The sequence below is a fragment of the Arthrobacter arnarulunnguaqae genome, from assembly GCF_051262515.1.
Lineage (GTDB): Bacteria > Actinomycetota > Actinomycetes > Actinomycetales > Micrococcaceae > Arthrobacter_N.
The window spans coordinates 1-55,700 of the sequence record NZ_JBIMER010000012.1 but is presented as its reverse complement, the minus strand read 5'-3'; the positions used below and the strand labels follow the sequence as shown (position 1 = coordinate 55,700).

Below are 55,700 nucleotides of genomic sequence, written 5' to 3'. Positions count from 1 at the left end.
TCGAGCAGGCCGAGCAACTCCGCCGCTTTGCCGAAGCCCGAACGCATGAGGCCATGATCCGCCTACACGACGATGCCCAGCGGAAGGCGCCCCCGCGCCTCGACGTTCTGGACTCCAATCCCGGCATGTCCATCTCCGCCCGCACCGGGAACCTCGTCACGCACATGGGATTCGAGGCTGCGGTCGAACACATCGCCATAGTCCAATCGGTCTCGGCCGGGACCGCCGAACGGCTCCTCAATCGGGCGGAAACCCTTGCCACGGACCTCCCCGAAGTACTCGAGGCCCTCGCGGCCGGTTCCATCGGCGGGTCACATGTGGACGCCATCGCCGATCAGGCACTCCGCATCACCCCGCGGGCCATTCCGGCACCCGATGCGTCCGATCAGGCCGCCGTCGAGACCTGGGTGCGCGCCGTCTCCGCCGAAGAACGTGCCGCCAAGGCAAGCCGCAACGAACTCGGGCTCAAGCTCCTGACGTATGCCGACGGACGGAACCCAGCTTCCATACGCGCCAAGGGAAAATACCTGCTGGAGCAGTACGATCCGGAATCGTTCTCCAAGCGCTCGAAGAAGGCCCTCGAGGGGCGGTTCTTCCGCATCGAACCCGGCGGCGACGGCCTGGCCTATCTGACCGTCGCGCTGGAAGCGGCGAAGGCGGAGGCCATCTACGATCGCGTGCACAACCAGGCTCAAGTCCTCAAGAAGAACGCCCGGGAACTGGCCGGCGGTGCGGCCGAAGACGGAGACGACCCGACCGAAGTCCGCACCATGGATCAGTTGCGCACCGATGTCTTCAGTGACCACATGCTCGCCGGCCCCGACGGCTCTGGGCTTGAGAACGTCCAACCACATGTCACCATCACCGTTCCGGCAACCCTACTGCCCGGTCTCCGCGCCGACAACCAGAATGCTGGCAACGAAAATGACGACAACCAGCCTGCCGATCGAAATGCTGGCGGTATGCATTCCAGCGGACAGCGTACAGGCGGCCTCGGCAGCGTTCCGCTCCCTCCAGGAGCCGCTGTGCCCACCGCGCAACGGCTCGGCGCGATCGACGAGGAATCCGCCGCGATGCTGCTGGCCCAGGCCCCCTCATGGTGGCGGATCCTGACGGATCCGTTCGACGGCGCCATCATCGATTGGGCGCACGAGCGCTACCGTCCCACGCCAGCACAACGCCGAGCGCTGACCCACCGCGACCATACCTGCCGCACGCCGGGCTGCAACCGGCCCGCAGTCTGGTGCGAACCGGACCACACCGTCGAATGGCAGCACGGCGGGACCACAGATCTGAATAACCTTGCCTTGCTATGCAAGCGATGTCACCGCCTTAAATCCCTCGGCATTCTCACCATGGAGCAACTCCCGAACGGGACCCTGTTGGTCTCCACCCTCTGGAACACCGCCCGGAAGTCCACACCCGAGGCCCCTTGGGCAAATCCAACGGGCGCTGCCGAGTACCTGGCGAAAGCCTCCGACCCCGCGGTGAAGGCCTCACCGGGCTGAGACGATCCTCGCCGCGGCACCGAGCCTGTCGGCAGGGACGAGCCGAATGCCGGTGGCCACCGCGATGCCACGGAGGACTCGTGGGATCCCTGGGACGCCCCCGCCTCGCAGCCCGATCCGGAAACCATCGAGCACTCGAACGCCGAGCTGATCGCGTGGGCCGAGAAGAACCTCGAATGGCCGTCCGCCGACGCCGATGAGGCCCTCGCGTCACTGCGCCGGCGCGACGAACTCGCGCGCACCCAGGAATACATCGACGCCCAACGGCAGGTGGACATCGATTCCTACGAATCACTTGGTGGCGACGACTACCCCTGGCTCATGGCCGAGCTGTACATCAGCGACCACACCCCGGAGCAGGATCCCTCGAAGCCCCGCCGCAGCACCGCACGCCACGTGAATCCTTCCCGACCCCGCATCCGGGCCATGCGGAAACGCCAGCCGTTGTTGTCGGCGGACGGCGGAACCCCTCGGGCATCCACACACCGCGCGACCGCACACCGCGTGAACGCCGAAGGCGTGGCGCCTCCCCCGGACGACGACCCGCCGCCCTTCTGAATCGGCCCACCACCCTTGGGGTACGGCCCATCGTCCGACGGACCTCCACGCGGGATCTAACGCCGAGCCTAGAAGTACGTCTGGACCAGTTCCACGACGTCCTCCGAGCCGAACTCGGCCACGACCGGGATGATCCGCCACTTGTCGAAGGTGGTGCAGGGGTGGGATAGGCCGAGCCAAACCAGCGTCCCGACCTCCAGCTGGTCGTCCTCCGCCCCGCGGACGAAGGTGTGCTGATCGGCCAGTTGTGTGGTCCTGTGCGCGAGCGTCGCGGGGCCGGACCCAGCGCGTGCCAGCGGAACGGGCAGGTCCTCGTCGTAGGGGAAGTCGCGCTTGCCGCCGTCGAGCAGCGAAAGCCCGGGTTCGGGATGGGAGATGACGCGCGCAAGGCCCCGCGCGGCCGGCCTCAGCGCGTCCGCGGGTCCGGCGACGGCCGCGTCCAGCGGCGAGACGGACTGGTAGAAGCCCTCGTCGTGCGTGATGTACGCGCCGGACCGGAGAACCCACCGGGTGTTCCGCGCCGCGGCCATCGCCGGCGCCAGGATCTCGGCGACGACGTCGAAGAACGCGCTCCCGCCGATCGTCACCAGCATCTCCGCGTCCCCGAACCTGCCGGCGAGCGCACCGTGGAACTCGACGACGGATTCCAGGTAGCGCCGCACGCGCGAGACGCCCTCCGCCGACCGATCGTGCGCCAGGGTGCCCTCGTAGGCGGCGATGCCGGCCAGCCGCAGATGGCTGGAGCGCTCGATCCGGTCAGCGATGGCAACCGCCTCGGCGACCGTGCGGACGCCGGTGCGCCCGTTGTCCGCCCAGCCAAGGTCCACGCACACGTTCAGCGGACGGTGCGCCTGAGCCCCGGCGAGCGCCTCGTCCATCGCCTCCACACCGGCCACCGAATCCGCCCAACAATGGAACTCGAAATCCGGATCCGCCAGCTCGCCCGCGATATAGCGCAGCGCATCCGGGAAGACGAGTTCGTTGGCCAACATGATCGAATCGAACCCGAAGCCGCGCGCGGCCCGCACCTGCCCCATGGTCGCCAGGGTGATCCCCGTGGCGCCCGCCTCCAACTGCCGGCGCCAGAGCAGCGGCGCCATCGTCGTCTTTCCGTGGGGCATGAGCTCGAAGCCATGCCCGGCGCACCAGTCCGCCAGGACGGACACGTTGTGCCTGAGTCGGGAGTCGTCCAGCACCACCAGCGGCGTCCAGAACTCGGACAGCTTCGGTCCGGTGGCCAGGAACTCGCCCACCGTCAGGCCGACGGCCCGCTGCGGCAGCCCCTTGTCCTCGGGGCGGATGCGGGCGTTCTTCAGTTCGTCGAGGGACGGCAACAACATGGACGGATTCCTCACCATTGGGCGCACGGGCGTCTGCTCATCGGTTTTTGCGGAATCTACCGCCCCACGTGTCCTTTTACAACGGGGCGCCGTCCTGGCGCCGCACGGCGTAGTCGCCCTCGTTGACCAGCCGGCGGTTGCCGCCCGCATCCAGAACCCAGAGCACCCCCATGGCGAGGTCGATCTGCTGCACGGTCCCGACCACGGTCGGCACCGAGTACCCGCTGGCGATGACGGTGTCCCCCACGTCCAGCGCGGTGAAGCCTGTTTCTGTTTCCATCGGACGGTCCCCTCTTCGATTGTGGTCCGCCGGACCGCCCGGAGGCGCCGCCGGAACCGGTGTCCCCAGTCTTCAGGAACCCCCACCGTCCCGACGTGTGGACGGCGTTAACTCCACGTGAATTCCAGCACGCCGCACGGGTGGCATCGCGCCGCGGGTAGCATCGATTCGGGTGCCGCGAACAGGGCGCCCGGCACCGAGAGGCGGGAACCCGATGGCGGAGAACAGCGAACGCGGCTGGCTGGCGGGCCGGTTGCTGCCGGGAGGAGCCGAGCCGGACCCGCGCTTCACCCTCGCGAACGAGCGCACCTTCCTCGCCTGGATCAGGACCTCGCTGGCGTTCCTCGCCGGCGGCATCGCGCTGGAGGCGTTCGCGGCCGAACTGTTCGCCGCCCCCCTGCGCCAGGGACTCTCGATCGGGATCATCTGCATCGGCATGCTGATCAGCCTGGGCGCGGCCTTCCGCTGGCTCCGCGTCGAGGCGAGCATGCGCCACGGCCGCCCGCTCCCCCTCCCGCTGATCGTACCGTTGCTGGGGATCGGCGGGGCGCTGGCGGCCGGCGTCGTCGTCGTGCTGGTGGCTCTGGACTGATGGCGCGGCCCGCACGACGCCGGCGCCCGTCCCCGCGGCCCCGCCTCCACGACGACCCCGGGCTCCAACCCGAGCGCACGGTCATGGCGTGGGGCCGGACCATGATGGCCCTGTTCGTCGCCAGCGCGGTGTTCATCCGCTGGCTGCCCTACTACGGATGGTGGATGGTGGCCCTGATCGCGGTCTCCGGGGCCACCGCGCTGGGCATCTACCTCACCCAGCGGCGCCGCTACGACGCGCAGTCGCGCGGCATCGCCGCGGGCCGAATCCGGGCCGACGCCGGTGCCGCCGCCTGGACGACGGCGGCGGTTCTGGTGCTGGGCGCGCTGGGGATAGCCGTCGTCGCGCTGTAATTTATGCACGTTCCGTCACGGCGCTGATCTTTTCGCGCATTCATGTGACTGGCTTCACAAAAGGTGATAAATGTCGGTAGGCTCACGACATCCAATTCACCCGACGGGCCGCACCCTGCGCAGCTATCCTCCGCAGTCGACGGCCGGTCACCCCCTGTGGAGGTACAACATGGTTCGCAAGACTCGCCTAATAGGTGCCGCCGTGATGGCCGCGGCATTGGCCGTCGGCACCGGCGGCGCGGTGGCAACGGCGCACGACGACGGCAAGGGCAACGTGCACAGCCCGTCGATGGACGCCCAGGAGTTCGAGTTCGAGAACGTCGCCGCGGCCAAGGCCAACGAGAAGGGTTCCGCACCCGGCAGCTTCGCGCCCTGCATCAACGGCATGGCCGCCAAAACGTTCCCCTGCGACGGCGTGGACATGATGAGCCACCTCACCCGCGCGGACCTGGGCCTGAGCTTCGTCAACGACATCTGGGGCTGGACGGACGGCGAGACCGGCAAGGAATACGCGATCGTGGGCGGCGTCGAGGGCACCGCGTTCGTGGACATCACCGACCCGATGCGTCCCAAGGTCCGCGGCCTGCTCCCCACCCACTCCACGGCCGGCAACCAGGTGTGGCGGGACATGAAGGTGGCCAACGACCACGTCTACGTGGTCTCCGAACACACCGACCACGGCCTGCAGGTCTTCGACCTGACGGAGTTGCGCGGGACGACCGGCGAGGACGCGGTCTTCGGCGAGACGGCGCACTACGCGGCATTCGGAGCGGCGCACAACGTCAACATCAACGAGGACTCCGGCTTCGCCTACGTGATCGGCTCCGGGACCTGCGAGGGCGGCCTCCACATGGTTGACATCAACGACCCGGCCAACCCCGCCTTCGCGGGCTGCTACGACGAATCCGGCTACATCCACGACACCCAGTGCGTCATGTACGACGGTCCGGACGCCCGCTACACGGACCGCGAGATCTGCGTGAACTCCAACGCCGAGCGCACCGCCGAGGGCCTGGAGAACACGGTCACCATCTCCGACGTGACGGACAAGGCCAGCCCCGTCACCCTCTCCCGCACGTTCTATCCGAACGACGGCTACAGCCACCAGGGCTGGCTCACCGAAGACCAGGGCTATTTCCTGCACGGCGACGAGCTGGACGAGGTCTACAACGGCATCAACACCTCCACCCGCATCTGGGACGTCCGCGACCTCGAAAGCCCCGAGCTGATCGGCACCCACGACAACGGCACGGCGTCGATCGACCACAACCTCTACACCAAGGGGGACAAGGTCTTCGCGTCCAACTACACCTCCGGTTTGCGCGTCTTGGATTCCAGCAATGTGGCCGACGGCGAGCTGAGCGAAGTCGGCTACTTCGACGTCTACCCGGAGAACGACAACGCCACGTTCGAGGGCGGAAGCTGGAGCAACTACCCGTACTTCGACGACGTGGTCGCGGTCGGCAGCATGGAGCGTGGGCTGTTCATCCTCAAGCCGCGCGGCGATACGCGCCCGTAGCGCCGGCCCCCACGCCGCACCAGGCCGCTCCACAACAATCGGCTCCACAAGGCGGCTCCCCCGCCGGTCTCCTCCCGAGGATTCCGGCCGGGGAGCCGCCCGTGCGCGAACGCCGGGGCGCGTCGCCACAACCACTTGTTACCTGGGTCATACGTGCCGTACCCTTTTATCAACACGCTGCTGTTCGATTATTGAATGTCAAGTTCTAATATAGAACACATGACGACGGCATAGACACAACGAAGTGAGGACCCACCGTGCAGTTCCACCACCACGGCTACGTATCCGGTGACCCGAAGGTCCAGCCGGCCGCCGGTGTCGGAATCGACCGCCCCGAGGAGCTCCCGGAGGAAGTCGACGTCCTGATCGTCGGCTCCGGCCCCGCGGGCATGCTCACCGCGGCCCAACTCTCGCAGTTCCCCGGCATCACCACCCGCATCGTCGAGCGCCGCCCCGGCCGCCTCGAGATCGGCCAGGCGGACGGCATCCAGGCCCGCAGCGTGGAGACGTTCCAGGCGTTCGGCTTCGCCGAGGCGATCACGGCGGAGGCCTACCGGATCACCGAGATGGCGTTCTGGCGCCCCGACACGGAGCACCCGGAGAACATTATCCGCGGCGGCCGTGCCCTGGACGACACCACCGGCATCAGCGAGTTCCCGCACCTGATCGTCAACCAGGCGCGCGTGCTGGACTACTTCGCCGAGGTCGCCGCGAAGTCCCCCACCCGCCTGACGCCGGACTACGGCCTGGAGTTCGTCGGCCTCGAGGCCGCCGACTCGGGCGAGTACCCGGTCACCGTCACGCTCGCCGAGACGTCCGGCCCGCGCGCAGGGGCCGAACGCACCGTCAGGGCCAAGTACGTCGTCGGCTGCGACGGCGCGCGCAGCAAGGTCCGCGCGGCGATCGGCTGCACCATGGCCGGCGACCAGGCCAACCACGCGTGGGGCGTCATGGACGTCCTCGCCGAGACGGACTTCCCGGACATCCGCCTAAAGTGCGCCATCCAATCGCACGACGGCGGCTCCATCCTCCTCATCCCGCGCGAGGGCGGCTACCTGTTCCGCATGTACGTGGACCTCGGCGTCGTGCCCGAGGGCGACGCCGGCGCGGTCCGCAAGACCAGCATCGAGCAGATCGCCGCGAAGGCGAACGCCATCATGCACCCCTACACGGTCGACGTGCGCAACGTCGCCTGGCACAGCGTGTACGAGGTCGGGCACCGCCTCACGGACCGGTTCGACGACGTGGTCGCCGCCGACCGCGGCACCCGCACCCCGCGCGTGTTCATCACGGGCGACGCCTGCCACACGCACTCCGCCAAGGCCGGCCAGGGCATGAACGTGTCCATGCAGGACGGGTTCAACATCGGTTGGAAGCTGGCCCACGTGCTGGAGGGCCGCAGCCCCGAGTCGCTGCTGGACACGTACTCCGGCGAGCGCCAGGTGGTCGCCCAAAACCTGATCGACTTCGACAAGGAGTGGTCGACCCTCATGGCGAAGAAGCCGGAGGAGTTCGAGAACCCGTCGGACCTCGAGGACTTCTACGTGTCCACCGCCGAGTTCCCGGCCGGGTTCATGACCCAGTACACGCCGTCGATGCTGGTCGCCGAGCCGGTCCACCAGGACCTGGCGACGGGTTTCCCCCTCGGAAAGCGCTTCAAGTCCGCCCCGGTCGCGCGCGTCTGCGACACCAACCCGTTGCAGCTGGGCCACCAGGCGAAGGCGGACGGCCGCTGGCGCATCTACGTGTTCGCTGATCCCGCCGCGGCGGGCGCCCCCTCCCCCACCACGGACCTCGCCGAGTGGCTCGCCACCGCGCCGGAGTCGCCGCTGGCGGCAACGCCGGCGGGCGCGGACCCGAACGCCTGGTTCGACGTCAAGGTCGTCTACCAGCAGGACCACACGGCAATCGACCTGGGCGCGGTCCCGCGGACGTTCAAGCCGCAGGTCGGCCCGTTCCGGCTCACGGACTACGAGAACGTCTTCGGCACCGTCCCGACGGAGGACATCTTCGAGCTGCGCGGACTGGACCGCGCCGGCGTCGTCGTGGTGGTCCGCCCGGACCAGTACGTCGCGAACGTCCTGCCGCTGACCGCGCCCGACGAGCTCGCGGGCTTCTTCGCGGGCCTGTCCACGGATCGCAAGCGCCAGGACGCCTGACCAAAGAGACAGTACGACGGCGGGGACGCGCCGCCGTCGTCCGGTTCTTCGTGGGACCGTGGCGGCCGATGGAGAATCGAAGGATGACCACCTCCTTGGACCGACGGCAGGCCCGCGACACGCTGCGCTACCTCCGGCTGATGCTGCTGGTCATCCCGCTGCTGCTCGCCGTCGCCATCGTGATCTACGCGGCGTGGACCGGAACCATCGAGGATTCCATCAGCTCCTACTACCTCGGTCCGGCGCGGGACCTGTTCGTGGCGATGCTCGTCGCGACCGGCGTCCTCATGGTGGTCTACAAGGGATCCTCGCCGCTGGAGGACCACGCGCTGAACTTCGCCGGGTTCTACGCGGTGTTCGTCGCGGTCGTTCCCACCAGGCTCGGCAAGACGCTCGACGCCCTCGCGCCCGCCGAGCGAACGGAGCTGGTCCGCTCCATCCAGGTCGCCGTCGTCGCGGTCCTGGTGGTCGCCGCCGTCTTCGTGTGGATCGATCGGCGGACCACCGATTGGGCGCCGCGGATGCTCTTCCGGAACACCTGGTCGCGGATCCTGACGGTCGCCAGCTTCGCGCTGCTCGCGGGGTTCCTGTTCCTGCTGGTCTGGCGCACGGCGGAGGGCGCGGACTTCGCGGGCGTGCACCTCGCATCGACTCTGTTGATGATCGCCAGCATGTGGCTCGCCATCGCCAGCCATGTGGGTTCCGGCCGCCTCAACGCGAGCGACACCAGCGGAGGGCACCGTCTACGCTACGCGTCGCTGCTGGTCCTGATGCTCGTGGGACTCGCGGCGTGGCCGGTCCTCCTCGGCGTCGGATTCCGGCAGGCGCTCTTCGTGGTCGAGTGGTTCGAGATCCTGGTCTTCTCGTGCTTCTGGTTCCTCGAAACCAGGAGGACGTGGCACGCCGAGGTGGCGTAGCGGCGCGGACGGCCCCGGGGGACGCCCCCGACGCGACTTAGAGCTTTAGCGCTTGGTGACGGTGAGCGCCATCGCCGGGCAGGAGTCCGCGTAGCGGATCAGTGCGGCACGCTCCGTCTTGTCCACCTTCAGGCCCCAGCGGATCTTCACGGCTACCCAGTCCGCCACGTACTTGCAGCGGTTCTTCGGCGGCATCCACGCCTCCGGCCCCTTGGCCTGCTTAGAGGAGTTCAGCGCGGAGGTCTGGGCGTTGAGCGCGCGGCCGTCGCCGAGGTCGTTGTAGAACGCGACGCGGCGGGCCTGCGTCCAGTTCCGCGCGCCGGAGCCCCACGCCTCGTGGACCGGAACGTGGTGGTCGATCTGCACGGTGGACGCGTAGTAGTGCGTGCGGTTGTCCCAGGTGGTCACCCACTTGCCCTTGCTCACGGTGCAACCCCGGGAGCTGAAGGTGGCGCGGACCTTCGACTCCTGGACCAGGACCTCGGCCCGGGTGTTCTGGCAGTCCCGGTTCAGGTCCTTCCACGTGCCGAAGTAGCGGTCGCGGTCGTAGCCCGTGTTGCCTTCGACGGCGACGGGCAGCGCCCGGGCGGCCGAGCGGAGCGAGCCCTTGTAGACGGTGGCGGCCTCCGCTGGCACGGCGAATCCGGCCAGCACAAAAAGGGCAGCCATTACGGCAGCGAGTAGTTTCCCCAACATCGAAAGTCCCCCAACTAGAGCATCCCCAAATGCACGATGTGTGCAGTCCCACAATACAGTCTCCCGCGCCGGTGTAAGGCGTACGACGGCGATGCCGGCTCCGCGCGCCCGGGTAAGCTCGCACCAAACCCTTTCCGGCGCCGAATCCGTGCAGTTGCTTAGCGAAGGACCCTACGGGGAGGGGACCCGCTGGAAGGAGACCCGCACGATGATGGGCCGGTCGGAAACCGTGGAGATGTCCGTCGCGCAGTCCGATCCGCCACGCAGCACCACGGTCAAGGCCCTCCAGCACGGTGCCGACTACACCACGCGCTTCACCTTGGCGGAGCGCGACGGTGGAACGGACCTGACGGTGACCTTCGGCGCGGAAGTCGTGCAACCCGCCCTGATCAGCCGCGTCGCCTCGGCGTTGTTCGGCAAGATCGGGCTAGTGGTGGCCCGAAAGGCGCTGGCCAAGGACCTTTTGGAGATCGCCGCCAAGGCGGAGTCGCCCTAGTCGAGAGCAAACGCGAGAGCCCTCTGCGCCCTGGACGTCTGGCCGCGCTCCCCCGGTCAGCCTTCCCTGCGCCGCACGATCTCGTTGATCCAAGCCGGCGCGAACGGGGACGTGCAGTTCGGCGGCGTCGGGTAGTCCTTGAGCACTTCGAGGCGTTCGCCGATGTCGAGCGCGCGGGCGCGGTGTTCGGGGTGTTCGATCCCGATGAACGCGAGCGTATGGTTCATGCCCCACTGCAACCGTTCCGGGGCGTCTCCCATGTGCGCCTCGATGGTGTCCAGCAGACCGGGCAGGTCCAGCCCCTCGGGCTTCTTCGCCACGCGCTCGCTGGTCAGCGCCCAGCCGGCGCTCGCGACCACCGGGTCCGGGTCGTGCATCCAGGCCACGCGGAGCTCTTCGGCATGCGGGCCCTTCTTGACCACGTAGTTCACCAGCCAATCGTGCACCTTGGGCGAGCCTGCCTCGCGCAGCATCGAGTCGAGCTCGTCGCGGGAGAAGGCCTTCGGCTTGCAGATCAGCAGCGCCAAGAGGCGGGCGGCGGTGTCTCCCGTGGCCCAGAGCTCGACGGCGAGTTCCTGCTGTTTCTTCAGCCGCTTAGCGATCTCGCGGAGCTTGGTCAGGTTCACCCCATGGTCGTCGCCGTGCTTCTCGTTGACCGCCCGCATCCGCGGGTCCTCGAGTTCGGCCAGTTCGGCCATCAGTTCCGCGACAGTCGTCCCTGACATGGCTCTCCTCTTTGTTATGGGCGTGGGTCCAGCCTACGGCCGAGTCGGGAAGCAATGGCTTTAGACTTTGAACACCACCGCCGTTCGGGCGGTTCAGCGCATCATTCTCACCGGGGGTAAGTCTCATGTCTCAGCAGCCATACCAGCAGCAGCCCAACGGCTACGGCACGCAATACGTCCAGAATTCGCCGGCCCAGTTGCAGGGCGGCCGCGATGCGCAGACCGCGCTGATCTGCGGCATCATCGGGCTGTTCTTCTTCGGCATCGTCCTGGGGCCCATCGCCATCGTGAAGGCCAACGCCGCCGAGCGGAACAACGTACCGGCAACGGCCGGGAAGGTCCTCGGCTGGATCAGCACCATCTTCGGTGTCCTGAGCATCATCATCTTCATTTTCATGATGATCGGCATGGCAGGCATGGCCGGCATTTAATACGCTTCGTCGAACCTAGCTGCCCTCCCTCTCGTTTCGCCGAAGGTAGATGTCTGTTTTCGCTGGAATCCCGACATCTGCCTTCGTCGAAACGGCAGGGGTGGGCGTTTGGTCTTGTCGAAACGGGAGCGGGCACCCATCGTTCGGAGCCCGCGTTCACCCCACATTCCCGCCTAATCCACCATCCGGCCATCCTCTCCGGAGATGATCGGTGCCGTGAGCGCACGTCCCCACGCGCACCGCACCGAATCCTGAGAAGAGCACCCCATGAACAAGCGCAACGCCACCCGCCTGGCCGCCGCCGCCGTCCTCCCCGCGATCGTCCTGCCGCTGGCCGCGGCCCCCGCGGCCCAGGCCACGCCCGCACCGTCCGGCGCCGCCGTCGTCCTCCCCGCCGCCGCGAAGGCCCCGGAGCCCGGCTTCCGCGTCCTTCCGTACCTGCAGGCGCCGACATCGACCTCGATGACCATCAACTGGATCTCCGAGACGGCCGCCGCCGGCACCGCCATAGTCAAGGGTCCGGGACTGGGCAACCCGCGGGGCCGGGGAGCGGGCAACACGGCCCGGCTGACCAGCGCGCCGGAGTACCTGGAGCTCATGGAGTACACCGATAAGGAACTCGCCCAGGAGATTCCCGGGCTGGAGCAGGGATCGTGGCTGAAGTCCAACTCCAACTACAGGCACTCCGTCACGCTCGAGGGCCTCAAACCGGGCAAGCGGTACACCTACACGGTGACCCAGGACGGTCGGGAACACGCCGCGTCGTTCCGCACCGCGCCGAAGGCCGACGACTGGGAGAACGTGCGGATCGTCGCGATGTCAGACTCCGAAACCGAGCCCCGTGGCCGCACCGAGCACCGCGAGTGGGAGCTCTCCCCCGTCAACGGCTACGCCCCGGGCTCCCAGCCCCGCCCCGGCACCGATTCCGCGTACGCCGCGAAATTCGGCACCACCACGCGGTACGGACAGCCCACCCTGCGCTACCCGCTGGACCAGTCCACCGCGTTCAACGAGAACCTCGCCCACGTCGACGCCGCCGATCCGGACCTGGTGATGATGGCCGGGGACCTGACCCAGGGCTCGGGCTACCAGCCGGCCTGGGACGAGTTCTTCGGGCACGTCGCCGGCGAGCACTCGGACCTCGCCTCCCGCGTGCCGCTGCTGCCCGCGCTCGGCAACTGGGAAACCTACGCCGCGCTCAACGGCGGCTACGGAACCGACGCCGACCGCACCCCCGCGGTCATCTCCCGCAACCGCTTCCTGGACTACTTCTCCCTGCCGGAGGATCCGGCGAACCCGCAGCACAAGGGCTCCTACTACCGCGTGGACCACGGCCCGGTGACCGTCCTGACGCTGGACTCCACCAACGGCCGCCCGGATGAGGACACGAAGACCGGCACGTTCTCGGGTGAGGTCTTCTCCGGCGACGACACCAACCTCACCTCCGCGAACCTGTCCACGGACACGCAGGGCGAGTTCACCTTCGATTCCTACGTGCGCGGCTTCCTGTCCCTGTTCCCGGGCTCCACCGAGGAGGACGTGGACCTGCCGAACATGGACGTCGCGTCCGCGCAGTGGGCGTGGGCCGAGGAGCAGCTCGCCGACGCGCGGGCCAACGGGCGGATCGTCCTGGTGCAGTTCCACCATTCCGCCTACTCCAACGGCGTCCACGGCACGCCCCCGAACCACGAGCACGCCGACAATCAGTCAGGTACTGCGATGCGCGCCTACTCCCCCATGTTCGAGGAACACGGCGTCGCCGCCGTCATCGCCGGGCACGACGAGATGTTCGAGCGCTCCTGGGTGGACGCGGACGGCGATGGCCGCGGCTTCCACTCCTACGACGTCGGCGTGGCCGGCGACGGACTGCGCGGGGAACAGCTCGTGACGAACGACGCCGGGGAGTACGAGCCGCTGCGCTTCAACACTCACTCCGAATGGTCCGCCCCCGCCAACCAGCCCGAGACCTGGGCCGACGACGCCAACGGCGTGCCCCAGCTCGTCTCCGGCGGCCTGCACTACGGCCACCTCCAGATCGACGTCACCAACACCGCCGCCGGCGCCGAACTCGAGCTCACCCCGGTCCACGTCTTCCCGGTCCTGGACTCGGACTACGAGCTGGTGGAAACCGAACGGCGCGAGTACGACGACGTCGTGCGGCTCGCGGTCGACGCGCACGGCGCGCCGCTGGAGCGGTAGGCGACGGCCGCAGCCGTGTCGGGATACATGTCGGAAAGCGTGAATCTTTCGTACACCTATCCCGACACGGCTGGACGGCCCACGCGGGTAAACTCCGGATCATGATGCCTAAGCCAACGCCGACAGCACCGACAGCACCGACCGCGACGACGATCCGGGCCGTTTTCCTCGACGTGGACGGCACTTACGCGGACTACGGGGTGGTTCCCGACGGCCATGTGCGCGTGGTGCGGGCCGCCCGCCGGGCCGGCCACAAGGTCCTGCTCTGCACGGGGCGCCCCCTGTCGATGCTTCCGTCGAGCATCGTCGGCGCCGGGTTCGACGGGATCGTGGCGAGCGCCGGCGCGTACCTGACGGTGGACGGCGAGGTGCTGATGGACCGGACGTTCCCCGCCGATCTCGCGGCCAGGACGATCGCCGCGCTGGATGCCCACGACGCCGTCTACACGCTCGAGGCCCCGGACGCCCTCCACGTGCACCCGAAGGTGGAACCACGGCTGCGGGCCATCGTCGAGGGCCACTTCCGGCAGCGCGGCGACGGCGACGCCGAGGGCTCGTCGGCCGTCCTGGACGCGCTGACACCATTCACCGACCCCGCCTCCGTTTCCTTCGCCAAGGTCTCCGTCTTCGAAAGCCCCGTCCCCGTGGAGCGGATCGCGGAGGACATCGGGAGGGGAATCGCGCTCGTCGAGAATTCGATCGCGGACGAGGGGCGGCATTCCGGCGAGCTCTACCAGCGGGGCATCAGCAAAGCCGACGGGATCGCCGCCGCCATGGACCACTTCGGCATCGCGCGCGAGAACACCGTTGCCATGGGCGATGGCCAGAACGACCTGGAGATGATCGCCTACGCCGGCGTGGGCATCGCCATCGAGGGATCCTCCCCCGAGCTCCTGGAACTGGCGGACCGGACGGCCGCTCCCCCGCACCGGGAAGGTCTGGTGGCCGCCTTCGCCGACTTGGGACTCTGCTAAGGCGGCTGCCGCCCTCCCACGCCAACGGACGGCATCCGTGTCGGGGTAAGTGGGGCAAAGACTGAATCTTTCGTACACCTATCCCGACATCGATGCGTCGCGGGCACGGAGCCAACGCCCACCGCGCACACAGCATCCACCAAGAACCGGCACGTAGCGTCGTAGACACCTTCCTCAAGGTGCGAATGATAGCAAGTGACGGGATGCCCCGGCCGTGGACAGCGGCCGGGGCATTCGTCTGCCCCGTGCCGTTTCCGGCAACCGCCGAGGCGCACGGACGCGGGGCGCAGGAATAGGACGCGCCGGCGTCGTGTTGGATCCTGTTGTGAAGAACATCGGATTCCTGTCCTTCGGCCACTGGACCGACCACCCGCAGTCCGGCACGCGCAGCGCGTCGGACGCGCTGCTGCAGGCGATCGACCTCGCCGTCGCGGCGGAGGAGCTCGGCGCGGACGGCGCCTACTTCCGCGTCCACCACTTCGCGCAGCAGTACGCCTCCCCGTTCCCGCTGCTCGCGGCAATCGGCGCGAAAACCAGCCGCATCGAGATCGGCACCGGCGTGATCGACATGCGCTATGAAAACCCGCTCTACATGGCGGAGGACGCCGGCGCCGCCGACCTGATCTCCGGAGGCCGACTGCAGCTCGGCATCAGCCGCGGCTCACCAGAGCAGGTCATCGACGGCTGGCGCCACTTCGGTTTCGCCCCGAACGACGGCGAGTCCGACGCCGACATGGGCCGCCGCCACACCGAGCGCCTCCTCGAGGTGCTCACCGGCGAGGGCTTCGCTCAACCGAGCCCCAACCCGATGTTCCCGAACCCCCCGGGCCTGCTGCGCGTGGAGCCGCACTCCGCAGGCCTGCGCGAACGCATCTGGTGGGGTTCCGGCTCCAACGCGACGGCCGTGTGGGCGGCGAAGCTGGGCATGAACCTGCAGAGTTCCACGCTCAAGGACGACGAATCCGGCAAGCCCTTCCACGTCCAGCAGGCCGAGCAGATCGAGCTGTACCGGCAGGCGTGGAAGGAGGCCGGGCATGCGCGGGAGCCGCGCGTCTCGGTCAGCCGCAGCATCTTCGCGCTCACGGAAGAGCGCGACTGGCAGTACTTCGGCCGCGACCGTTACAGCTCCGACCAAGTCGGCAACATCGATCCGAAGACGCGCGCCGTGTTCGGCCGGTCCTACGCGGGATCCCCGGACGAGCTCGTCGCCAAGCTGGCCGAGGACGAGGCGATCGCCGCGGCAGACACCCTGCTGCTCACCGTCCCCAACCAGCTGGGCGTCGACTACAACGCCCACGTCATCGAATCCATCCTGACGCACGTGGCCCCGGAGCTCGGCTGGCGGTAGGCGCGCGGCCGGACCGGTACGGCGTCGTCCGTGTCGGGGTAAGTGCAGGAATGGGCGAGCCTTTCGAGCATCTACCCCGACACGGATCTGAGTCTGCGGTCACGCGCTTTTGACGCGGGTCACATGGCACTGCTGGAATGAGCCATGACCGCCACCACGAGCACCGCCGTCGTCGACGCCCTGCGCGAGGCCCTGCCCGGCCTCGTCGACACCGAGCCCGGCACCCTCGCCGCCTGCACGGCCGACCGTTCCGGGCACCACTCGGCGGGCGCCCCGCTGGCCGCCGTCGGCGCACGAACCATCGAAGACGTCCAGACGGTGTGCCGCCTCGCCTCGGAGTTCCGCACGCCCGTGGTCACCCGCGGCGCCGGCACCGGACTCGCGGGAGGCTCGATCGCCGGCCCCGGTGAAATCGTCCTGTCCCTGATGGCGATGGACCGCATACTGGAGGTCTCCGCTCAGAACCGGCTCGCCGTCGTGCAGCCGGGAATCATCAACGGCGACCTCAACCGGGCGCTCGCCGGGCACGGCCTCTGGTGGGCGCCGGACCCGGCCAGCAAGGACATCTCCACGGTCGGCGGCAACATCGCGATGAACGCCGGCGGGCTGCTGTGCGCGAAGTACGGGGTCACCCGCGAGGCCGTCCTGGCGCTCAAGGTGGTCCTCTCCGACGGCACGCTGCTCTCCGTCGGGCACCGCACCGTCAAGGGCGTCACCGGCTACGACGTCTGCGCACTCATGATCGGCTCCGAAGGCACGCTGGGAATCGTCGTCGAGGCCACCCTCAAGCTCCAGCCCCTCGTCGCCGGTCAAATCTCCACGGTTGGCGGGTTCTTCGACGGCGTCGAGGCCGCCGCCGCGGCGTCGTCCGCCATCACCGCGAGCGGACTGGTCCCGGCGATCATGGAACTCATGGACGGGCGGGCCGTTGCCGCCGTCGAGCGTTACGCCGGAGGGCCCGTCCTCGGCGGTGCCGGCGCGTACCTGCTGGTGCAGTGCGACGGTCCGGCCGCGGCCGAAACCGCCGAGCGGGTGGCCGAACTCGCCCGCGCCGCCGGCGCCCGGGTCGAGACCACCACCGACCCGGCCGAATCGGACCGTCTGGTGGGCCTGCGCCGCAACGCGTTCCCCGCGCTCGAGGCCCTGGGGACGCTGCTGGTGGAGGACATGGCCGTCCCGCGCGACCAGCTGGCGAACGCCTTCGCCGCGATCCGCCGCATCGAGGAAAAATACGGCGTGCTCATCCCCACCTGCTGCCACGCCGGCGACGGGAACCTGCACCCGCTCTTCGTGTACGACGGCGACGAGGTGCCCGACGTCGTCTGGGAGGCCGCCGGCGAGATGTTCCGGACCGCCCTGGACCTCGGCGGCACCCTGACCGGCGAGCACGGGATCGGGCTGCTCAAACGCCGCTGGCTCAAGGACGAGCTCGGCGAGGAGCAGTACGTGCTCCAGCGCCGGATCAAGGCCCTGTTCGACCCGCTTGGCATCCTCAACCCCGGGAAGATGTTCGTCCCGGAGGCCTGACAGGGGCTACCTTCCGGCCGGCTCCCGCCACCGGCTAACGGCGGGCCGCACGGATCGCTTCGCATCCGTGTCGGGGTACATGTACGAAAGCGCGAGGTTTTCGTGCATGTATCCCGACACGGACGCGCCATTAGGGGCCGGGCTTTGCGTGGGGCGGCCGCGGACAGCAGAGTGGAGAGGTGCAGCCCGTCTTCGCGGTGATCGTCCCGGTGGCCTTCGTCCTGGCCCTCGGCGTTTTCCTGCGCGCCCGGGTGCTGAAGTCCCCGGAGCCGTGGATGGGACTCGAGTTCACCACCTACTACGTGTTCACGCCCGCCCTGTTCATGGTCTCGATCGGCAACGCCGACCTGTCCGCGGTTCCGCTGGGACCGCTGGCGGCCGCGATCACGGTGCCGGTGCTGCTCGTGGCGGGCGCCGCCGTCGTGCTGTCGCGGGCCTTGGGATTCCCGGGCCCCGCCGTCGCGGCGATGATGCAGGGTAGCATCCGGCTGAACACGTACATCGGGCTGGCGTTCGCACAGGCGGTCTACCAGGTGCAGGGGGTGGCCGTGTTCGCGCTGGCGTGCGCCGTGATGGTGCCGCTGGTCAACGTGCTCTGCGTCGCGGCGCACTCGGCCTGGGGCAGTTCGCCCGGAACCAAACACCAACCGATGTGGCGCGAGCTCGCGACCAACCCGCTGATCGTGGGCTGCATCGCCGGCGTCCTCCTGAACGTGGCACCGTGGCGATTGGAGCCTCTGGACGCCGTCCTGACGATGCTCGGCGCGCCGGCGCTCGCCTGCGGCACGCTCGCCGCCGGAGCCGCGATCACGCTCAAGGTCACCCGCGGGGACCTGGCCGCGCTGCCGCTCGTGGGCGTGCTGAAGTTCGCGGCGATGCCCGCGGCCGCGTTCGGCATGGGCACCTGGCTCGGCCTGCCGCCGACCGCGCTGTTCGCGGTGGTGCTGATCTGCTCGCTTCCCGTGGCGGCGTCGTCCGTGATCCTGTCTTCGCGGCTCGGCGGGGACGTGCGGCTCATGGCCTCGCTGAACGGGTTCCAAACCGTCGCGTCGATCGCCACGCTGCCGGTGACGCTGTGGTTGACGGGGGTCTAGAACGGATAGGGCGCGATCTCCGGACGCACCGTCAGCCACTGCGTCTCGGTGAACGCCTCGATATTCGCCGCGTGGCCGCCGATCCGTCCGCCGTTCCCGGAGTCCTTGACCCCGCCGAACGGCGAGTTCGGCTCGTCGGAGACGGTCTGCTCGTTGATGTGGATCTTCCCCGAGTCCAGGCGGTCGGCGAGCCGCATGGCCTGGCCGACGTCGCCGAGGATCGCGATCGATAGCCCGTAGTTGCTGTCGTTCGCGATCGCCACGGCCTCGTCGAGGTCGGTGAACTTCCGCACCGGCGCGACGGGCCCGAAGATCTCCTCCCTCCAGGCGTCCAGCGACGGATCCAGGTCCGCCAGCACGGTCGGCGGGTAGAACCAGCCCCCGCCGCGCTCGCCGCCCGCGGCCAGCCGCGCCCCGCCGGCGACGGCGGCCTGGACGATCCCGTCGATCCGCTCCAGCTGGCGCCCGTCGATGATCGGGCCGATCGCCACCTGCCCGCTCTTCGGGTCCCCGACCGGCAGGTTCCGCGCCTTCTCGGCCAGGGCGTCGACGTAGTCGTCGTAGACGTCCGCGTGCACCACGTGCCGCCCCGTGGCCATGCAGATCTGGCCCTGGTGCATGAACGATCCGAACGCCGCGGCGCTGGCGGCCCTGGCCAGATCCGCGCCGGGCAGCACGATCATCGCGCTGTTGCCGCCGAGCTCGAGGTGCGCGCGCTTGAGCAGCCGCCCGCAGGTCTGGCCGATCTTCCGGCCCGCGGCGGTGGAGCCGGTGAACGCGACCACTCGGACCTCGGGCGCCTCCACGACGGCGGCTCCGACGTCGGCCCCTCCCGGCAGCAGCGAGAGGAGGCCGGCGGGCAGGCCCGCCTCTTCGAAGATCCGCATGATGGTGACCCCGGCGCAGACGGATGTGCGCGGGTCCGGCTTCAGCAGCACCGCGTTGCCGAGCGCGAGGGCCGGCGCGACGGCGCGGATGCCCAGGATGAGCGGGAAGTTGAACGGCGAGATCACGGATACGACGCCGGCCGGGCGGCGCCGCGCGAACGACCAGCGGTCGTCGTTGGTGGTGAGCACCTCGCCCGCGGGCAGGCTGGGCAGGGCGGAGGCCTCGAAGCATTCGTTGGCTGCGGTGTGGCTCTCGAGGGCCGCCTTCGGCGGGATGCCGCCCGATTCGCGCACGATCCAGTCGTCGACCTCGGCCGCGTGTTCCTCCCAGAGCAGCCCCGCCCGGCGCAGGACGGCGGCACGCTCCTCGGGTTTGCGCGCGGCCCAGTCGCGTTGCGCGGCGGCGGCGGTCTTCGCGGCGCGGGCGACGTCGTCGGGCGAGGCCACGCCAATCCGGCCGATCACATCCTGGGTCGCCGGCTCGACGACGTCTTGGACGCCGCCGGATCCCGCCGTCCAGCCGCCGACGTGGATCTTGCCGTCCCAGACGGACGGATCGAGAAAAGACACGAGCTACTCCTTTGGTCCGGGCGCACCAATACCGCCCCATCGGTGGTGGTGCCGCCAGCCTACGTCCGCGGGCCGGTTCCGGCCACAGGTGCGGGGCCGGGCCCGGGTGCGCGGTGGCGCTCAGTCGCCCAGCGCGGCGTCCAGATCCTTCAGGAGGTCGTCGGTCGCCTCGAGGCCAACGGACAGCCGGACGACGCCGTCGCCCAGGCCGATCGCGGCGCGCCCCTCCGGTCCGATGGCCCGGTGCGTGGTGGTGGCCGGGTGGGTGATCAGCGACTTCGCGTCGCCGAGGTTGTTGGAGATGTCGACCAGCCGCAGGCCGTTGAGCAGCCGGAAGGCCGCCTCCTTGGCCGTGCCGCCGCCCGGTTCCAGCTCGAACGTGACCACCGTCCCGCCACCGCTCATCTGGCTCAGCGCCAGCTCGTGCTGCGGATGCGACTCCAGGAACGGGTAGACGACGCGGCGGACGCGCGGCTGCCCCTCGAGCCAACGGGCGATCCGCAGCGCCGACGCCGTCGAGTAGTCGACGCGCAACGGCATCGTCTCCAGGCCCTTGAGCAGGGTCCAGGCGTTGAACGCGCTCAGCGCGGGACCGGTGTGGCGCATCAGGTTCCGCACGGGGCCGTCGATGAAGTCCTTGCGCCCGAGGACCGCGCCGCCGAGCACCCGGCCTTGGCCGTCCATGTGCTTGGTGCCGGAATACACCACGACGTCGGCGCCCAGGTCCGTGGCCCGTTGCAGCAGCGGGGTGGCGAAGACGTTGTCCGCCACCACCTGCGCGCCCGCGGCGTGCGCCAGGTCGACGACGGCGCGGATGTCCACGAGCTCCTGAAGCGGGTTGGACGGGGATTCGAAGAAGACGGCGGTGGCCGGCGTGGACAGCGCCCGTTCCCACTGCGCGAGGTCGTGCCCGTCCACGAACACGGTCTCGACGCCCCAGCGCGGGAGGATCTCGTTCAGGACCACGAAGCAGGATCCGAAGAGGCTCCTAGCCGCGACCACCCGATCCCCCGCCGCCAGCAGAGCGCCGAGCGCCGTGAACACCGCGGACATTCCGCTGGCCGTGGCGAAGCACGCCTCGGCGCCCTCGAGCAGCCGCAGCTTCTCCTGGAACGCGGCGACCGTCGGGTTCCCGTAGCGGGAATAGACGAACCGCTCGACCTCCCCGTTGAAGGACGCCTCCGCCGCCTCCGCGGACTCGAACACGTAGCCCGAGGTCAGGAACATCGCCTCGGAGGTCTCCTGGAAATGCGTGCGGTCGATGCCGCCCCGCACCGCCCGCGTCCGCGGGTCCCAGCCGGCGGCCTCCTCCACCTAGCCGTCCTTCCGCGCCAGGACGACCGCCTGTGCCGCGATCACGCGTTCGCCGTTGAACGTCAGCGACGGGCCGCCGTGGAGCTCGTACCCCTCGGCGAGCGCGGCGGATACCCGCTCGCAGAACGCGCGGTCGTCGGTTCCGGTGAGCAACCGGTAGGCCAAGGGGGACTCGGCTGGATCGGACATGGGTTCACTCCATCGTTTCGGGCGGTCGGGGGCCCCCGCAGGTACCCGCGCAGTTCACGGTACCCGTGGGTGGCCTCCTCGCACCTCCCCACATGACGCCCGTCGACGAGTTCACCACCGATCGCGGCTACTTCCGGCCGATGAGTCTCCGAAACCACCCCGCCCGCGCCGGGCTGTCCGTACGCGGGGACTTCGCGTTAGGAGTACCACACGCGCAGCGGGCGGTTTTGGGGACATGGCGCATGACTTGGTCCACGTGGTTGCCGCATCCGGCCCACGTGGTCTTTCCGCATTTTCGGCAGGTAACTGCTCGGCACATTCTGTGGCTCCGTTTCGATGGTGGGGGTCCTGGCATCCACCATCATGAGCTATACCCCCCTAGGTATGCAATCGCGACCGGGCGGCCTTGCGCCATACCCCCCTAGGTATTATTGTTGGTCTTGAAAGACGGATACCCCCCGGGGTGTCCACGACGATTCCCAAAAGGAGACCACATGCTGCTCGAACGCATCTACGACGAGGACCTGGCCCAGGCAAGCTACTTCATCGGCTGCCAGCGCAAGGCCGAGGCGGTCGTTGTCGACGCCCGTCGCGACATCGGCACCTACCTGGACCTCGCCGCCGCCAACGGCATGAAAATCGTCGCCGTGGCCGAGACCCACATCCACGCCGACTACCTCTCCGGCACCCGGGAGCTCGCCGCCGCCACGGGTGCGGAAATGCACGTCTCCGGCGAGGGCGGGGAGGACTGGCAGTACGGCTTCGACGCCAACCGGATGCACGACGGCGACGCGATCGCCATCGGAAACATCACCGTCAAGGCCGTCCACACCCCGGGCCACACCCCGGAGCACCTCTCGTTCCTGGTGACGGACGGCGCGTTCAGCGACCAGCCCGGCTACCTGCTCTCCGGCGACTTCGTGTTTTCCGGCGACCTCGGACGACCGGACCTGCTGGACGAAGCCGCCGGCGGCACCGACACCCGCTTCGAGGGCGCCAAGCAGCTCTTCCGAAGCCTGCGCGAGAAGTTCCTGACCCTGCCGGACCACGTCCAGGTCTACCCGGCCCACGGCTCGGGCAGCGCCTGCGGGAAGGCCCTCGGCGCACTGCCTTCCACCACCGTCGGCTACGAGCGCCTCTACGCCTGGTGGGGCCCCTACCTCCGGGCCAACGACGAGCAGGGCTTCATCGACGAACTGCTCGACGGCCAGCCGGACGCCCACGCCTACTTCGGCCGCATGAAGCGCGAAAACCGCCACGGCCCGGCCCTGCTGGACGACCGGGGCCCGCTGCGGGAGCTTGCGGCGGACGACGTCGCCCGCGACCTCGCGCGCGACGCGGTGACCTTCGTGGACACCCGCCCGAACAACGAGGTCCACGCGGGAACCGTCGCCGGTTCGGTCAACATCCCGGCCGGGAACAAGACCGCCAGCTACGGTGCCTGGGCGATCGACCCCGAGTCCGACGACCGGCCGCTGGTCCTGCTCGCCGCGGACCAGGAGCAGGCGCAGGAGCTCAGGGACCACTTGGTCCGCGTCGGGATCGACGAGTTCTCCGGCTACGTCACCGGAATCGAAGGTCTTCCGCAGCAGACACCGCGGCTGATCCAGCCCGCCGAGCTGGAGGACCTCGACGCCGCGCTGGTGCTGGACGTCCGCAACAAGACCGAGCACGCCGACGGGCACATCCCCGGATCCCGGCAGCTCAGCGCCGGCCGCGTCCTGTGGCACCAGGACCAGCTGCCCGCCCAGGGAACCATCGTGACCTACTGCCAGAGCGGCGTGCGGAACTCGGTGGCCGCCAGCGCCCTGCGCCGCGCCGGGCACGACGTCGTCGAGCTCGACGGCAGCTACGCCGCATGGTCCGACTGGAAGGCCACCCAAACCGCAAACGCCTAGCGGCACGGAGCCGGCGGCCCCCCAGGCCGCCGGCCGGCACGGAAAGGGCGCCCCGCGTGAAGCGGGGCGCCCTTTCCGTCACCGGCTTTCGCCGGCCGGGAGGATGTCAGGCCAAGCTCAGGAAAAGCTTTTCCAGGTCCTTCTTGTCCATCGAGTTGTCCTCGCTCGCCAGGCACTGCTGCAAGCCGGTGGCGATGATCGCGAACCCGGCCCTGTCCAACGCCTTCGAAACCGCCGAGAGCTGCATGACCACGTCCTTGCAGTCCCGCCCCTCCTCCAGCATCCGCGTGACGGCGGCCAACTGGCCCTGGGCGCGCTTGAGCCGGTTGACGACGGGCTTGAGTTCTGCGGTGTCCAACTGCACGAGTGCCTCCTGGGGCGGGTCTCCGAACTTTCTACCCAATTCTATACCCCCTAGGGTTTGTTGCATACCCTAGGGGGTATGTGGCAGACTTCTGGAGACACATTCGTTCGACCGAAAGAGGCCCTCTTGACCTCCGCAACCGCCACCGTGACCGGACTCGACGCGCAGACCCTGCGCCAGTGGATCGACCGGCACGAGGACCTGATCGTCATCGACGTGCGCTCCGCCGCCGAATTCGAGACCCTCCACATCCGCGGCTCCTACAACGTGCCGCTGCCGCTGCTCTCCGAGCACGCCGACGAGCTCGCCGAGCGCCTCGGCGCGCGCGTGGTGCTGGTCTGCCAGTCCGGAGTGCGCGCCGCCCAGGCCCGCACGCGCCTCGGTGGCGCCGGCATCGGCACCGCACTGGTCCTCGACGGCGGAGTGCCCGGCTTCGCGGCCGCAGGCGGCGACGTCGTGCGCGGCGCCCAGCGCTGGGACCTCGAACGCCAGGTGCGCATGGCCGCCGGCTCGCTCGTACTCGCCGGCCTCGTCGCCGGGAAGCTCGTCTCGCCCAAGCTGAGCCTCCTCGCCGGCGCGATCGGCACCGGCCTGACCTTCTCCGCCGCCACCAACACCTGCGCCATGGGCCAGGCCCTGGCCAAGATGCCCTGGAACAAGACCGCGTCCGAACCATCGGCCCGGGACGCGATCGATCAGATCCCCGCAACACAGTCCTGATCCCACCCCCTCCACCACGAACCACAGGAGCAACCATGCCCGAAATCACCATCGACGAGGCCAACCGGCGCCGCGCGGAAGACCAGATCCTCGACGTCCGCGAAGGCTTCGAGACCGCCGAGGGCATGATCCCCGGCGCCCTCCACATCCCCATGGGCGACCTGGACGCGCGCCTGGGCGAGATCGACCGCGACCGTCCCGTGATCGTCGTCTGCCGCAGCGGCAACCGCAGCGCCCGCGTCGCCGACGCGCTGGGCGCCGCCGGCTACACCGCCGACACGATGGCCGGCGGCATGACCGCCTGGCAGGGCGCCGGCCTGCCCTCCGCCTAGGCGCTCGACCCGAGCGGCAACCAACCCGCGCAAACCAGCCCCTCCCCCCAGACAAGGATCCCCACCCATGACCGTCACGCTCGCGCTGACCCTCCTGCTCTCGGTGCTGATCGGGCTCTCGCTCGGCCTGCTCGGCGGCGGCGGGTCCATCCTCACCGTCCCGATCCTCACCTACGTCGCCGGCCTGAACCCCAAGGAAGCCATCGCCGCCTCGCTGTTCGTCGTCGGCGCGACCTCCGCCGTCAGCGCCGTCGACCACGCCCGCAAAAAGCGCGTGAAGTGGCGCACCGGCCTGGTCTTCGGCGCCGCTGGCATGGCAGGGGCCTTCGGCGGCGGACTCCTCGGCGGGCACATCCCCGGAACCATCCTCATGATCGCCTTCGCGCTCATGATGGTCGCCACCTCCCTGGCCATGATCCGCGGCCGCAAGGACCGCACAGCCACTGCCCACGACGGCGAACTGCCCGTGGGCAAGGTCATCATCGAAGGCCTCGTCGTCGGACTGGTCACCGGACTCGTCGGCGCAGGCGGCGGCTTCCTCGTCGTCCCCGCACTCGCGCTGCTCGGAGGCCTGTCCATGCCCGTCGCCGTCGGCACCTCGCTCGTCGTCATCGCCATGAAATCCTTCGCCGGCCTCGGAGGCTATCTCACCACCGTCACCCTCGATTGGGCGCTTGTCGGCGGGGTCACCGTCGCGGCGATCCTCGGCTCGTTCATCGGGGCCCGCCTCGCCGGACGCATCCCCGAGGCCGCCCTGCGCAAGGGATTCGGCATCTTCGTCCTGGCCATGGGTGTCTTCGTCCTGATGCAGGAACTGCCCTCCCCCGCCAACCTCGCCGTCGGCATCGTGGCCGCCGCCCTCGCCGCGGCCGCCGCGCTCTGCTGGCTCGCCATCCCCGCATGCCCACTGCGCAAGGCACTCGCGCCCACCGCTACAACCGAAACCCGCTAGCCGAAGAAGCGCGCCATAGCCGCCCACCCTTCCCGTAGACCCCCTCAGGAGCTTCCGCATGACGAACACCGCCGGCCCGCGCGTGCCCGTACTGGGACTGCGCGCCAACGCGGCGCAATTCGCCCTGCTCGTTGCGGTCAACGCATTGGTCGGGGGCATGGTCGGCCAGCAACAGACCGTCCTGCCGCTTCTCGCCGAGGCCGAGTTCGGGCTGACGGGGTACACGTTCGTCTTCGCCTACGTGGCCGCCTTCGGCATCACCAAGGCGACCGCCAACTGGTTCGCCGGGACGCTCTCGGACCGGTACGGACGCAAGCCGGTGCTGCTGGCCGGTTGGCTCTTCGCCGTGCCGGTGCCCGTCATGCTCATCCTCGCGCCGGACTGGAGCTGGGTGGTCGCCGCGAACGTCCTTCTGGGCATCAACCAAGGGCTGACCTGGTCCACCACCGTCGTGATGAAGATCGACCTCGTCGGGCCGGCGCAACGCGGGCTCGCCATGGGCCTGAACGAAGCCGCCGGCTACGGGGCCGTGGCGGCAGCGTCCCTGCTGGCCGGCCACCTCGCCGAACAGTACGGTCTGCGCCCCGCACCCTTCCTTCTCGGTCTCGCCTACACCGCATTGGGACTCCTGCTCTCCGGCGCACTCGTCAAGGAAACCCGGGGCCACGCCCACCTGGACGCCGGGAATATGACCGGTGGCGGCGCGCAGGGGTATGGCGTCGACGCCAACCTGACCAACCGCCAGATCCTGTCCCTCACCAGCCTGCGGGAACCGGCGCTGTCCTCGGCCAGCCTGGCGGGATTGGTGAACAACCTGAACTTCGGCCTCGCCTGGGGCCTGTTCCCCCTGCTGTTCGCCACAGCCGACCTGAGCACGGCGCATATCGGCCTGCTCTTCGCGCTCTACCCGGGGGTGTGGGGATTGGGGCAACTGGTGACCGGTGCCCTCTCCGACCGGATCGGACGCAAGCACCTCATCAGCGCAGGAATGGCGACCCAGGCCGCCGCCCTGTCAGTCATCGCCCTCGGCCACGGGTTCGGGGCTTGGGCCGCCGGAACCGTGCTGCTCGGCGTCGGAACCGCGATGGTCTACCCCACGCTGCTGGCCGCCGTCGGCGACGTCGCCCACCCCGCCTGGCGGGGACGCGCCGTGGGCGTCTACCGCGTCTGGCGCGACCTCGGCTACGCGGTCGGCGCGATCCTCGGCGGTGTCGTTGCCGACGCGGCTGGCCTGCAAGCCGCCGTCTGGTCGGCAGCGGCCCTCAGTGCGGCCGCGGCCATCGCCGTCGCGGTCCGAATGTACGAAACGCACCCCCCTTCCGCCCGGCGAACGGACCCTGACCTGCGGCTTCCGCGCCGAGAAACTCGCAGGTAGCGTGGCGTAGGTGACAGGTTCCGCCGCGCTCCACCGCAACGGACCACTGACCCGACAAACTCAGCCACACCGAAACACAAGGAGAAACCCCATGACCTACACCCACAGCATCACCGTCACCGCCGGCTGGGACGAGACGGTCGCCAGGACCCGCGACGCACTGGCAGAGCAGGGTTTCGGTGTCCTGACCGAAATCGATGTGAAAGCCACCTTCACCAAGAAACTCGGGCAGGAGGCCGGCGATTCCGTGGGCGACTACATCATCCTCGGCGCCTGCAACCCGCAGCTCGCCCAGCGCGGAATCGCCGCCGAACCGGAACTCGGCGCCCTGCTCCCCTGCAACGTCGTAGTCCGCCGTGCGCCCGACGCCACCGAAACGACCGTTGAGACCATCGACCCCCAAACCATGGTCCAACTCAGCGACAGCGACGCCACCCGCGACATCGCCAACGACGCGGACACACGCCTCCAGGCGGCCCTCAAGGACATCTCGGGACGCTAACGCGCCAGGCAGCATCTGGCGACGGCTGCAGACGATGCCCTAGTCAGACAGTGGAGCACGGGGACCATCTGGATTACCTGCACGACGGACACCGCCATGCCGAACACGAGGGCCATTACGACGAGCACTAGGTAGGCATTCTGCCTCCCACGCTTATCGGTTGAACCCAACGCGGTGGCCGTCCCCCTCGGGGGACGGCCACCGTCCGTGTTCCCTGCCGACTACTTCGTGGCCCAGAGCGCGGACGCGTCGTCGAAGGACAGCGTCTCCGTGACGCGGACCTTGGCATCCTCGACGGCCGCCGCCGGGACATCGAACGCCACCTCGTAGGCACCGTCCCCGCCCCTGGTCAGCGTCGGCACATCCGTTTCGGGGTTCGCCGTCACGGCCATGGATGTCGAGGAGTCGTAGATGCGGGCGTCGGAGCCAACGAGTTCCGGCATCAGGTCGATCCAGGCGTCGCCCTCCTTGTCACCGTTGTAGACCACCGAGAGCCCGACGAGCACGTACTGGCCGTCGGCCTTCTCGTTGAAGGGATTCGCCGAGGCGATCTCCGCGGCCGCGTCCAGGACCACGGAGTCCACGGTGACCGAGTATTCACCGACCACGGCGGACTCCCCCAATGCAAGGACCTGCGTGGTGTCTTCCGCCTGCTCGACCACCGCCGCGGGCGCGGCCACCTCTCCGTCGGCCGCATCCTCGATGGCGGTCGACACCTCGTCGATCGCGGCCGAATACGCGGCCTGCGTCGCGAAAACCGCCACGAGGGCCACGATGGCGATAATGCTCGAGGCGATCCCCAACCCCTTGCCGCCGTTGCGCTTGGCCGCCAGGACCAGCGAGACGATGCCCAGCACCAGCGCCACGACGCCGAGCACCGCCGCGAAGTTGTTGATGATCGGCACCCAGGACAACAGCAGCGCGACGATGGCTACGGCCAGGGCGGCCACGCCCAGGCCCTTGCCGGCCTGCGACTTCGGGGCCGTCGCGTGCGCCTGAGACGCGGGCGCGGGTGCGGGTGCGGGTGCGAGTGGATTTTTTACGGACATGTTTCCCCCATGAGAATCTTCGACGCCGTTGCGGAGCCGATGGCTTCGACCTCGCCGGGCGCGCTGGCCACCGCGTCGGTCGGGACCGGATTCGATCCACCACAAACACTGGCGCGAGGTCCCGACAGTTTGACCCGACATCGGGATCGAGCCGCCATGCCATCGGTACAAGGAACCGCTCGCGGCCCTGAAGGAGGCCTGCGCTTCAAGTCGACATTCGCGCACTCTCCCAGCTGATTGCGACGCACGTCCCCTAACATAAGTAATGCGAACTGTTCTCAATACAGTACAGTTCTGGCATGCTTTTGTTTCCACCTCGCCCCGTCCTGCCCGTCGTCCTCGCCGTCGACCTGTTGAAAACCCCCGGATTGAACCCGTTGCCGGCCGACGCCGCCCCGGACGAACGCGAGGACGCGGGCCACGACCACGGCTCCACCGACCCGCACTTCTGGCTCGATCCCGCCCGCTACGCCACGGTCGCCCGGGCGATCGCGGACGAGCTGACCGCCGCGGACCCCGACAACGCCGACGCCTACGCCGCGAACCTCGCGGCGCTCACGGCGCTCACGGCGGACCTCGACTCCCTGGACGCCGAACTCGCGGACGGACCCGCCGACTTCGCCGAGGACACCCTCGTCGTCGCACACTGGGCGTTCGGCTACTTCGCGGACCGCTACGGCCTCACACAGATCGGCATCGCCGGCCTCTCCCCCGACGACGAGCCCGACGCCCGCACTCTCGCCGACATCACCGAAACGGCCCACGCGGCCGGCGTCGGAACGGTCTTCTTCGAGGAGGCCCTGCCGCCGAAGCTCGCCGAGGGCGTCGCTGACGCAGTCGGCGCCGACGTCGCGGCCCTGAAAACCGCCGAACTCGTCCCGGCCGACGGCGACCACCTGGACCTCATGCGCGCCAACGGCGGATCCGTCCGTGCGGGCCTGGGCTTGCCCGCACACCGGCTCCGTGATGCGCTGCGGCTGCACCGGCGCCCAGCCTGCCCCCGGCATCGCCTACGTCCCGCAGTCCCCGGAACTGCGCACCGCCTTCCCGCTCAGCGCCGCGCAGGTGGTCGCCACCGGCAGCCTCGACTCCCGCCGCTGGTGGCGCCGTCCGGACGCCGGCCAGCGCGCGGCCGCGGCCGACGCCATGGAACGGCTCGACGTCGAGGCCGCCACCAAGCTGAACACCGCCCTGGCCGCGGTCGCCGACGGGGGCACGGCGGTCCTCGCCTCCGTCCACGACCTGGACCTGGTCCGCGGCACGTTCTCCCGCACGATAGTCCTGGACCGGCGGATCCTGGCCGACGGCCCCACCGCCGAGCTCCTCGCCGGGGTCGCCGCCGCCTCGCTGCTCGGCGGCTCCCTGCTGCTGGGCGGGCTCGCCAGCGCCGCCGTGATGGCGTCACCGGAACGGACATGGCACTGCAGGCGGGCCTGGCCGCGCTGGTGCTCGGCGCCGTCGTCCTCATCCTGCCGGTGCTCACCGCCACCACGTTCGACACCGGCCACGCGCGCTCCCTCGGCGTCAACACCACCGTCCTCGACGTCGCGCTGGTCCTCGCGCTCGGCCTGGTCGTGGTGGTGGGAATGACGACCGTCGGCGTGCTGGTGGTGGTGCTGTGCACCGCCGCCTCCCTCGGCGGCCTGCTCGCCGCCTACCACCTCGCCCTCCCCGCCGGCCCGGTGATCGCCGTGGCCGCCGTCCTGCTCGTCGCCGTCTGCGCGCTGCCGCGCCTGGCCGTCCGTCGCGCGGAGTCCGCCAGCGCACCGTACAGGCGTTCGCCGTGCCTGGACGACTCCAACGTGACGTTCCGGGACCTGTAGGATCCGGCGCCGCGCGTCTGCGCACTCGCCCGTAACCTGGCGGACACCGCGCCGTCGCCGGCCATCAATGCCGGCACCATACCGTGGGCGACGGCCGCCCCCGGCCCCGGGCCGTGCCCGGCACCGCACCACGGCAAACCCTGCCGCAGCACAAGGAGTCACCCATGCGTTCCCGCATCCTGTCCGGCGTCGCCGCCCTGGCGTTCGCCGTCCCCGCCGCCGTCGCGTCCTCCGCCGTCCCGGTCCTGGCCGACCCCGGGCAGCCGCAGCCGGACGGCGCCGCCTACACGTTCGGCGTCATCGGCGACATCCCCTACGGCGCCGAACAGCTCGCCGCGTTCCCCGGCATGGTCACCGAACTCAACGAGCAGGACGACCTGCGCTTCATCTCCCACGTCGGCGACATCAAGGCGGGCTCCGAGCAGTGCACCGACGAGCGGTTCGGCGTGGTCAAGGACCAGTTCGACCGCTTCGAGGCCCCGCTGGTGTTCACCCCCGGCGACAACGAGTGGGTGGACTGCCACCGCGAAAACAACGGCGCGTTCAACCCGCTCGAGCGCCTCGACACGCTGCGCGACATGTTCTTCGCCGAACCGGACCGGACACTCGGGGGCACCATGCGCGTCGATTCCCAGGACGCGATCGGCCTGCCCGAGAACGTCCGGTTCGCGGAGAACCGCGTCGCGTTCTCCGTGGTCAACGTGCAGGGTTCCAACAACGCGCTGGCCCCTTGGTCCGGGCTCGGCCACACGGAGCCGACGGCGGAACAGCTCGCGGAGGTCTGGCACCGCACCGACGCCGGACTCGCCCAGCTGCGCGAAACGTTCGACGACGCCGAGCGCACCCGGGCGCGGGCCGTCGTCGTCATGACGCAGGCCGACATGTTCACGCCCGGCCAGGAAAAGGCCGCGCTGGCCGATCCTGCCTCCGTCTCCGGCTTCGCCCCCGTCATCGAAGCCCTCGCCGAAGAGGCCGCCGCATTCGACGGTCCGGTGTACCTGGTCAACGGCGACAGCCACGTCTTCCACGAGGACGAACCGCTCACCGCCGGCTCCCCGTGGCTGGAGGTCTACGGCGTCGAACCGGTGGACAACCTCCAGCGGGTCACCGTGGAGGGCTCCGCCACGTCCGGGGAATGGCTGCGCGTCAGCGTCGCGGCGAACTCCGCGAAGACCGAGGAGGTCCTCACGTGGGAGCGTGTGCCCTTCTCCGAATAGTCCGCACGAACCCCGGCGTCGCATGACCGAGAACCACCGCCCGGGATCCCCCGTCCGGCTCGGGCCCCCAGCGAAGGTGCAACACACATCGACGACACCCTGACGGATACCCCGCGCCACAACGAGCCGCCGTTCAACGGACAGGCGTAACGCGCATTAGCTTCCACAACGAAGCACAAGTGGCTGGAAACCCAGGAAACTAGGGGCCGTTCGGCGCAGGCGCCGGGCGGTCCCTTCGCGTGTCCGGACGGGCGCGGGGGCTCCCGGAAGGCGGCGGGCACCGATGTGGCGCCGGCTGACCGGATCGGCGCGGGCGGATCGGGCGGTGTAAACCCGTGGGGCCGAAGCCGGGTTCAGAACCCCCGCTGGCCCAACGCGTCCTGGATCTGCTCCACCGTGGGAAGGCCGGCGAAACCGGCGGGAGTCCGGTAAATCCGGCAGGCCAGATCGCCCGCCGGGGCACCCTCGGGGAAGATGTCCACCCCGTCCACCGTGATGGTGGGCGATCCGGCGAAGGCGGTCCCGGCCATTTCCGCCGCCGACCCCACCAGCCGCATGCGCACTTCCTCGTCCGGATGGCCCAGCGCGTCCAGCGCGGTCTTCACGCGCTCGGCGGCGTCGTTCGAGTTGGGGCATTCGTCAATGTGCAGAAGCTCAACGGTCATGGCAACATTCTCCCCCGGTTGCGGCCGAATGCCGTGCCAGTCGTCGATTATCAGAGAGTGCGCTGGTCGCGGCGCATCGGGTGGTCCTCGGGAACCTGGACCAGGGCGATCCGGGTGCCGTCCGGGTCCTCGATCCACGCCTCGATCAGCCCCCACGGCTCCTGCCGCGCCTCGCGGACCGGGTCCACGCCCTGGTCCGCGAGGCGCCGGAGCTCGTCGGCGACGTCGCGCACCTGCAGCCACAGAATCAGGGACGACGGCGTTCCGGCCTCCCTGGTTCCGGAGACCTCCAGCGTCCCGCTGCCGAGGAAGAACACGACGCCGGCATGCTCGCCGGACCCGAACTCCCGGGAGACCCCGAGCTCGAGGACGTCCCGGTAGAACGCCTGGGTTTGCTGGAGGTCGACGGGTCGCAGGAGCACGCGGCTCGAGAGGATATCCATGCTTCCCATCATGCCTCGTCGCGCCATTCCGTCCACCCCGGCCCCCTGCCGCAGCCGTGTCGGGGTAAGTGCGGGAAAGCGCCGGGCTTTCCGACATCTACCCCGACACCGATGCGTCCCGGGGGCCGCTGGCGACGGACCGGTTCCCCAACTGTCCGCTCCTGCCGCTACCGTGGATCCGTGAGCGTTCTCCGCACCGCGCGTGCCGCATCCAGGCTCCAGTCATCCGACCCCGCCTGGGCGATGCTCCGCGCCCGGAACGCGGACGTCGCCGTAGCGGTCCTCGGCCGCCACCTCTCGGGCGAGGAGCGCCGCCTCCCGGCCCCGGTCCTGTTCGAGAAGGTCGATTCGGATCTCGAGGAGCTGCGCGGCGAGGGCTTCGACCTGCCGCAGACGGCGCAGGCCTACTGCGCGGAGTGGCGCAACCAGCAGATCCTCATCCGCCGCTCCGCCCAGGATTCCCGCGAGGAGACGTTCGAACTCTCCCCCGGCGCGCTGACCGCCATCCGCTTCGTCACGCAGCTCGCCGAACCACGCCAGACCGTCACCGAATCGCGCCTGGCCACCATCCAGGACCAGCTGCGGTCCCTGGCCCGGGACACCGACCCGGACATGGCCACCCGCCTGGCCGCGCTGCACGCCGAACGCGAGCGCATCGACGCCCAGATCGCCCGCGTCGAATCCGGGGAGGTCGACGTCCTGCCCGCCGAGCGCGCCCTGGAGCGGATCCGCGACATCCTCGGGCTGGTCGAGGAGGTCCCGGCCGATTTCGCCCGGGTCCGCGGCGAGCTGGAACAGTTGAACCGCACCCTGCGCGAGCGCCTCGTCGAACAGGAAGGCCCGCGCTCGTCGGTGCTGGAGGACATCTTCCGCGGCGTGGACCTGCTGGCCGAATCCGACGCCGGACGCAGTTTCGCCGGGTTCTACGCGCTCCTGTTGGACCCCGAGCGCGGCCTCGAGTTCGAGGAATCGATCTCCTCGGTGATGGACCGCGGATTCGTCGAGGGCCTCTCCCCCGCGCAGGTCCGGACCCTCCGCCGGCTCCTGCCCACGCTGCAGGACCGCGGCGCCGAGATCCACACCGTGTTAACCACATTCAGCCGGAGCCTGCGCAGATTCGTCCAGAGCCAGGACCTTCAGCGCGAGCGCCTCATCAGCCGCCACCTGCGATCCGGGTTGCGCGAGGCGCTCGAGGCGTCGGAGACCGTCAAGCCGTACGCGAAGACCGGCCTCACCCTGGACCTGACCAGCGTCCCGCTCTCCAGCGTCTCCGCGCTGAAGCTGCACAACCCCGGTGATTTCGAGGCGGGCACCGACGTCGTGTCCCACGAGGCGGATCTGGTCGACATCGGCGAGCTGCTGGCCCTGGCCCGAGCCTCGGACATCGACATGGCGGAGTTGGAGGACAACGTCAACCGCACCGTCGAGGAGCACGGCGCCGCGACCATCGCCGAGATACTCGCGGCCCACCCCGCCACCCAGGGCGTCGCGAGCGTCGTCGGACTGTTGGTGCTCGCCCAAGAGCACGGCACCGCCGTCGGCGGGCGCGAAACCGTCGAGTGGGACGGGCGCCATGGCACGCTCGACCGCCACCTTTTCACCGGAAGGATCCCCGCATGAGCAAGCCGGTCCCCGCCGCACCCGACGCCGCACCCTTGGAGGAGCGCGACGCCGGATCCCCCGCCCGCCCGGGCCTGTGGGACGGCGACGGCGGCACCCTCCGCGAGCCCTCCCGCCGGGCCCTGGTCCAGCTGCTGCGCGGCCCCTACCTCTCGGCCGCGCGGCACGCGAACCTGTGGTCCGCCCTGCTCGCCGACGAGGAGGAGATCCGGTCCCGGCTGGCCGACCTGTTCCTCGAGCTCGTCGCGGACCACGAGTCCCAGGTGGCGTTCGTGCGGAACGTGCAGGCCGCGCCGGACGCACCGCGCGTGATGCGCACCGCCACGCTGACGTTCCTGGACACCGCGCTGCTCCTGCACCTGCGCCAACAGCTGCTGCACGATTCCCACGGGACCCGGACGATCGTCGGCGCAGACGAGGTCGCCGACCAGCTGCAGGTCTACCGCGGCAGGGACAATGCCGACCCCGCCGGTTTCTCCAAGCGGATCAACGCCTCGTGGACCAAGATGGTCAAGTTCGGCCTGCTCGCGCCCACCAGCACCGAGGGCCGGTTCGAGGTCTCGCCCGTGATGCGCCTGGTGTTCGGTCCGGAGGAGATCGCGGCTGTGCGCGCGGAATACCGCCGGTTGGCTGGCGACCCCGTGCTGGCCGCCGGCGGCACGGGAGATGGCGCGGGAGACGGCGCGGAAGACGACGGCGAGGAGCCCGCATGAACGCGATCCACCCGGGCCAGTGGCGCCTGGACCGCATCGAACTGCTGAATTGGGGCACGTTCCAGGGGCACTGGACGGTGCCGGTGGCCCGGCGCGGGTTCCTGGTCACGGGGCCGTCGGGCTCGGGCAAGTCCTCGCTGCTGGACGCGGTCTCCGCGGTGCTCACCCCGCGCGGCAAGCTGCGCTTCAACGCCGCGGCGAACGACGGCGGCGCGCGCGGTGAGGACCGCAGCCTGGTCAGCTACGTCCGCGGGGCGTGGCGGCGCAGCGCGGACGAGGAGACCGGCGAGGTCGCCAGCGAATACCTCCGCCCGAACGCCACCCACAGCGGCATACTGCTCCGCTACGACGACGGCAACGGCGGCAAACCCGTGGTCCTCGTGAAGCTGTACCACCTGCGCCGGGGCAGCAACACGCCGTCGGACGTGCAGGAACTGTCGCTGATCCTGCAGGACGACGCCGCTCTCCCGGACTTCGTGCCGCACCTGGGCTCCGGGATCGACGTGCGCAAGATCAAGGCCGCGTGGCCGGACGCCGTGGCGGTCACGGACAAGCACTCGAGCTTCGCCGCCCGCTTCAGCCGACTGCTGGGGATCTCCGGGGAGAACGCGGTCCTGCTGTTGCATAAGACGCAGGCCGCGAAGTCGCTCGGCAACCTGGACGAGCTGTTCCGCACGTTCATGCTGGACGAGCCCCGCACGTTCGCGATGGCCGAGAACGCGGTGGCGCAGTTCGGCGAGCTCTCTCAGGCCCACGCCGCCGTCGTGCAGGCCCGGCGCCAGCGCGACCACCTGCAGGACATGGCCGTCCCCGCCCGCGCGTACGAGGCCAGCGCCTCGGCGGCCGCCGAGGCCGGGGAGCTTCACGGGGCCGTTCCCGCGTTCAAGGACGCGTGGAAGCTGCGGCTGGCCGAGGAGGCCCGCGAAGCGGCCGGGGAACAGCTCCTCGCCGCCGAGCACGCCGCCGGGCAGGCGGCCGACCACGTCCGCGACCTGTACGAGGCGCTGTCCGTCGCCCGGCAGCGCGTCTCCGAGAACGGCGGCGCGGCGCTGGAGACCCAGCGCGCGTGGATCGCGCTGGCCGAGCGTGAGGTCGCGGACGCCACCGCACGCCGGGCCCGCCTGGCCACGCGTCTGGGCGACGCCCGGGTCCCCATGCCGGAATCCTTCGCGGACCTGGAGGAACTGCGCGGCACCGCGGCCCGGGAACGGACGGAGTGGGAGGCCGCAGAACCGGAATCCAAGACCCGGTTACTGGAGCTCCACGACGCCCGGTCGGCCGCGCGCCACGATTTGGGGTCGCTGGAGAAGGACATCACCGCGCTGCGCACGCGGCGCTCCAACCTGGACCGCCGGCTGCTGGACGCCCGCACCGCCGTGGCCGAGCAGGCCGGTCTTCCGGAGAAGGCGCTGCCGTTTGCCGGCGAGCTGCTGGAGGTGGAGGCGGACTTCGCGGACTGGACGGGCGCGATCGAACGCGTGCTGCGGCCGCTGGCCACCGTGATGCTGGTGCCGCAATCGCACCTCGCGGCCGTGCGGAAGGCGGTGGACGCCCTGCACCTGGGCACCCGGCTGGTGTTCGAGGACGTCCCCGCCCGCCCGGACGCCCCGCGCAAAACCGATCCGACGACGTCGTTGGTCCACCGCGTGTTGGTCGCCGACTGCCCGATGTCCGGCTGGCTGCACCTGGAGCTGTCCAGGCGCTACGACTACGCGTGTGTCGAGTCCCCGGCCGACCTGGCTGCGCACGAGCAGGCCGTGACCCGGGCCGGACAGGTCCGGCGTTCGCGCACCAAGTACGAGAAGGACGACCGCCACCGCGTCGACGACCGGCGCAACTGGTACCTGGGATTCGGCACCGAATCCAAGCTGGAGCACCTGATCGGCAGCCTCGCCGAGGCGCGGAAGCGGCTGGACGACGCCGAGCGGTCGGTGGACGCGTTCAGCGCGGGACGCGAGGCGACACAGCGGCGGCTAGCGGCGCTCGAGGAACTCGACGGGTTGCAGTGGCAGGAGGTGGACACCGACGCCGCGGAGGCGTCGCTGGCCGAACAGCGCGGCCGGCTCGAATCGCTGCTCGCCGCCAGCGACGACCTGCGTGCCGCGCAGGACGCCGAGCGCGAGGCGGACGCCCGCCACGAGGCCTCCCGCCGGATGGAGCGGGAGCGCCAGCGCGAGGCCGCCGAGGCCGCCGCGCTGGTCAACGGGCTGGAGGCGACCATCGCGGGCCTGCGCGCGCGCAACACTGCCGGGCCGGTCGACGACGGCGTCCGCACCCGGCTGGAGAGGCTGTTCGCGGGCAGCGCGCAACGCCGGCGGATCACGCACGACATCATCGACGACGTCGCTCTGGCCGTCAGCGGGAAGCTCTCGCACGAGGAACGCACCCACGCCGACGCGGCGCAGCGCGCGGCCCGGGACTTCGGTGCGGCCGCACACGACTTCCGTGCGGCTTGGCCCGCCGCGGCGGCCGATCTGGGTTCGGACATCGAGGACCGGGCAGGCTATCTGGGGCTGCTGGACCGGCTGGTCGCGGACGGGCTGCCGCAGTTCGAATCGCGGTTCTTCGGGCTGCTGGAGAGCCAGTCCCAGCAGAACGTCGCGCAGCTGGCGGCGGAGATCCGGCGGGCGCCCGGGGAGGTGCGCGACCGCGTGGATCCCGTGAACCGGTCGCTGGGGCGTTCGGCGTTCGACGAGGGCCGGTTCCTGCGCATCCAGGTGAAGGAGAACCGCGGCGAATTGGGCCGGCAGTTCCTGGCCGACCTGCAGGACATCGCCACCGGATCCTGGACCGCCGAGGACCGCGAGGAGGCCGAGCGCCGCTTCGAGACCATGCGCCGGCTGATGGGCCGGTTGGCCTCGAGCGAGGCGGCCGACGCGTCCTGGCGCCGGCACTGCCTGGACACCCGGCTGCACGTGCGGTTCACTGCGCTCGAGATCGACGCCGGCGGCGTCGTGGTGAACATCCACGACTCCAGCGCCGGGCTCTCCGGCGGGCAGCAGCAGAAGCTGGTCACGTTCTGCCTGGCGGCCGCACTGCGCTACCAGCTCACGCGCGACGACGAACTGCTGCCGCGCTACGGGACCGTGATGATGGACGAGGCGTTCGACAAGGCCGACGCCCGGTTCACCCGGATGGCCATGGACGTGTTCCACGAGTTCGGGTTCCACATGGTCCTCGCGACGCCGCTGAAGCTGTTGCAGACGTTGTCCGAGTACATCGGCGGGACGGCCGTCATCAAGTGCGTCGATTTCCGCGACTCCCGGATCGCCACCTTGGAGTACGACGCCGGTGCCGAACCGGTCGGCGACGCCGCCGAGGGCCCTGCCGCCGGAGGGGACGCGGAGCCCGAGCGCGGGCGGGACGGCGCTCCCGTCCGCGACGAGGCCAGCACCCTCTGGTGAGTCCGGTTCCCGTCACCCCCGATGCCGCGCGAGCCGCCGTGCGGGCGAAGTACGATCGGCTGGCTGGCATGTGGGCAAGTGCGGCGGTGGGGCCGCTTCCGGTCCCCTTGTTGTCCCTGCCCCTGCATCCACCGACCGAGCGCGCCGCACTCGCCGACCAGTCCGGGGCCATCGGTTGGGTTCGTTCGTGGTCCGCCGCCGATGGAGTGGCCGGACCCCGTGGGGCGGCGGCGGGGATCGAGGTGGCCTGGGGCGAGCGCCGGTGGTCGAACCTCGGGACCCAACGCGTTCCCGAGCGGTTGATCCTGGACTCCCCCGCCTCGGTCGCACGGTTCGCGGGCCGGTCCGACCATTGGAACCGGCTCACGGACCGGTTCGGCCGACTGCTCGATGCGGTCCCCGGCGATTCCGTGGAGCTGGCCGCCGCGCTGCCCCGATCCGCGAAGGACATCGCGGCCCTGGGCGACGCGGACTTCGCCCGGCTGCTCGGCGTGCTCGAATGGTTGGCCGCGCATCCGGCGTCGAACCTGTACATCCGCCAGCTGCCGATCCGTGGCGTGGACACGAAGTGGGTCGGTTCGCACCGGTCGCTCGTGGAGCGGCTCCACCGCGCCGCGAGCGGCGGAGCGGACCTCGGGCTGGCGCCGAAGCCGGACCTGGTCCGCGTCCGGTTCCTCGATCCCTCGTTGGCGCCGGGCGGCCTGGGCGATGTCTCCGCTCCCGTTGCCGATCTGGCGTCGATGGACATCGTGCCGCGGACCGTGTTCGTTCTGGAGAACCTCGAATCGGTGTTGGCGATGCCGTCTTTCCCGGGCGCCGTCGTCGTGCATGGTTCGGGATATGCCGTGGACCGGCTCGGCAGGCTGCCCTGGGTGCGGGCGGTCGGCGTCGTCTACTGGGGCGACCTGGACAGCCACGGTTTCGCGATCCTGAACCGGCTGAGATCCCATGATATCGCGGCGCGCAGCGTGCTGATGGACACCGCGACGCTCGACGCCTACGCGGACCTGTGTGTGACGGAGCCGGTCTCGTCGATCGCGCGGCTGGACTACCTCACCTCCGCCGAGCTCGCGACCGTCCAGGTTCTCGCCGATCGCGGCAACGTCCGTCTGGAGCAGGAACGGATCCCGTGGGCCCGCGCACTGGAAGCCCTCCGCGTTGCCGCCGGGACACCGCCCGCGTAGCCCCCCCGGAGACCGCGCGCCCCGACCCCTCATCCGTGTCGGGGTATGTGCAGGAAAGAGTCGCGAATTCCGACACTTATCCCGACACCGATGCGGGGTGCGGGGGTGCGGGGTGCGGCGGGGAGGTTAGCCCCGGTCGGCGAGGAGCCGGTCCCTCAGTTCCCGGACGCGGCGGTGGATATCGTCGCGGACCAGCTCCATCCGTTCGCGCCCCTCGATCCCGCGCAGCGACGGTTCGTCGGTTTCCCACGTTTCGATGGCCACGCCGTCGATCGGATCCACCTTTGCCTCCGAACCCAGGACCACCACGAGTCCGGCCCGGCGCATGTTCCCCTCGGTGATTCCCTTGGGAACCTCGGCGCGGACGTCGACGCCGAGGTCCAGCAGCACCTCGGCGGACAGCGCGTTGATCGCCTTCCCGGGTTTCGTTCCCGCGGAGGACACCACGATGTCGTCGCCCGCCTCCAGTCGCATCAGCCCGGCGGCCATCTGGGACTTGCCGCCGTTCTTGGAGCAGACGAACAGGACGGCGGGCCGGTCGGCGGAGTGTGAATCGTTCACGATCAGACCTTTCGGGTCAGTGCGGCGGCGATCCCGTCGAGGGCTCCGGGAACCAGGGAGTAATAGGACCACACGCCGCGCTTCTCGCGGGTGAGGATGCCGGCGTCGACCAGGATCTTGAGGTGGTGCGAGACCGTGGACTGGCCGAGGTCCAGCGGCTCGGAGATGTCGCACACGCAGGATTCCGCGCCGGCGCTGGAGGAGACGATCGAGAGGATTCGCAGCCGATTCGGGTCGGCGAGCGCCTTGAAGCGCGCGGCCAGGGAGTCGGCCTCCAGGGAGCCGAGCGGGGGCTGTCCGACGGCGGGGACGCAGCACGCGCCGGCCGTCGCACCGGCGGCGCCGGCCACGACCGCACCGCCCAAACCGGCCACGGTCCCGGCAACATCCTCGTGCACGGCCAAAGCGCCTGTCTGTGCCATCGAACCCATCCCTTCGCGGTCGTCCCCACCCGACCGGGCAGAGATTGACATCCATCGATGCATCAAACCATACTCGAGACATCGACAAACGTCGATCCCTCGAGCACCCAGGAGCGATACCCGTGTCCAACCCCGCAGTCCTCTCCGCCCCGGCGGACATCGGACCCGTCTCGGCCAAGCTCTCCACGCTGGACCGCTACCTCGCCGTGTGGATCCTGGCCGCCATGGCGCTGGGACTCGGACTCGGGAAGGTCTTCCCCGGGCTCGGCGCAGTGTTGGACTCGGTCGAGGTCGCGGGAGTCTCGCTGCCGATCGCGCTGGGCCTGCTGGTCATGATGTACCCGGTCCTCGCGAAGGTCCGCTACGACGAAACCCACCGCGTCATCGCCGACCGCAAGCTCATGGCCACCTCCCTGGCCATCAACTGGCTGCTCGCCCCCGCGTTCATGTTCGCGCTCGCCTGGCTGTTCCTGCCGGACCTGCCCGAATACCGCACCGGCCTGATCATCGTGGGCCTGGCCCGCTGCATCGCCATGGTGCTCATCTGGAACGACCTCGCCTGCGGCGACCGAGAGGCCGCCGCCGTCCTGGTGGCCATCAACTCCGTCTTCCAGGTCTTCGCGTTCGGCGCCCTCGGCTGGTTCTACCTGCACCTGCTGCCGTCCTGGCTGGGCCTCGAAACCACCAGCGCGGAGTTCTCCGTCTGGGCCATCACGCTCTCCGTCCTCGTGTTCCTCGGCATCCCGCTGATCGCCGGCTTCCTCACCCGCACGCTCGGCGAACGCGCCAAGGGCCGCGAGTGGTACGAGGGCACGTTCCTGCCGAGGATCGGCCCGTGGGCGCTCTACGGCCTTCTCTTCACGATCGTGATCCTGTTCGCCCTCCAGGGCGACGCCATCACCGGCAACCCGTTCGACGTCGTTCGCATCGCCCTGCCCCTGCTCGTGTACTTCGTGGTCGTCTTCGGCGCGTCCATGCTGATCGGCCGCGGGCTCGGCATGGGCTACGAGCGCACCACCACGCTGTCCTTCACGGCGGCCGGCAACAACTTCGAACTCGCCATCGCCGTCGCCATCGCCACGTTCGGCGTGACCAGCGGCCAGGCGCTGGCCGGCGTCGTCGGCCCGCTGATCGAGGTCCCGGTCCTGATCGGCCTCGTCTACGTGGCCCTGTGGTCCCGCAAGTTCTTCAGCAACACCTCCGTCGGAAAGGCCTGACCCATGCCGAACCCCACCAAGCCGTCCGTCCTGTTCGTCTGCGTGCACAACGCGGGCAGGTCCCAGATGGCCGCCGCGTTCCTCACCTCCCTCGCGGGCGAGAGCATCGAGGTCCGCTCCGCCGGATCCCGCCCCGCCGAGACCATCAACCCGGCCGCCGTCGAGGCCATGCACGAACTCGGCATCGACATGTCCGCAGAGGTCCCGAAGGTCCTCACCGACGCGGCCGTGCGGGAGTCCGACGTCGTCATCACCATGGGCTGCGGCGACGAGTGCCCGTACTACCCGGGCAAGCGCTACGAGGACTGGAAGCTCGAGGACCCGGCCGGCCAGGGCGTCGACGCCGTCCGCCCCATCCGCGACGACATCAAGTCCCGGATCGAGGAACTCATCGAGTCCCTCGCCCCCGCGCGGGCATAGCCATGGAGCCGGACGCCAGCCTCCCCGTCGTCGTCATCGGCGCGGGGCCCGTGGGCCTCGCAGCGGCCGCGCACCTGCTGGAGCGCGGGTTGGAGCCGCTGGTGCTGGAGGCCGGCGACGGCCCCGGCGCCGCGATCCGCGCGTGGGGCCACATCCGGCTGTTCTCCACCTGGCGCTACAACATCGACGCGGCCGCCCGCCGGCTCCTGGAGCACGACGGCGGCTGGGACGCCCCGCGCGAAACCCGCCTGCCCTCCGGCACCGAGCTCGTCGACGACTACCTCGCCCCGCTCGCGGCGCTGCCCGAACTGCGCGGCCGGATCCGGTACGGGAACCGCGTCACCGGGGTCGTGCGCGGGGAGTCCGGGTTCCTGGTCCGGCACGACGGCGGCGGCGGGCTTCCGGCGCGCGCCGTCATCGACGCGTCCGGCACCTGGGACACCCCCAACCCCGCGGGCGGCGCCGGGCTGCCCGCCGTCGGCGAGTCAGCGGCGCGGGCGGCCGGTCTCGTCACGGGTCCACTCCCGGACGTGTCGGGCGCCGATGCCGGGCGGTTCGCCGGCCGCACGGTCCTGGTCCTGGGCTCGGGGCATTCCGCCGCCAACACCTTGTTGTCGTTGGGGCGCGCGCGCCAGAAACACCCCGAAACGCGCATCCTGTGGGCGATCCGCCGGCCCGCCGACCCGGCCCGCCTCTATGGCGGCGGCACGGCCGACCAGCTCCCCGCCCGGGGCCAGCTCGGCGCCAGCCTGCGCCGTTTCGTGGAGAACGGGGACATCGAACTCGTCGATTCGTTCGCGACCGCGCGCCTCGACGTCGTGCGGGAAGGCGCCGTGGAAGGGACACCGACGGGGAACGCCGAGCGCGCGAAGCCCCTGCGCGTGACCGCCGCCGACGGGCGCCCTCTGGCCGTCGACGTCGTCGTGCCGTGCACCGGGTTCCGCCCGGACCTCGCGCCGCTGGCGGGGCTGCGACTGGACCTGGACGAGGCCGTGCAGGCCCCGCGCGGACTCGGCCCGCTGATCGACCCCGAGTTCCACAGCTGCGGTACCGTCCCGGCGCACGGCGAGCGCCTGCTCGCCCACCCCGAGCCCTGCTTCTACATCGCGGGCATGAAGAGCTACGGCCGCGCGCCCACGTTCCTCATGGCCACCGGCTACGAGCAGGTCCGTTCGCTCGCCGCGGCCCTGGCCGGCGACCGCGCGGGCGCCGACCGACTCCAGCTGGACCTCCCGCAGACGGGCGCCTGCTCCACCGACCTCGCAGCGAACACCCTGTAGGACCACGGCACCCCTACGCGACCCTCGGCCGCACCGCGAAGATCCGCACCTACCTCGCGGCCACCGCGGGTCGTTTCGCCGCGGACAGGCTCCGCGCCTTGGCCCAGTCCGGCGGCCAGATCGCGAAGGACAGGCCCCAGGTGCTCTTCGTCTGCGTGCAGAACGCCGGCCGTTCGCAGATCGCCGCGGCCCTCCTCGCCCACCTGTCCGGGGGCGCGGTGGAGGTTCGGTCGGCCGGGTCGCTGCCCGCCGGGGAGATCCACCCGGTCGCCGCGGGCCTGATGCGCGAACGCGGCCTGGACTTCGGGGAGGCCTACCCGAAACCCCTGACCGACGATGTCGTGCGGGCGGCCGGTTTCGTCATCACCATGGGCTGCGGGGACACGTGCCCGATCTATCCCGGCAAGGAGTATCTCGACTGGGACGTCGCGGATCCCGAGCACGCCGATCCGGACTCCGCCCGCCGCGTGTTCGAGGACGTCGAGGCCCGCGTCGCCGCGCTGTGGGAGCGCGTCCGAGACAACGCGTAGCGGCCGCCCCCGGACGCATGCCCGCTGGTAGTGTTGCTGGCTAGCCAATCGACGCCAGCGACCGACCCACGGAGGACCCATGCCGCAGGAAGCCCCGGGGCGCACCATGCACATCGGCGAACTCGCGGAGCGCACCGGCCTGTCGCTGCGTACCATCCGGCACTACGACGACGTCGGCCTCCTCCCCGCGACCGCCCGCACCGAGGGCGGCTTCCGCGTCTACGCCGAGGCCGACGTCGACCGGCTCCTGCACATCAAGCGCATGAAGCCGCTCGGGTTCAGCCTTGAGGAGATCGCCGAGCTGCTGGCGATCCTGGAGCCCGGGGCGGCGGGGCGCGGCACAACGGACGACGACGGCGAGGCCGGCACCGCGGTCCGGGCAGGGAAATCCCGGGACTACCTGGAGCGGGCCCGACGCGAACGCGGGAAGCTGGCGCGGTACCTCGCGCAGGCCGACGAACTCATCGCGGACCTCGAACGCCACGGCCGCGCCTGAGGCCTGCCCCACATTCAGCCTCACCAACCCTAACGTTCGGGTAGAGTTGGTGGCTGTCGTGCCGCCGCGCTCCTCCCCGACCCGAACGGACCCCCTTGGCCACCGCAACAGCGAATCCCACCCTGACGCCCGAAGAACGTCAGTCGGTCCTGCGCACCCTGAAGTCCCCGCGCCTGCTCAAGACCGAGGTGCTGGCCGGGCTCGTCGTCGCGCTCGCCCTGATCCCGGAGGCGATCGCCTTCTCGATCATCGCCGGCGTCGATCCCCGGCTGGGCCTGTTCGCGTCCTTCACCATGGCCGTCACAATCGCGTTCGTCGGCGGCCGGCCGGCCATGATCTCCGCCGCGACCGGCGCGATCGCGCTGGTCATCGCGCCCTTGGTGGCCAGCCACGGGGTGGACTACTTCATCGCCGCGGTGATCCTCGGCGGCGTGTTCCAGATCGCCCTTGCTCTCCTGGGCGTGGCCAAGCTGATGCGCTTCATCCCCCGCCAGGTCATGGTCGGGTTCGTCAACGCGCTCGCCATCCTGATCTTCATGTCCCAGGTCCCCGAACTCCTCGGCGTCCCGTGGCTGGTGTACCCGCTGGCCGCCGTCGGACTCCTGATCGTGTTCGGCCTGCCCAAGCTCACCAACGCCGTCCCCGCGCCGCTGGTCGCCATCGTGGTGCTCACGCTGGTCACGGTGTTCGCCGCGCTCACCGTTCCGACGGTCGGCGACAAGGGCGACCTCCCCGATTCCCTGCCCTGCCTGTTCGTCCCCGACGTCCCGTTCACGCTGGAGACCTTCCAGATCCTCTTCCCGTACGCGCTGGCCCTGGCCTTCGTCGGCCTTCTCGAGTCCCTGATGACGGCCAAGCTGGTCGACGACGTGACCGACACCCGCTCCGGCAAGACGCGGGAGTCCTGGGGGCAGGGAGTGGCCAACATCGTCACGGGATTCACCGGCGGCATGGGTGGCTGCGCCATGATCGGCCAGACCATGATCAACGTGAAGGCCTCCGGCGCACGCACGCGGATCTCGACGTTCCTCGCCGGCGTCTTCCTGCTCATCCTGGTGGTGGCGCTCGGCGACATCGTCGCGCTGATCCCCATGGCCGCGCTGGTCGCCGTGATGGTGTTCGTGTCCGTCGCGACGTTCGACTGGCACAGTATCCGGCCCTCCACGCTGCGCATGATGCCCAAGAGCGAGACCACCGTCATGGTGGCCACCGTGGTCTTCACCGTTGCCACGCACAACCTGGCCATCGGCGTCGGCGTCGGCGTGCTCACCGCCATGGTCCTCTTCGCGCGGCGGGTGGCGCACTTCGTGACGGTGGAACGCCGGATCGAGGAGCACTTCGGCGAGACCATTGCGAAGTACGAGGTCAACGGAGAGCTCTTCTTCGCCTCCTCCAACGACCTCTACACCCAGTTCCGGTACGCCGAGGACCCGGACCACGTGGTGATCGACATGCACAACTCGCACCTCTGGGACGCCTCCACCATCGCGGCGCTGGATTCGATCAGCGACAAGTACGCGAAGTACGGAAAGGCCGTGGAGATCGAGGGCCTCAACGCCGCCAGCCTCATGATGCGCGAGCGCATGGGCGGCAAGCTCGGCGGCGGGCACTAGCGACTCGGGGGGCAGGGGTCAGAGCAGGCGGCTGAAGTCCTCGGCCTGTTGCTTGTTGCCCTCCACGAGGATCTCGTCCTCCTCGTAGAGAACCGTCTGCGCGTTGGCGGGCTGCCAGCGACCATCAGGCCGCTTGGCCGCGACCACGGTGATGCCGTGCTTGTCGCGCAGTCCGAGGACGCCCAGCGGCCGGTCCTGCGCCAGGGCCGGCGGCCGGGTGCGGATCAGCACGAATCCGCCCTCGAACTCCACGTAGTCGAGCATGCCGCCGCGGACCAGATGGGCCACGCGGCGCCCCATGTCGTGCTCGGGCCGGACCACGTGGTGGACCCCCAGCTGTTCCAGGATCTCGGCGTGCGGTTCGCTGATGGCCTTGGCCCACACGATGGGCTTGTTGAACTTCAGCAGCCGCGAACTCGTGAGGATGCTGGCCTCGATGTCCGTCCCAATCCCCACCACGACGACGTCGAACTCGTGGACCGCGAGTTGCCGCAGGACCTCCTCCCGCGTGGAGTCGGCGCGGACCACGTGGTTGAGCCTGCCGTTGTAGGACTGGACGGTGTCCTCGTTGGCGTCGATGCCCAGCACCTCGGTCTTCTGGGCCTCCAGTTCCAAGGCGAGCGCGCCGCCAAAGCGGCCCAGACCGATGACGGCGACGGAGCTGGCGTCCGCCAGGCGGGAGGCCGTGCGGGAAAACAACGGTGACCTAGCCAATGAGCGGCCTTTCCTTGGGGTATTCGTACAGCGGTGTTCGGGATCCGGCACGCAACGCGAGCGCCGCACCCAGTGTCACCGGGCCGAGGCGCCCGACGAACATGAGCACGATCAGGATCACCTGCCCGGCCGGCGGCAATCCGGCGGTGATGCCGGTGGACATGCCCACGGTGGCGAAGGCGGAGATCACCTCGAACAGTATGCGCTCCTGGCCGAAGTCGGACATGAGCATCAGCGCCATCGTGGCGCCGACAACGAGTGCGATGGCCAGCAGCACCACCGTGATCGCCTCGCGGTGCACCGCGCGGGAAAGCCGTTTGCCGAAGACGTTCACGGCGGCGCCGCCGCGCAGCTCGGTGTAGAGGATGAAGAACAGGACGGCGAACGTGGTGATCTTCAGGCCACCGGCGGTCCCGGCCGGACCGCCGCCGATGAACATCAGGATGTCCATGCCGAGCCAGGAAACGGGTTCCATCTGGCTGGTGTCCACCGAGTTGAAACCGGCCGTGCGCGTCACCACCGACTGGAAGAACCCGGCCAGGACGCGCTCACCCGGACGCAGCACCCCGAGGGTCGCCTGGTTGGACCATTCGACGGCGGTGATGAACACGGTTCCAGCCAGCAGCAGTACCGCGCTGCCGAAGAGCACCAGCTTGGTGTTCATGCTCCAGTGGATCGGTGTCCGGTAGCGCCGGCGGAGTTCGAACAACACCGGGAAGCCCAGGCCGCCGATGATGACCGCGGCCGCGATCGGCAGAATGATCCACGGGTCGCCCACAAACCCCATGAGGCTGTCCGAATACAGCGCGAAGCCGGCGTTGTTGAAGGCTGAGATCGAGTGGAACACGCCCTCCCATGCGGCGCGCGCCGGCGGATGCCCGTAGCCCAGCATCAGCCGTGCGGACAGTGCGCCCGCCAGGACCACTTCGACCACTAGGCTCACCTTGATGATGCCGATCAGGACGGCGCGCACATCCCCCAATTCGGCGTTCTTGCTTTCCTTCGCGGCCAGAATGCGTGAACGCAAGCCGAGTCTCCCAGCCAAAACGACGCCCAACAACGCGCCGAAGGACATGACCCCGAACCCGCCCAGCTGGATCAGCACCAGAATGACGACTTGGCCGAAGCCCGTCCAGTACGTGGGTGTGTCAACGGTGATCAGGCCGGTCACACAGACGGACGACGTCGCGGTGAACAAGGCATCGAGGAATGTCGCGCCGCCCGGGCCCTGCCTGGCCATGGGGAGCATCAGCAGGGCCGTGCCCACCGATATCACCCCGAGGAATCCGACGACGATCGCCTGCGCCGGGGTGGACGGGCGCAGGCCGCGCCGCGTCCGGGCCAGCACGCGCCTTATCGGGGACGCCTCGGGCAGGGCGCGCCGGACCGCGGCTCCCAGGGCCTTTCGGGCACTCCTGGCGCGCCGGCGCATCCGGACCCGGGTCAACATGGCGCCTCCATGGTCCCGTCCATCATCACGCGCGTTGCTCGGCGGCGACGAGGTGGCACGTACGGCTCCCCCGGCTAAAGGCGGTTGTGGTGGGCACGAGCGAGCGTACCACCGGCGAACCGGTTACCTGCCCCTTTCCAGTTCCCCATTGATACATCCCTAGTGGGAGCCTACTTTGGGGACATGAAGCTTGATTTCGGGTTCTGGATTGCCACGATCGCCTCCAGGCTCGCCTACATGGTCGCCGTCGGCCTCGTGGGGCGGTGAACCGAATGCGGAAACTGCGCGACCATGGGCTCAGCCTCTTCTTCGGCGGACTGTTCCTCGTGACGTTGACGGCGCAATCGGCCGTGGGGTTGATCGCCCACCCGCCCCGACTCCCCCACATGGGCCAAGGCAGCGGGTTTCCGGCACTGACTGCTGTCCAACTCCCTGTTGCTCGTCATGGGGACCGTGTTCCTACTGTCCTGGTGGGCCCAGTCCCTGGCCGGCGTCGTGGCCCACAACGACGAGCAGGCCCAGCACGGACTGGAGCTTCTCACGTGGGGCGGCTTCGTCTCCTCGGCCGATTTCTGGAACCGGACCCTGCAGAACTGGCGGTCGGAGCTGTTGGCGGTCGGCAGCATGGCGGTCCTGTCAATCTACCTGCGCCAGCGCGGGTCCCCCGAGTCCAAGCCCGTGGGCATTCCGCACGAGGAAAGTTCGGTCGAATCGGAATAGCGGCACGGCCGCGTCGCATAGGGGATGCGCATGTGCGTGTGCACGATCCTGCACTTACGAGATGGTGCAAGCTCGTGCACATTCGCTGTAGTGCATGTACGTGCACTATGGAGGCGACCTGACGCTGCCAGGAGGAACTCGCGGCGAAGGCTGGCGTGTCGCGACGATGGCTTCTCGATTTCGAGCATGGCAAGCCAACGGTCGACCTATCCCGCGTCATGGACCGTCTCTTCGCCCTCGACACCGGCGTCGAGCTGGTCCCCCGGACACCACGGTGAACGGACGCGAGTTCCGCGTCCACATGGATGGGACGGCCTGCGGATCCCTCGTGCAGGATCGGTCGGGCGGGAGGCACTGGCCCACACGTTCGCGGCCAGTCCCCGGAATCCCTTCTCGCTCCTGGGACCCATGGGTGCGGACGTCGCGGGTGCGCTACAGCCGTCGGTGCCCTCGAACAAGCGCGGGCGGAACTCGTGAAGAACGACGCCGGGGCCCCACCGCTTGTTCCTTGGACGCCAGTTTCGCGAGCCGTCCCCCTTCTTCACCACGCTCGACGGCTACCGCAGGCGGTTCGCCGCGGCGGCGGCGACCGCCGGCCACAGCTGGTTTGCAAGACCTCAGTCCGCGAAGGCCGCGCGGAAGGCGCCGAGCGCCGCGTCCCCCGCTTCGAGGCCGGGCCCGCCCGAGGCCCCGGCCTCGAGACCCACGACGCCGGCGTACCCGGCGTCGGCCAACGCCGCCGCCACGGCGCGGTAGTTGATCTCACCGGTGCCGGGCTCGAACCGACCCGGGACATCGGCGACCTGGATCTCTCCGATCCAGGGCAGCGCGTTTCCGACGAGTTCGATCAGGTTCCCTTCCCCGATCTGGGCGTGGTACAGGTCCAGCATCATCTTCACATGTGGGTGTTCCGTGGCGGAGACCAGCGCCAAGGTGTCCTTGGCCCGGGCCAGCGGAATGCCCGGGTGGTCGACGATGGTGTTGAGGTTCTCCAGGGCAAAGGTCAGCCCATGCTTCTCGCCCAGGGCACCAAGGCGCTCCAGCGTGCGCAGGCCCGTGAGCCACATCTGGCCCGTGGACCGATGGACCGGGCGGACGGCCAGTCCGCCCTCGCCGAGCTCGGCGGGATGGACCACCATCCGCTCCACGCCGAGCTCCAACGCTGCGGGTATCAGCTTCTCCGCCGAGGCCAGGACCTCCGCGGCGCCGTCGGGGTCGATGACGCTGCCGCCGAAGTAGCCGCTCATCGAGGAGAAGCGGGCGCCCGTGGCCGCGAGGGCCGAGATATCCCGTTCCCGGGTGTCCCAAAGCTCCACCTCGAAGCCCTGCCCGTGGATTCGGTGGACCCGGTCGATCAGCGGCAGATTGCCGTAGACCATTTCAGCGCATACGGCCAAGCGGAAGCTCATGCGCGTCCGCCCGCCGGGTGGAGAGCGGGCTCGGCAGCCCGCACCTCGGCGATGGACGCGACATCCACCGGAACCCCGGTCTCGGCCGATCGGATCGCCGCTAAGGCCACGGCCAGGGCGTTCCTGGCATCCGTGCCACCGGGCACCGGGCGCCCGGACCCTTGGAGGCCGTCGCGGCGGGCTTTCACGTGGTCGACGAAGTCGGCCAGTTCCAACGTGTACGCGTCATGGAAGAGATCCACGTTCCGGCGCACGGTCTCGGCGCCGACGCCGGCCGCGGTGTAGCTGGTCGCACTGGAGGCCTGCGGTCCGCCCGCGGTCGCCATGCCGGAGGATCCGAACACCTCGCCGCGCACGTCGTAGCCGTACAGGGCGTTGAAGTTCGCCTCCGCCACGGCGATGGCGCCGTTGCTGTAGGTGATGGTGACGACCGCCGTGTCCAGAAGTCCGCCGGTCTTTGCTTCCGGGGCAACCAGCGCATCGGCGACCGCGTGGACGCGAACGGGAACGGCGCCGGGGTTCAGCCAGTTCAGGGTGTCGAAATCGTGGATGAGGGTTTCCAGGAAGATCGTGCCCGGCGGAATCCGTTCCGGGTTGGCGATGCCGGCTTCGCTGCCCGGATCGCGGGTCAGCGACCGCAACAGCTGCGGCGTTCCGACGCCGCCGTCGTCGACCAGCTTGCGCATCGCGGCGAAATCGGCCGCGTAGCGCCGGTTGAACCCGAACTGGACGACCACCCCGGCGGCGTCGGCCGCGGCGAGGGCGCCGTCGAGTTCCTCCACGGTGCGGCCACCCGGCTTCTCGCAGAACACGTCCTTTCCGGTCTGCGCCGCGGCGGCGATCAACCCGGAGTGGAACCGTGCCGGTGCCGCAATGAGGACCGCGTCGATGTCCGGGTCGTTGATCACGTCGGCGGCGTCGGTGCTGATCCGCGCGACGCTCAGCCGGCTCGCCAGGGCCTCCACGGCAGGCAGTGCCGGGTCCGCGATGGCCTCGAGTCGTGCGCCGGGAATCCGCCGGGCCACGGACTCCGCGTGGAAACTTCCAATCAAACCCGCGCCGATCAGGGCGATGCGGACCGGCCGGTCTTCGCTTACCGGGTGTTGCAGATAACTCATGTCGACTCCTGAATCAGCGTCTAGATCGTTCTAGTGGATCCATGTTTGCATGTAACGCGCGTCGGTGTCTAGATCGTTCTATAGACTGATCGTCACAAGGAGTGACATGACAGAACAGCAACGCCGTCCGACCCTCGTGGATGTGGCCGAGTCGGCCGGGGTCTCACGGGCCCTCGTCTCGATCGTGATGCGTGGCGCCCCGGGTGCCGCGGAAGCCACCCGGCAAAAAGTCCTGGACGCCGCCCGCGAGCTCGGCTACCGACCGGACTCACGCGCCAGGCTGCTGCGCAGCAGCAGGACCAAGCTGCTCGGGCTGAGTTTCTCCAGCTCCCAACCCTTCCACGCGGAAATCGTGGACGCCGCCTACGCCGAAGCCGCGGACAGGGGATACGAAATAGCCCTGAGCGCGGTGGCCAACGGCCGGCCGGAGACGCGTGCCATCGAATCACTGCTGGATTTCGGGTCCGAGGCGCTGATCCTCATTTCGCCGACCCTCGGCAACCAGGAACTGTTCGGATACGCACGCCAGGTGCCGATCGTCACCCTCCTCCGAGACGACGTCGACGGGACCGTGGATTCCGTCAGCAGCGACAACGACGCCGGGATCCGGATGGCGGTCGAGCACCTCGTCGGCCTGGGGCACCGCCGCATCGTTCATGTGGACGGCGGAACGGCCGTCTCGGCGAACGAGCGCCGGGCGGCCTTCCGCGCCGAGATGCTGCGCCACGGGCTGGAGCCGGTCGTTATCCCCGGCGGTCCCCACGAGGAAGACGGCGCGGGCGCCGGCCAAGCCCTCGGGACGGACATCCCCTCGGCCGTGATCTGCTTCAACGACAGGTCGGCCCTTGGCCTCATGGAGAGCCTTCGGGCTTCCGGACTGCAGGTCCCCGGCGACGTGTCCGTCCTCGGTTACGACGACAGCCAGTTCGCTCGGCTGAGCTATGTGCAGCTGTCATCCGTCAGCCAGGATGCCCCGCTGCTTGCCGCCGCCGCCGTCGAACGCGCCGTGGGTCGCATCGAAGGATCCACATCCCCCGCCCGCATCGTCAGGACGCCGCATCTGGTGGTCCGCAAGACCACCGCGGCGCCGAACCGATGAAGGCTTGATGCCGATCGCGGTCAGTCGGTGACGTTAGGGAGGATTTCCTCGACGGCGTTGATACGTCCGCGGTGGCTGTGCCCATATGCGTGGCTGAAGGGTATCGGGATCCCCTTCGTGGGCGTTGATTCCACGCACCGGGTTCTCGCGGCCGGTCAGCCCCCAACTGCGGACGCCTCGGGGATCTCCTCGTCGGCCCTGAAGCCGTGGATCCACGACAGGTGCCGGTCGAAGGCGTCCGGGGCGGCCAGCCGCGCGTTCCGCTCCGCGGCGCGGTGCCCGTCGGGCAGGTGCAGCATTTCCCCCACAGCCACCGAGGCGTCCACGACCTTGCGTGTCCGGAACCGGCGTCGTCTCTCGTACTCGCTGCGGGCGGCGTCCCAGCCCGTGGCCCCGGAGAGCAGGTCCGAGAGCACGATCGCATCCTCGATCGACTGGTTCGCGCCCTGCCCGTGGTGCGGCACGGTGGCGTGCGCGGCATCCCCCAGCAGGGTGACGCGGCCCTTCGACCAGTGCGTAAGCGGCGGGCGGTAGAACAGTGCCCACCGTTCACGGACGGGTACGGCGGAGATCATTTCGACGACGGCCGGCGCCCAGCGCGCGAAGGGTTCGATGTGCGACCCGTCCTCGACCGGGACCACCCACCCCTTCTCCGCCCACGGCATGGCTTCCCGCTTGACGAGGAAGAAATTCTGGTCCCCGTTGCCGATCGGATAGTGCAGCAGGTGGCCACCGGGGCCCATCCAGAACTGGATGGCGTCGGGATCCGGCAACGACGGCACCAGCCCTGGCGCCACGATGCCGCGGGCGGCGGTGCATCCGGCGTAGCGTGCGTCGTCGTACCCCAAAAGAAGGCGGCGGGTGAGGGACCGAGCGCCGTCCGCGCCGATGACCAGATCCGCTTCGGCGACGTCGCCGTCCGCGAAGCTCAGCCGGGTGGCGGAGCCTGAGTCGTCGATGTCGACAACGCGCTTGCTCAGGTGAAGACTGTCCGGATCGAGCGCGCCGAAGAGAATGGCCTGCAGATCCGCACGGTGGATGCCCGAGTACGGGGCCCCGTGGCGCCGGCGGTAGTCCTCGCGCGAGGACAGCCGGGCGATCTCCCCGCCTGTGCGGCCGTCCCGGAAAACCAGTCCGTCCACCTCGGCCCACTTCTCCCCCAACTCCCCGGCCAGCCCGAAACGCCCCTCGTAGAAGCGCGTGGCGTTGGCGGACAGCGCGACGGCGGCCCCCACCTCCTTCAGGACCGCGGTCTGCTCGTAAATCCGGACGTCCATGCCCTTGCGCTGCAGGTCGATCGCGAGGGTGAGGCCGCCGATTCCGGCGCCGATGATGGCAATGCGCTGCGACATGGGGAAGGCTCCTTGGGTTTCGATTGTCCTTCAGCCTATGGAGTCGACATGGCATGGATCACTGGACAAACGTGTGAAGATTGGCGTATCACCTTGGACAGACTGTCCATACCGGTAGGAGGAACCCATGTCCACGGCCCCCGGTCTGGACGACGCGCTCCAGGATCTCGCGGAGGCGTCCGGCCGTCGGCTGACCGTGCTGAACTGGAAAATGGCCGTGGTCGGCTATTCGATCCACGAGGCGGAAGCCGACCGGCGCAGACTCTCACTGCTGCTCGCGCATTCGGGCGGATGGGATGCTCCGGCGCCCCCTGTCAGGGGCCATCTCCACGCGTCCTGGCCGCGAGTGGGGCGCTGCCTGCTCGTTCCCCTGACCGACCATCGGAGGCTGGTCGGATACCTGTTGACCGTCGTCGACGACGCGCCGACCACCGAGGCGCAGCTGCGGATCCTGCTCGACGGCGCGGCGGGCCTCGGCGTTCTGCTTTCGTTGCGTCTGCTCTACGCGGAGCACGACCGCTCGCGCGCGCGCGACCTGTTGATCCGCGCCACCGGGTCCGATCCCGCCGATCGGCGCGCGGCCGCGGAGGCCCTGGTGTCCGAACGCCACGTCGGCGCGGCGTCGCAGTACGCCGCCGTGGCGATCGGCGGGGATCCCCGGCCCGGGCACACTTCGGGACGGGCGGCGCTGGCGGTGCAGACGACCCTCGACTTCGTGGCACAGTCGTCCACGGCCTCCGTGGTGGGTTCCATGCTCGACGACGGAACCGGCGTCCTGCTCTTTCCCCGCCCCGTGGTCGCCGCGCGTCTGGCGCGGATCCTGGCCGACCCGAAACTGGGCGCAGTCCGGGGCGGGATCGGTCCGGTGGTGGAGCAACTGGAGGACGTGCACCGCTCGTTCGCGCTGGCCCGGCGCGCCCTGCGGGCTAACTGGATGGCGCCCGTCGGCCACGGGCTCGCCATCTCCTGGGACGACGCCGGGCTGGACGGCGTGCTGGCGCTGCTGCCGCTCGAGCGCATGACGGACGAGGACCTGCCGGCCTCCGTGCGCAGGCTGTTGGCGGCGCGGCTCTCTCCGGAGATCCTCTCGACGCTGCTTGCCTACCTGGATCGCGGTGGCGACGCCCAGCGCACTGCCCGTGAGCTGAATGTCCACCGTTCGACGCTGTACTACCGGCTCGGACGGGTTCGCGCCGCGCTGGAAACGGACCTCGCCGACGGGCTGCTGCGCACCGAGCTGCACGTGGGATTGCGCCTGCACGCTACATTTCGGGCGCCTTCCGGGCGGTGAACGGCAGCACCAGCCGCGACGGGTGGGCGGCGTCGCGGGGTCCGCGACACCCGCGACGCAGGGTTGCGACC

54 protein-coding genes (1 of these 54 running past the window's edge) are annotated in these 55,700 nt (G+C 69.7%); 35 read left to right on the top strand and 19 right to left on the bottom strand.

Annotation, left to right across the window (positions count from 1 at the left end):
• Positions 1-1,508, top strand: partial view of an HNH endonuclease signature motif containing protein gene (locus ACHAAJ_RS11540; protein ID WP_435728289.1) — the 3' portion only. 88 nt of this gene lie to the left of the window's left edge; 1,508 of the gene's 1,596 nt are visible here — the last part of the coding sequence; its start codon lies off the left edge, out of view; its stop codon occupies positions 1,506-1,508.
• A 270-nt stretch (positions 1,509-1,778) separates the two neighbouring features.
• Positions 1,779-2,066, top strand: a complete 288-nt coding sequence (locus ACHAAJ_RS11535) for a hypothetical protein (protein ID WP_435728288.1) — start codon at positions 1,779-1,781, stop codon at positions 2,064-2,066.
• 68 nt (positions 2,067-2,134) lie between these two features.
• Here ACHAAJ_RS11535 and ACHAAJ_RS11530 read toward each other — a convergent pair whose 3' ends face one another.
• Positions 2,135-3,406: an alanine racemase gene (locus ACHAAJ_RS11530; RefSeq protein ID WP_435728287.1), complete on the bottom strand. Its 1,272-nt coding sequence runs from the start codon at positions 3,404-3,406 to the stop codon at positions 2,135-2,137.
• 76 nt (positions 3,407-3,482) lie between these two features.
• On the bottom strand, positions 3,483-3,686 hold the full coding sequence (locus ACHAAJ_RS11525; protein WP_435728286.1) for a hypothetical protein: 204 nt from the start codon (positions 3,684-3,686) through the stop codon (positions 3,483-3,485).
• Between the two features lie 214 nt (positions 3,687-3,900).
• On the opposite strand from ACHAAJ_RS11525, the gene ACHAAJ_RS11520 reads away from it, so the two are divergent.
• The 5 genes from ACHAAJ_RS11520 to ACHAAJ_RS11500 all read left to right on the top strand — a co-directional run bounded on the left by ACHAAJ_RS11520 (position 3,901) and on the right by ACHAAJ_RS11500 (position 9,226).
• On the top strand, positions 3,901-4,278 hold the full coding sequence (locus tag ACHAAJ_RS11520) for a YidH family protein (protein ID WP_435728285.1): 378 nt from the start codon (positions 3,901-3,903) through the stop codon (positions 4,276-4,278).
• On the top strand, positions 4,278-4,631 hold the full coding sequence (locus tag ACHAAJ_RS11515; protein ID WP_435728284.1) for a DUF202 domain-containing protein: 354 nt from the start codon (positions 4,278-4,280) through the stop codon (positions 4,629-4,631). Before ACHAAJ_RS11520 ends, ACHAAJ_RS11515 begins: the two co-directional genes overlap by 1 nt.
• Positions 4,632-4,800: 169 nt before the next feature.
• Positions 4,801-6,150, top strand: coding sequence for a choice-of-anchor B family protein (locus tag ACHAAJ_RS11510; protein WP_435728283.1), 1,350 nt, complete (start codon positions 4,801-4,803; stop codon positions 6,148-6,150).
• Between the two features lie 257 nt (positions 6,151-6,407).
• Complete coding sequence (locus tag ACHAAJ_RS11505; RefSeq protein WP_435728282.1) at positions 6,408-8,309, top strand: FAD-binding monooxygenase; 1,902 nt, start codon at positions 6,408-6,410, stop codon at positions 8,307-8,309.
• An 83-nt stretch (positions 8,310-8,392) separates the two neighbouring features.
• On the top strand, positions 8,393-9,226 hold the full coding sequence (locus tag ACHAAJ_RS11500) for a hypothetical protein (RefSeq protein ID WP_435728281.1): 834 nt from the start codon (positions 8,393-8,395) through the stop codon (positions 9,224-9,226).
• Between the two features lie 45 nt (positions 9,227-9,271).
• Here the strand turns inward: ACHAAJ_RS11500 and ACHAAJ_RS11495 are convergent, their stop codons facing one another.
• On the bottom strand, positions 9,272-9,895 hold the full coding sequence (locus ACHAAJ_RS11495; RefSeq protein ID WP_435728280.1) for an HNH endonuclease family protein: 624 nt from the start codon (positions 9,893-9,895) through the stop codon (positions 9,272-9,274).
• A 118-nt stretch (positions 9,896-10,013) separates the two neighbouring features.
• On the opposite strand from ACHAAJ_RS11495, the gene ACHAAJ_RS11490 reads away from it, so the two are divergent.
• Positions 10,014-10,418, top strand: a complete 405-nt coding sequence (locus ACHAAJ_RS11490; RefSeq protein WP_435728279.1) for an SRPBCC family protein — start codon at positions 10,014-10,016, stop codon at positions 10,416-10,418.
• Positions 10,419-10,474: 56 nt separating this feature from the next.
• On the opposite strand, the gene ACHAAJ_RS11485 is transcribed toward ACHAAJ_RS11490, so the two are convergent.
• Positions 10,475-11,143, bottom strand: coding sequence for a DNA alkylation repair protein (locus ACHAAJ_RS11485; protein ID WP_435728278.1), 669 nt, complete (start codon positions 11,141-11,143; stop codon positions 10,475-10,477).
• 125 nt (positions 11,144-11,268) lie between these two features.
• On the opposite strand from ACHAAJ_RS11485, the gene ACHAAJ_RS11480 reads away from it, so the two are divergent.
• From ACHAAJ_RS11480 to ACHAAJ_RS11455, 6 genes are all read left to right on the top strand, one after another.
• Complete coding sequence (locus tag ACHAAJ_RS11480) at positions 11,269-11,574, top strand: hypothetical protein (RefSeq protein ID WP_435728277.1); 306 nt, start codon at positions 11,269-11,271, stop codon at positions 11,572-11,574.
• Between the two features lie 267 nt (positions 11,575-11,841).
• The gene (locus tag ACHAAJ_RS11475; protein WP_435728276.1) at positions 11,842-13,773 is read left to right on the top strand and encodes a purple acid phosphatase family protein; all 1,932 of its coding nucleotides are present in this window, start codon (positions 11,842-11,844) and stop codon (positions 13,771-13,773) included.
• A 101-nt stretch (positions 13,774-13,874) separates the two neighbouring features.
• A complete protein-coding gene (locus ACHAAJ_RS11470; protein WP_435728275.1) occupies positions 13,875-14,747 on the top strand; it encodes an HAD hydrolase family protein in 873 nt (290 codons plus the stop codon).
• A 325-nt stretch (positions 14,748-15,072) separates the two neighbouring features.
• Positions 15,073-16,095, top strand: a complete 1,023-nt coding sequence (locus tag ACHAAJ_RS11465) for an LLM class flavin-dependent oxidoreductase (RefSeq protein WP_435728274.1) — start codon at positions 15,073-15,075, stop codon at positions 16,093-16,095.
• 144 nt (positions 16,096-16,239) lie between these two features.
• Positions 16,240-17,622 carry an FAD-binding oxidoreductase gene (locus ACHAAJ_RS11460; protein ID WP_435728273.1) on the top strand — a complete coding sequence of 461 codons (1,383 nt, stop codon included), beginning with the start codon at positions 16,240-16,242 and terminating at the stop codon, positions 17,620-17,622.
• Positions 17,623-17,801: 179 nt separating this feature from the next.
• Positions 17,802-18,716 carry an AEC family transporter gene (locus ACHAAJ_RS11455; protein ID WP_435728272.1) on the top strand — a complete coding sequence of 305 codons (915 nt, stop codon included), beginning with the start codon at positions 17,802-17,804 and terminating at the stop codon, positions 18,714-18,716.
• On the opposite strand, the gene ACHAAJ_RS11450 is transcribed toward ACHAAJ_RS11455, so the two are convergent.
• The 4 genes from ACHAAJ_RS11450 to ACHAAJ_RS15670 form a co-directional block, all read right to left on the bottom strand.
• Positions 18,713-20,173: an aldehyde dehydrogenase family protein gene (locus ACHAAJ_RS11450; RefSeq protein ID WP_435728271.1), complete on the bottom strand. Its 1,461-nt coding sequence runs from the start codon at positions 20,171-20,173 to the stop codon at positions 18,713-18,715. The two genes, ACHAAJ_RS11455 and ACHAAJ_RS11450, sit on opposite strands and share 4 nt — an antisense overlap.
• Before the next feature lie 120 nt (positions 20,174-20,293).
• Positions 20,294-21,487, bottom strand: a complete 1,194-nt coding sequence (locus ACHAAJ_RS11445) for an O-succinylhomoserine sulfhydrylase (protein ID WP_435728270.1) — start codon at positions 21,485-21,487, stop codon at positions 20,294-20,296.
• Positions 21,488-21,676, bottom strand: coding sequence for a DUF1737 domain-containing protein (locus ACHAAJ_RS11440; RefSeq protein ID WP_435728269.1), 189 nt, complete (start codon positions 21,674-21,676; stop codon positions 21,488-21,490).
• Positions 21,677-21,803: 127 nt separating this feature from the next.
• Positions 21,804-21,995 (bottom strand): DUF8730 family Cys-rich protein, encoded by a 192-nt coding sequence (locus tag ACHAAJ_RS15670; protein ID WP_494337658.1) that lies wholly within the window; start codon positions 21,993-21,995, stop codon positions 21,804-21,806.
• Between the two features lie 175 nt (positions 21,996-22,170).
• Between ACHAAJ_RS15670 and ACHAAJ_RS11435 the strand changes: the two genes are divergently transcribed.
• Entirely contained in the window at positions 22,171-23,574 is a 1,404-nt protein-coding gene (locus tag ACHAAJ_RS11435) for an MBL fold metallo-hydrolase (RefSeq protein ID WP_435728268.1), read from the top strand.
• A 106-nt stretch (positions 23,575-23,680) separates the two neighbouring features.
• Here ACHAAJ_RS11435 and ACHAAJ_RS11430 read toward each other — a convergent pair whose 3' ends face one another.
• Positions 23,681-23,938, bottom strand: a complete 258-nt coding sequence (locus tag ACHAAJ_RS11430) for a metal-sensitive transcriptional regulator (protein ID WP_435728267.1) — start codon at positions 23,936-23,938, stop codon at positions 23,681-23,683.
• A 78-nt stretch (positions 23,939-24,016) separates the two neighbouring features.
• Here ACHAAJ_RS11430 and ACHAAJ_RS11425 point away from each other — a divergent pair, with 78 nt between their 5' ends.
• The 5 genes from ACHAAJ_RS11425 (at position 24,017) to ACHAAJ_RS11405 (ending at position 27,819) form a co-directional block, all read left to right on the top strand.
• On the top strand, positions 24,017-24,658 hold the full coding sequence (locus ACHAAJ_RS11425; protein ID WP_435728266.1) for a rhodanese-like domain-containing protein: 642 nt from the start codon (positions 24,017-24,019) through the stop codon (positions 24,656-24,658).
• A 35-nt stretch (positions 24,659-24,693) separates the two neighbouring features.
• Positions 24,694-24,990, top strand: a complete 297-nt coding sequence (locus ACHAAJ_RS11420) for a rhodanese-like domain-containing protein (protein ID WP_435728265.1) — start codon at positions 24,694-24,696, stop codon at positions 24,988-24,990.
• A gap of 67 nt (positions 24,991-25,057) precedes the next feature.
• A complete protein-coding gene (locus tag ACHAAJ_RS11415; RefSeq protein WP_435728264.1) occupies positions 25,058-25,942 on the top strand; it encodes a sulfite exporter TauE/SafE family protein in 885 nt (294 codons plus the stop codon).
• 58 nt (positions 25,943-26,000) lie between these two features.
• The gene (locus ACHAAJ_RS11410; protein ID WP_435728263.1) at positions 26,001-27,317 is read left to right on the top strand and encodes an MFS transporter; all 1,317 of its coding nucleotides are present in this window, start codon (positions 26,001-26,003) and stop codon (positions 27,315-27,317) included.
• Positions 27,318-27,408: 91 nt separating this feature from the next.
• Positions 27,409-27,819: a DUF302 domain-containing protein gene (locus tag ACHAAJ_RS11405; protein WP_435728262.1), complete on the top strand. Its 411-nt coding sequence runs from the start codon at positions 27,409-27,411 to the stop codon at positions 27,817-27,819.
• Between the two features lie 221 nt (positions 27,820-28,040).
• On the opposite strand, the gene ACHAAJ_RS11400 is transcribed toward ACHAAJ_RS11405, so the two are convergent.
• Complete coding sequence (locus ACHAAJ_RS11400; protein ID WP_435728261.1) at positions 28,041-28,868, bottom strand: DUF4352 domain-containing protein; 828 nt, start codon at positions 28,866-28,868, stop codon at positions 28,041-28,043.
• 299 nt (positions 28,869-29,167) lie between these two features.
• On the opposite strand from ACHAAJ_RS11400, the gene ACHAAJ_RS11395 reads away from it, so the two are divergent.
• Positions 29,168-30,691 (top strand): metal ABC transporter solute-binding protein, Zn/Mn family, encoded by a 1,524-nt coding sequence (locus tag ACHAAJ_RS11395; protein ID WP_435728260.1) that lies wholly within the window; start codon positions 29,168-29,170, stop codon positions 30,689-30,691.
• A gap of 164 nt (positions 30,692-30,855) precedes the next feature.
• Positions 30,856-31,908 (top strand): metallophosphoesterase family protein, encoded by a 1,053-nt coding sequence (locus ACHAAJ_RS11390; protein WP_435728259.1) that lies wholly within the window; start codon positions 30,856-30,858, stop codon positions 31,906-31,908.
• A gap of 353 nt (positions 31,909-32,261) precedes the next feature.
• On the opposite strand, the gene ACHAAJ_RS11385 is transcribed toward ACHAAJ_RS11390, so the two are convergent.
• Entirely contained in the window at positions 32,262-32,573 is a 312-nt protein-coding gene (locus ACHAAJ_RS11385) for a thioredoxin family protein (RefSeq protein ID WP_435728258.1), read from the bottom strand.
• Positions 32,574-32,623: 50 nt separating this feature from the next.
• A complete protein-coding gene (locus tag ACHAAJ_RS11380; RefSeq protein WP_435728257.1) occupies positions 32,624-33,016 on the bottom strand; it encodes a VOC family protein in 393 nt (130 codons plus the stop codon).
• Positions 33,017-33,196: 180 nt separating this feature from the next.
• On the opposite strand from ACHAAJ_RS11380, the gene ACHAAJ_RS11375 reads away from it, so the two are divergent.
• Genes ACHAAJ_RS11375 through ACHAAJ_RS11360 form a run of 4 tightly spaced genes read left to right on the top strand, consistent with a single transcriptional unit; the run spans position 33,197 to position 39,937 of the window.
• Positions 33,197-34,636 carry a DUF3375 domain-containing protein gene (locus ACHAAJ_RS11375; RefSeq protein ID WP_435728256.1) on the top strand — a complete coding sequence of 480 codons (1,440 nt, stop codon included), beginning with the start codon at positions 33,197-33,199 and terminating at the stop codon, positions 34,634-34,636.
• Complete coding sequence (locus ACHAAJ_RS11370; RefSeq protein ID WP_435728255.1) at positions 34,633-35,349, top strand: DUF4194 domain-containing protein; 717 nt, start codon at positions 34,633-34,635, stop codon at positions 35,347-35,349. The genes ACHAAJ_RS11375 and ACHAAJ_RS11370 overlap by 4 nt, the downstream gene beginning before the upstream one ends.
• On the top strand, positions 35,346-38,753 hold the full coding sequence (locus tag ACHAAJ_RS11365) for an ATP-binding protein (protein ID WP_435728254.1): 3,408 nt from the start codon (positions 35,346-35,348) through the stop codon (positions 38,751-38,753). Before ACHAAJ_RS11370 ends, ACHAAJ_RS11365 begins: the two co-directional genes overlap by 4 nt.
• Positions 38,750-39,937, top strand: coding sequence for a Wadjet anti-phage system protein JetD domain-containing protein (locus ACHAAJ_RS11360; RefSeq protein ID WP_435728253.1), 1,188 nt, complete (start codon positions 38,750-38,752; stop codon positions 39,935-39,937). The genes ACHAAJ_RS11365 and ACHAAJ_RS11360 overlap by 4 nt, the downstream gene beginning before the upstream one ends.
• A gap of 126 nt (positions 39,938-40,063) precedes the next feature.
• On the opposite strand, the gene ACHAAJ_RS11355 is transcribed toward ACHAAJ_RS11360, so the two are convergent.
• Positions 40,064-40,504, bottom strand: coding sequence for an arsenate-mycothiol transferase ArsC (locus ACHAAJ_RS11355; protein ID WP_435728318.1), 441 nt, complete (start codon positions 40,502-40,504; stop codon positions 40,064-40,066).
• Positions 40,501-40,920 (bottom strand): ArsR/SmtB family transcription factor, encoded by a 420-nt coding sequence (locus ACHAAJ_RS11350; RefSeq protein ID WP_435728252.1) that lies wholly within the window; start codon positions 40,918-40,920, stop codon positions 40,501-40,503. The genes ACHAAJ_RS11355 and ACHAAJ_RS11350 overlap by 4 nt, the downstream gene beginning before the upstream one ends.
• Before the next feature lie 224 nt (positions 40,921-41,144).
• Between ACHAAJ_RS11350 and arsB the strand changes: the two genes are divergently transcribed.
• The 6 genes from arsB (at position 41,145) to ACHAAJ_RS11320 (ending at position 46,476) form a co-directional block, all read left to right on the top strand.
• A complete protein-coding gene (gene arsB / locus ACHAAJ_RS11345; RefSeq protein WP_435728317.1) occupies positions 41,145-42,137 on the top strand; it encodes an ACR3 family arsenite efflux transporter in 993 nt (330 codons plus the stop codon).
• Between the two features lie 3 nt (positions 42,138-42,140).
• Positions 42,141-42,557 carry an arsenate reductase ArsC gene (locus ACHAAJ_RS11340; RefSeq protein ID WP_435728251.1) on the top strand — a complete coding sequence of 139 codons (417 nt, stop codon included), beginning with the start codon at positions 42,141-42,143 and terminating at the stop codon, positions 42,555-42,557.
• Positions 42,558-42,559: 2 nt separating this feature from the next.
• The gene (locus tag ACHAAJ_RS11335; protein ID WP_435728250.1) at positions 42,560-43,837 is read left to right on the top strand and encodes an FAD-dependent oxidoreductase; all 1,278 of its coding nucleotides are present in this window, start codon (positions 42,560-42,562) and stop codon (positions 43,835-43,837) included.
• Entirely contained in the window at positions 43,804-44,367 is a 564-nt protein-coding gene (locus tag ACHAAJ_RS11330) for an arsenate-mycothiol transferase ArsC (protein WP_435728316.1), read from the top strand. The genes ACHAAJ_RS11335 and ACHAAJ_RS11330 overlap by 34 nt, the downstream gene beginning before the upstream one ends.
• A 79-nt stretch (positions 44,368-44,446) precedes the next feature.
• Positions 44,447-44,863: a MerR family transcriptional regulator gene (locus tag ACHAAJ_RS11325; RefSeq protein ID WP_435728249.1), complete on the top strand. Its 417-nt coding sequence runs from the start codon at positions 44,447-44,449 to the stop codon at positions 44,861-44,863.
• A 95-nt stretch (positions 44,864-44,958) separates the two neighbouring features.
• Positions 44,959-46,476, top strand: a complete 1,518-nt coding sequence (locus ACHAAJ_RS11320; RefSeq protein ID WP_435728248.1) for a SulP family inorganic anion transporter — start codon at positions 44,959-44,961, stop codon at positions 46,474-46,476.
• Between the two features lie 18 nt (positions 46,477-46,494).
• Here the strand turns inward: ACHAAJ_RS11320 and ACHAAJ_RS11315 are convergent, their stop codons facing one another.
• A complete protein-coding gene (locus ACHAAJ_RS11315) occupies positions 46,495-47,190 on the bottom strand; it encodes a potassium channel family protein (protein WP_435728247.1) in 696 nt (231 codons plus the stop codon).
• The gene (locus ACHAAJ_RS11310; RefSeq protein ID WP_435728246.1) at positions 47,183-48,640 is read right to left on the bottom strand and encodes a TrkH family potassium uptake protein; all 1,458 of its coding nucleotides are present in this window, start codon (positions 48,638-48,640) and stop codon (positions 47,183-47,185) included. The genes ACHAAJ_RS11315 and ACHAAJ_RS11310 overlap by 8 nt, the downstream gene beginning before the upstream one ends.
• A 417-nt stretch (positions 48,641-49,057) precedes the next feature.
• Here ACHAAJ_RS11310 and ACHAAJ_RS11305 point away from each other — a divergent pair, with 417 nt between their 5' ends.
• The gene (locus ACHAAJ_RS11305) at positions 49,058-49,360 is read left to right on the top strand and encodes a DUF6766 family protein (RefSeq protein ID WP_435728315.1); all 303 of its coding nucleotides are present in this window, start codon (positions 49,058-49,060) and stop codon (positions 49,358-49,360) included.
• 617 nt (positions 49,361-49,977) lie between these two features.
• Here the strand turns inward: ACHAAJ_RS11305 and ACHAAJ_RS11300 are convergent.
• Positions 49,978-50,769: a TIM barrel protein gene (locus ACHAAJ_RS11300; protein ID WP_435728245.1), complete on the bottom strand. Its 792-nt coding sequence runs from the start codon at positions 50,767-50,769 to the stop codon at positions 49,978-49,980.
• Positions 50,766-51,887 carry a Gfo/Idh/MocA family oxidoreductase gene (locus ACHAAJ_RS11295; RefSeq protein ID WP_435728244.1) on the bottom strand — a complete coding sequence of 374 codons (1,122 nt, stop codon included), beginning with the start codon at positions 51,885-51,887 and terminating at the stop codon, positions 50,766-50,768. Before ACHAAJ_RS11295 ends, ACHAAJ_RS11300 begins: the two co-directional genes overlap by 4 nt.
• A gap of 106 nt (positions 51,888-51,993) precedes the next feature.
• Here ACHAAJ_RS11295 and ACHAAJ_RS11290 point away from each other — a divergent pair, with 106 nt between their 5' ends.
• Positions 51,994-52,986: a LacI family DNA-binding transcriptional regulator gene (locus ACHAAJ_RS11290; RefSeq protein WP_435728243.1), complete on the top strand. Its 993-nt coding sequence runs from the start codon at positions 51,994-51,996 to the stop codon at positions 52,984-52,986.
• A gap of 155 nt (positions 52,987-53,141) precedes the next feature.
• Here ACHAAJ_RS11290 and ACHAAJ_RS11285 read toward each other — a convergent pair whose 3' ends face one another.
• Positions 53,142-54,338, bottom strand: coding sequence for an FAD-dependent monooxygenase (locus tag ACHAAJ_RS11285; RefSeq protein ID WP_435728242.1), 1,197 nt, complete (start codon positions 54,336-54,338; stop codon positions 53,142-53,144).
• A gap of 127 nt (positions 54,339-54,465) precedes the next feature.
• On the opposite strand from ACHAAJ_RS11285, the gene ACHAAJ_RS11280 reads away from it, so the two are divergent.
• The gene (locus ACHAAJ_RS11280) at positions 54,466-55,629 is read left to right on the top strand and encodes a PucR family transcriptional regulator (RefSeq protein ID WP_435728241.1); all 1,164 of its coding nucleotides are present in this window, start codon (positions 54,466-54,468) and stop codon (positions 55,627-55,629) included.
• The last annotated feature ends 71 nt before the right edge of the window (positions 55,630-55,700 follow it).

Coding starts and splice junctions, on each gene's coding strand:
- ACHAAJ_RS11530 (WP_435728287.1), bottom strand. CDS start 3,406: ATGTTGTTGCCGTCCCTCGACGAACTGAAGAACGCCCGCATCCGCCCC.
- ACHAAJ_RS11525 (WP_435728286.1), bottom strand. CDS start 3,686: ATGGAAACAGAAACAGGCTTCACCGCGCTGGACGTGGGGGACACCGTC.
- ACHAAJ_RS11520 (WP_435728285.1), top strand. CDS start 3,901: ATGGCGGAGAACAGCGAACGCGGCTGGCTGGCGGGCCGGTTGCTGCCG.
- ACHAAJ_RS11515 (WP_435728284.1), top strand. CDS start 4,278: ATGGCGCGGCCCGCACGACGCCGGCGCCCGTCCCCGCGGCCCCGCCTC.
- ACHAAJ_RS11510 (WP_435728283.1), top strand. CDS start 4,801: ATGGTTCGCAAGACTCGCCTAATAGGTGCCGCCGTGATGGCCGCGGCA.
- ACHAAJ_RS11500 (WP_435728281.1), top strand. CDS start 8,393: ATGACCACCTCCTTGGACCGACGGCAGGCCCGCGACACGCTGCGCTAC.
- ACHAAJ_RS11495 (WP_435728280.1), bottom strand. CDS start 9,895: ATGGCTGCCCTTTTTGTGCTGGCCGGATTCGCCGTGCCAGCGGAGGCC.
- ACHAAJ_RS11490 (WP_435728279.1), top strand. CDS start 10,014: ATGCCGGCTCCGCGCGCCCGGGTAAGCTCGCACCAAACCCTTTCCGGC.
- ACHAAJ_RS11485 (WP_435728278.1), bottom strand. CDS start 11,143: ATGTCAGGGACGACTGTCGCGGAACTGATGGCCGAACTGGCCGAACTC.
- ACHAAJ_RS11480 (WP_435728277.1), top strand. CDS start 11,269: ATGTCTCAGCAGCCATACCAGCAGCAGCCCAACGGCTACGGCACGCAA.
- ACHAAJ_RS11475 (WP_435728276.1), top strand. CDS start 11,842: ATGAACAAGCGCAACGCCACCCGCCTGGCCGCCGCCGCCGTCCTCCCC.
- ACHAAJ_RS11470 (WP_435728275.1), top strand. CDS start 13,875: ATGATGCCTAAGCCAACGCCGACAGCACCGACAGCACCGACCGCGACG.
- ACHAAJ_RS11460 (WP_435728273.1), top strand. CDS start 16,240: ATGACCGCCACCACGAGCACCGCCGTCGTCGACGCCCTGCGCGAGGCC.
- ACHAAJ_RS11440 (WP_435728269.1), bottom strand. CDS start 21,676: ATGTCCGATCCAGCCGAGTCCCCCTTGGCCTACCGGTTGCTCACCGGA.
- ACHAAJ_RS15670 (WP_494337658.1), bottom strand. CDS start 21,995: ATGTGCCGAGCAGTTACCTGCCGAAAATGCGGAAAGACCACGTGGGCC.
- ACHAAJ_RS11435 (WP_435728268.1), top strand. CDS start 22,171: ATGCTGCTCGAACGCATCTACGACGAGGACCTGGCCCAGGCAAGCTAC.
- ACHAAJ_RS11425 (WP_435728266.1), top strand. CDS start 24,017: ATGTGGCAGACTTCTGGAGACACATTCGTTCGACCGAAAGAGGCCCTC.
- ACHAAJ_RS11420 (WP_435728265.1), top strand. CDS start 24,694: ATGCCCGAAATCACCATCGACGAGGCCAACCGGCGCCGCGCGGAAGAC.
- ACHAAJ_RS11415 (WP_435728264.1), top strand. CDS start 25,058: ATGACCGTCACGCTCGCGCTGACCCTCCTGCTCTCGGTGCTGATCGGG.
- ACHAAJ_RS11410 (WP_435728263.1), top strand. CDS start 26,001: ATGACGAACACCGCCGGCCCGCGCGTGCCCGTACTGGGACTGCGCGCC.
- ACHAAJ_RS11405 (WP_435728262.1), top strand. CDS start 27,409: ATGACCTACACCCACAGCATCACCGTCACCGCCGGCTGGGACGAGACG.
- ACHAAJ_RS11400 (WP_435728261.1), bottom strand. CDS start 28,868: ATGTCCGTAAAAAATCCACTCGCACCCGCACCCGCACCCGCGCCCGCG.
- ACHAAJ_RS11395 (WP_435728260.1), top strand. CDS start 29,168: ATGCTTTTGTTTCCACCTCGCCCCGTCCTGCCCGTCGTCCTCGCCGTC.
- ACHAAJ_RS11390 (WP_435728259.1), top strand. CDS start 30,856: ATGCGTTCCCGCATCCTGTCCGGCGTCGCCGCCCTGGCGTTCGCCGTC.
- ACHAAJ_RS11385 (WP_435728258.1), bottom strand. CDS start 32,573: ATGACCGTTGAGCTTCTGCACATTGACGAATGCCCCAACTCGAACGAC.
- ACHAAJ_RS11380 (WP_435728257.1), bottom strand. CDS start 33,016: ATGGATATCCTCTCGAGCCGCGTGCTCCTGCGACCCGTCGACCTCCAG.
- ACHAAJ_RS11370 (WP_435728255.1), top strand. CDS start 34,633: ATGAGCAAGCCGGTCCCCGCCGCACCCGACGCCGCACCCTTGGAGGAG.
- ACHAAJ_RS11365 (WP_435728254.1), top strand. CDS start 35,346: ATGAACGCGATCCACCCGGGCCAGTGGCGCCTGGACCGCATCGAACTG.
- ACHAAJ_RS11350 (WP_435728252.1), bottom strand. CDS start 40,920: ATGGCACAGACAGGCGCTTTGGCCGTGCACGAGGATGTTGCCGGGACC.
- arsB (WP_435728317.1), top strand. CDS start 41,145: ATGGCGCTGGGACTCGGACTCGGGAAGGTCTTCCCCGGGCTCGGCGCA.
- ACHAAJ_RS11340 (WP_435728251.1), top strand. CDS start 42,141: ATGCCGAACCCCACCAAGCCGTCCGTCCTGTTCGTCTGCGTGCACAAC.
- ACHAAJ_RS11335 (WP_435728250.1), top strand. CDS start 42,560: ATGGAGCCGGACGCCAGCCTCCCCGTCGTCGTCATCGGCGCGGGGCCC.
- ACHAAJ_RS11325 (WP_435728249.1), top strand. CDS start 44,447: ATGCCGCAGGAAGCCCCGGGGCGCACCATGCACATCGGCGAACTCGCG.
- ACHAAJ_RS11310 (WP_435728246.1), bottom strand. CDS start 48,640: ATGTTGACCCGGGTCCGGATGCGCCGGCGCGCCAGGAGTGCCCGAAAG.
- ACHAAJ_RS11300 (WP_435728245.1), bottom strand. CDS start 50,769: ATGAGCTTCCGCTTGGCCGTATGCGCTGAAATGGTCTACGGCAATCTG.
- ACHAAJ_RS11295 (WP_435728244.1), bottom strand. CDS start 51,887: ATGAGTTATCTGCAACACCCGGTAAGCGAAGACCGGCCGGTCCGCATC.
- ACHAAJ_RS11290 (WP_435728243.1), top strand. CDS start 51,994: ATGACAGAACAGCAACGCCGTCCGACCCTCGTGGATGTGGCCGAGTCG.
- ACHAAJ_RS11285 (WP_435728242.1), bottom strand. CDS start 54,338: ATGTCGCAGCGCATTGCCATCATCGGCGCCGGAATCGGCGGCCTCACC.
- ACHAAJ_RS11280 (WP_435728241.1), top strand. CDS start 54,466: ATGTCCACGGCCCCCGGTCTGGACGACGCGCTCCAGGATCTCGCGGAG.